At 73.8% G+C, this 55,806-nt stretch carries 46 protein-coding genes, 3 pseudogenes and 2 riboswitches (1 of these 51 running past the window's edge); of the genes and pseudogenes, 22 read left to right on the forward strand and 27 right to left on the reverse strand.

Annotated elements, in window-relative coordinates; translation table 11 throughout:
* Positions 1 to 449: pseudogene (locus tag GA0070562_RS21235) on the reverse strand (hypothetical protein); the annotation flags it as partial.
* Between the two features lie 344 nt (positions 450 to 793).
* Between GA0070562_RS21235 and GA0070562_RS21240 the strand changes: the two are divergent.
* The 5 genes from GA0070562_RS21240 (at position 794) to GA0070562_RS21260 (ending at position 7,600) form a co-directional block, all read left to right on the forward strand.
* A complete protein-coding gene (locus GA0070562_RS21240; RefSeq protein WP_091425040.1) occupies positions 794 to 2,428 on the forward strand; it encodes a cellulose-binding domain-containing protein in 1,635 nt (544 codons plus the stop codon).
* A gap of 288 nt (positions 2,429 to 2,716) precedes the next feature.
* Positions 2,717 to 3,526 carry an ABC transporter ATP-binding protein gene (locus tag GA0070562_RS21245; protein WP_091425042.1) on the forward strand — a complete coding sequence of 270 codons (810 nt, stop codon included), beginning with the start codon at positions 2,717 to 2,719 and terminating at the stop codon, positions 3,524 to 3,526.
* A 28-nt stretch (positions 3,527 to 3,554) separates the two neighbouring features.
* Positions 3,555 to 4,544 (forward strand): ABC transporter substrate-binding protein, encoded by a 990-nt coding sequence (locus GA0070562_RS21250; RefSeq protein ID WP_047891049.1) that lies wholly within the window; start codon positions 3,555 to 3,557, stop codon positions 4,542 to 4,544.
* Between the two features lie 5 nt (positions 4,545 to 4,549).
* Positions 4,550 to 6,652, forward strand: a complete 2,103-nt coding sequence (locus GA0070562_RS21255; protein WP_091425044.1) for an iron ABC transporter permease — start codon at positions 4,550 to 4,552, stop codon at positions 6,650 to 6,652.
* Between the two features lie 45 nt (positions 6,653 to 6,697).
* Positions 6,698 to 7,600 (forward strand): siderophore-interacting protein, encoded by a 903-nt coding sequence (locus GA0070562_RS21260; protein ID WP_091425046.1) that lies wholly within the window; start codon positions 6,698 to 6,700, stop codon positions 7,598 to 7,600.
* A 51-nt stretch (positions 7,601 to 7,651) separates the two neighbouring features.
* Here the strand turns inward: GA0070562_RS21260 and GA0070562_RS21265 are convergent, their stop codons facing one another.
* The 4 genes from GA0070562_RS21265 to GA0070562_RS21280 form a co-directional block, all read right to left on the reverse strand.
* Positions 7,652 to 9,436, reverse strand: coding sequence for an IucA/IucC family protein (locus tag GA0070562_RS21265; protein WP_091425048.1), 1,785 nt, complete (start codon positions 9,434 to 9,436; stop codon positions 7,652 to 7,654).
* Positions 9,433 to 10,017, reverse strand: a complete 585-nt coding sequence (locus tag GA0070562_RS21270; RefSeq protein WP_175438823.1) for a GNAT family N-acetyltransferase — start codon at positions 10,015 to 10,017, stop codon at positions 9,433 to 9,435. Before GA0070562_RS21270 ends, GA0070562_RS21265 begins: the two co-directional genes overlap by 4 nt.
* 134 nt (positions 10,018 to 10,151) lie before the next feature.
* A complete protein-coding gene (locus tag GA0070562_RS21275; RefSeq protein WP_091425051.1) occupies positions 10,152 to 11,438 on the reverse strand; it encodes a lysine N(6)-hydroxylase/L-ornithine N(5)-oxygenase family protein in 1,287 nt (428 codons plus the stop codon).
* Between the two features lie 23 nt (positions 11,439 to 11,461).
* The gene (locus GA0070562_RS21280) at positions 11,462 to 13,012 is read right to left on the reverse strand and encodes a pyridoxal phosphate-dependent decarboxylase family protein (RefSeq protein ID WP_091425053.1); all 1,551 of its coding nucleotides are present in this window, start codon (positions 13,010 to 13,012) and stop codon (positions 11,462 to 11,464) included.
* 228 nt (positions 13,013 to 13,240) lie between these two features.
* On the opposite strand from GA0070562_RS21280, the gene GA0070562_RS21285 reads away from it, so the two are divergent.
* The gene (locus tag GA0070562_RS21285) at positions 13,241 to 15,283 is read left to right on the forward strand and encodes a penicillin acylase family protein (protein WP_091425055.1); all 2,043 of its coding nucleotides are present in this window, start codon (positions 13,241 to 13,243) and stop codon (positions 15,281 to 15,283) included.
* Positions 15,280 to 15,837 carry a GNAT family N-acetyltransferase gene (locus GA0070562_RS21290; protein ID WP_091425057.1) on the forward strand — a complete coding sequence of 186 codons (558 nt, stop codon included), beginning with the start codon at positions 15,280 to 15,282 and terminating at the stop codon, positions 15,835 to 15,837. Before GA0070562_RS21285 ends, GA0070562_RS21290 begins: the two co-directional genes overlap by 4 nt.
* A 13-nt stretch (positions 15,838 to 15,850) precedes the next feature.
* On the opposite strand, the gene GA0070562_RS21295 is transcribed toward GA0070562_RS21290, so the two are convergent.
* Complete coding sequence (locus tag GA0070562_RS21295; protein WP_091425059.1) at positions 15,851 to 18,076, reverse strand: hypothetical protein; 2,226 nt, start codon at positions 18,074 to 18,076, stop codon at positions 15,851 to 15,853.
* A 185-nt stretch (positions 18,077 to 18,261) separates the two neighbouring features.
* Here GA0070562_RS21295 and GA0070562_RS21300 point away from each other — a divergent pair, with 185 nt between their 5' ends.
* Together GA0070562_RS21300 and GA0070562_RS21305 are read left to right on the forward strand one after the other, a co-directional pair.
* Complete coding sequence (locus GA0070562_RS21300) at positions 18,262 to 19,170, forward strand: thioredoxin family protein (RefSeq protein ID WP_091425061.1); 909 nt, start codon at positions 18,262 to 18,264, stop codon at positions 19,168 to 19,170.
* Positions 19,171 to 19,191: 21 nt separating this feature from the next.
* Complete coding sequence (locus tag GA0070562_RS21305) at positions 19,192 to 20,421, forward strand: epoxide hydrolase family protein (protein ID WP_091425063.1); 1,230 nt, start codon at positions 19,192 to 19,194, stop codon at positions 20,419 to 20,421.
* Positions 20,422 to 20,473: 52 nt separating this feature from the next.
* Here the strand turns inward: GA0070562_RS21305 and GA0070562_RS21310 are convergent, their stop codons facing one another.
* Both GA0070562_RS21310 and GA0070562_RS30340 read right to left on the reverse strand, forming a co-directional pair.
* Positions 20,474 to 21,439 (reverse strand): golvesin C-terminal-like domain-containing protein, encoded by a 966-nt coding sequence (locus GA0070562_RS21310; RefSeq protein WP_091425065.1) that lies wholly within the window; start codon positions 21,437 to 21,439, stop codon positions 20,474 to 20,476.
* Complete coding sequence (locus tag GA0070562_RS30340) at positions 21,439 to 21,591, reverse strand: hypothetical protein (RefSeq protein ID WP_175438818.1); 153 nt, start codon at positions 21,589 to 21,591, stop codon at positions 21,439 to 21,441. Before GA0070562_RS30340 ends, GA0070562_RS21310 begins: the two co-directional genes overlap by 1 nt.
* Before the next feature lie 210 nt (positions 21,592 to 21,801).
* Between GA0070562_RS30340 and GA0070562_RS21315 the strand changes: the two genes are divergently transcribed.
* From GA0070562_RS21315 to GA0070562_RS30065, 4 genes and pseudogenes are all read left to right on the forward strand, one after another.
* The gene (locus tag GA0070562_RS21315; protein ID WP_091425069.1) at positions 21,802 to 23,103 is read left to right on the forward strand and encodes a glycoside hydrolase domain-containing protein; all 1,302 of its coding nucleotides are present in this window, start codon (positions 21,802 to 21,804) and stop codon (positions 23,101 to 23,103) included.
* A gap of 220 nt (positions 23,104 to 23,323) precedes the next feature.
* Positions 23,324 to 23,659 (forward strand): annotated as a pseudogene (locus GA0070562_RS30760) (cysteine hydrolase family protein); the annotation flags it as partial.
* Positions 23,660 to 23,678: 19 nt separating this feature from the next.
* Positions 23,679 to 23,765: pseudogene (locus GA0070562_RS30060) on the forward strand (thiamine pyrophosphate-dependent enzyme); the annotation flags it as partial.
* Positions 23,766 to 23,769: 4 nt separating this feature from the next.
* Positions 23,770 to 24,060 carry a cysteine hydrolase family protein gene (locus tag GA0070562_RS30065; protein ID WP_139135491.1) on the forward strand — a complete coding sequence of 97 codons (291 nt, stop codon included), beginning with the start codon at positions 23,770 to 23,772 and terminating at the stop codon, positions 24,058 to 24,060.
* A gap of 39 nt (positions 24,061 to 24,099) precedes the next feature.
* On the opposite strand, the gene GA0070562_RS21325 is transcribed toward GA0070562_RS30065, so the two are convergent.
* Entirely contained in the window at positions 24,100 to 24,990 is an 891-nt protein-coding gene (locus tag GA0070562_RS21325; protein WP_091425072.1) for an SGNH/GDSL hydrolase family protein, read from the reverse strand.
* A 399-nt stretch (positions 24,991 to 25,389) separates the two neighbouring features.
* On the opposite strand from GA0070562_RS21325, the gene GA0070562_RS21330 reads away from it, so the two are divergent.
* Positions 25,390 to 26,424 (forward strand): hypothetical protein, encoded by a 1,035-nt coding sequence (locus GA0070562_RS21330; protein WP_091425074.1) that lies wholly within the window; start codon positions 25,390 to 25,392, stop codon positions 26,422 to 26,424.
* A gap of 56 nt (positions 26,425 to 26,480) precedes the next feature.
* On the opposite strand, the gene GA0070562_RS21335 is transcribed toward GA0070562_RS21330, so the two are convergent.
* The 13 genes from GA0070562_RS21335 to GA0070562_RS21395 all read right to left on the reverse strand — a co-directional run bounded on the left by GA0070562_RS21335 (position 26,481) and on the right by GA0070562_RS21395 (position 41,431).
* Complete coding sequence (locus tag GA0070562_RS21335; RefSeq protein ID WP_244253847.1) at positions 26,481 to 28,310, reverse strand: AfsR/SARP family transcriptional regulator; 1,830 nt, start codon at positions 28,308 to 28,310, stop codon at positions 26,481 to 26,483.
* A 125-nt stretch (positions 28,311 to 28,435) separates the two neighbouring features.
* Positions 28,436 to 29,392 (reverse strand): Gfo/Idh/MocA family protein, encoded by a 957-nt coding sequence (locus tag GA0070562_RS21340; protein WP_091425079.1) that lies wholly within the window; start codon positions 29,390 to 29,392, stop codon positions 28,436 to 28,438.
* Entirely contained in the window at positions 29,376 to 30,230 is an 855-nt protein-coding gene (locus tag GA0070562_RS21345; RefSeq protein ID WP_091425081.1) for an inositol monophosphatase family protein, read from the reverse strand. Before GA0070562_RS21345 ends, GA0070562_RS21340 begins: the two co-directional genes overlap by 17 nt.
* A complete protein-coding gene (locus tag GA0070562_RS21350; RefSeq protein ID WP_091425083.1) occupies positions 30,227 to 30,760 on the reverse strand; it encodes a flavin reductase family protein in 534 nt (177 codons plus the stop codon). Before GA0070562_RS21350 ends, GA0070562_RS21345 begins: the two co-directional genes overlap by 4 nt.
* A complete protein-coding gene (locus tag GA0070562_RS21355) occupies positions 30,760 to 32,250 on the reverse strand; it encodes an amino acid adenylation domain-containing protein (RefSeq protein WP_091425085.1) in 1,491 nt (496 codons plus the stop codon). The genes GA0070562_RS21350 and GA0070562_RS21355 overlap by 1 nt, the downstream gene beginning before the upstream one ends.
* A gap of 67 nt (positions 32,251 to 32,317) precedes the next feature.
* Positions 32,318 to 33,430, reverse strand: a complete 1,113-nt coding sequence (locus GA0070562_RS21360) for an acyl-CoA dehydrogenase family protein (RefSeq protein ID WP_254663844.1) — start codon at positions 33,428 to 33,430, stop codon at positions 32,318 to 32,320.
* Positions 33,423 to 34,583 (reverse strand): acyl-CoA dehydrogenase family protein, encoded by a 1,161-nt coding sequence (locus GA0070562_RS21365; protein WP_091425089.1) that lies wholly within the window; start codon positions 34,581 to 34,583, stop codon positions 33,423 to 33,425. The genes GA0070562_RS21360 and GA0070562_RS21365 overlap by 8 nt, the downstream gene beginning before the upstream one ends.
* Entirely contained in the window at positions 34,580 to 34,834 is a 255-nt protein-coding gene (locus GA0070562_RS21370; protein WP_091425090.1) for a phosphopantetheine-binding protein, read from the reverse strand. The genes GA0070562_RS21365 and GA0070562_RS21370 overlap by 4 nt, the downstream gene beginning before the upstream one ends.
* A 4-nt stretch (positions 34,835 to 34,838) precedes the next feature.
* Positions 34,839 to 36,086 (reverse strand): type III PLP-dependent enzyme domain-containing protein, encoded by a 1,248-nt coding sequence (locus GA0070562_RS21375; RefSeq protein ID WP_091425092.1) that lies wholly within the window; start codon positions 36,084 to 36,086, stop codon positions 34,839 to 34,841.
* Positions 36,079 to 37,578 carry a class I adenylate-forming enzyme family protein gene (locus GA0070562_RS21380; RefSeq protein ID WP_091425094.1) on the reverse strand — a complete coding sequence of 500 codons (1,500 nt, stop codon included), beginning with the start codon at positions 37,576 to 37,578 and terminating at the stop codon, positions 36,079 to 36,081. The genes GA0070562_RS21375 and GA0070562_RS21380 overlap by 8 nt, the downstream gene beginning before the upstream one ends.
* The gene (locus GA0070562_RS21385; RefSeq protein ID WP_091425097.1) at positions 37,575 to 38,819 is read right to left on the reverse strand and encodes an acyl carrier protein; all 1,245 of its coding nucleotides are present in this window, start codon (positions 38,817 to 38,819) and stop codon (positions 37,575 to 37,577) included. The genes GA0070562_RS21380 and GA0070562_RS21385 overlap by 4 nt, the downstream gene beginning before the upstream one ends.
* Positions 38,820 to 38,895: 76 nt before the next feature.
* On the reverse strand, positions 38,896 to 40,116 hold the full coding sequence (locus GA0070562_RS21390) for an inositol-3-phosphate synthase (protein ID WP_091425099.1): 1,221 nt from the start codon (positions 40,114 to 40,116) through the stop codon (positions 38,896 to 38,898).
* Between the two features lie 40 nt (positions 40,117 to 40,156).
* Positions 40,157 to 41,431, reverse strand: a complete 1,275-nt coding sequence (locus tag GA0070562_RS21395) for a DegT/DnrJ/EryC1/StrS family aminotransferase (RefSeq protein ID WP_225853071.1) — start codon at positions 41,429 to 41,431, stop codon at positions 40,157 to 40,159.
* 105 nt (positions 41,432 to 41,536) lie between these two features.
* Between GA0070562_RS21395 and GA0070562_RS21400 the strand changes: the two genes are divergently transcribed.
* Genes GA0070562_RS21400 through GA0070562_RS21410 form a run of 3 tightly spaced genes read left to right on the forward strand, consistent with a single transcriptional unit; the run spans position 41,537 to position 45,421 of the window.
* Positions 41,537 to 42,694: a glycosyltransferase gene (locus GA0070562_RS21400; RefSeq protein ID WP_091425103.1), complete on the forward strand. Its 1,158-nt coding sequence runs from the start codon at positions 41,537 to 41,539 to the stop codon at positions 42,692 to 42,694.
* A 13-nt stretch (positions 42,695 to 42,707) separates the two neighbouring features.
* Entirely contained in the window at positions 42,708 to 44,147 is a 1,440-nt protein-coding gene (locus GA0070562_RS21405; RefSeq protein ID WP_091425311.1) for a condensation domain-containing protein, read from the forward strand.
* Between the two features lie 38 nt (positions 44,148 to 44,185).
* Positions 44,186 to 45,421 (forward strand): MFS transporter, encoded by a 1,236-nt coding sequence (locus GA0070562_RS21410; protein WP_091425105.1) that lies wholly within the window; start codon positions 44,186 to 44,188, stop codon positions 45,419 to 45,421.
* Between the two features lie 21 nt (positions 45,422 to 45,442).
* Here GA0070562_RS21410 and GA0070562_RS21415 read toward each other — a convergent pair whose 3' ends face one another.
* Both GA0070562_RS21415 and GA0070562_RS21420 read right to left on the reverse strand, forming a co-directional pair.
* Positions 45,443 to 46,471 (reverse strand): ribonucleotide-diphosphate reductase subunit beta, encoded by a 1,029-nt coding sequence (locus GA0070562_RS21415; protein ID WP_091425107.1) that lies wholly within the window; start codon positions 46,469 to 46,471, stop codon positions 45,443 to 45,445.
* Positions 46,462 to 48,858, reverse strand: a complete 2,397-nt coding sequence (locus GA0070562_RS21420; protein WP_091425109.1) for a ribonucleoside-diphosphate reductase subunit alpha — start codon at positions 48,856 to 48,858, stop codon at positions 46,462 to 46,464. Before GA0070562_RS21420 ends, GA0070562_RS21415 begins: the two co-directional genes overlap by 10 nt.
* 113 nt (positions 48,859 to 48,971) lie before the next feature.
* Positions 48,972 to 49,188, reverse strand: a riboswitch (cobalamin riboswitch).
* 119 nt (positions 49,189 to 49,307) lie between these two features.
* Between GA0070562_RS21420 and GA0070562_RS21425 the strand changes: the two genes are divergently transcribed.
* A complete protein-coding gene (locus GA0070562_RS21425) occupies positions 49,308 to 50,123 on the forward strand; it encodes a PrsW family intramembrane metalloprotease (RefSeq protein ID WP_091425111.1) in 816 nt (271 codons plus the stop codon).
* 21 nt (positions 50,124 to 50,144) lie between these two features.
* On the opposite strand, the gene GA0070562_RS21430 is transcribed toward GA0070562_RS21425, so the two are convergent.
* The 3 genes from GA0070562_RS21430 to GA0070562_RS21440 form a co-directional block, all read right to left on the reverse strand.
* Positions 50,145 to 50,768, reverse strand: coding sequence for a LysE family translocator (locus GA0070562_RS21430; RefSeq protein ID WP_091425113.1), 624 nt, complete (start codon positions 50,766 to 50,768; stop codon positions 50,145 to 50,147).
* Between the two features lie 3 nt (positions 50,769 to 50,771).
* Positions 50,772 to 51,284, reverse strand: a complete 513-nt coding sequence (locus tag GA0070562_RS21435; protein ID WP_030268885.1) for an acyl-CoA thioesterase — start codon at positions 51,282 to 51,284, stop codon at positions 50,772 to 50,774.
* Between the two features lie 131 nt (positions 51,285 to 51,415).
* A riboswitch (cobalamin riboswitch) is annotated at positions 51,416 to 51,622 on the reverse strand.
* Between the two features lie 49 nt (positions 51,623 to 51,671).
* Positions 51,672 to 52,385: a Clp protease N-terminal domain-containing protein gene (locus GA0070562_RS21440; RefSeq protein WP_091425115.1), complete on the reverse strand. Its 714-nt coding sequence runs from the start codon at positions 52,383 to 52,385 to the stop codon at positions 51,672 to 51,674.
* A gap of 223 nt (positions 52,386 to 52,608) precedes the next feature.
* Between GA0070562_RS21440 and GA0070562_RS21445 the strand changes: the two genes are divergently transcribed.
* The 4 genes in view from GA0070562_RS21445 to GA0070562_RS21460 are tightly spaced (each overlapping or abutting the next) and all read left to right on the forward strand, a layout consistent with a single transcriptional unit that may run on beyond the window.
* Positions 52,609 to 53,328 (forward strand): class II aldolase/adducin family protein, encoded by a 720-nt coding sequence (locus tag GA0070562_RS21445; protein ID WP_091425117.1) that lies wholly within the window; start codon positions 52,609 to 52,611, stop codon positions 53,326 to 53,328.
* Positions 53,325 to 54,299, forward strand: a complete 975-nt coding sequence (locus GA0070562_RS21450) for an ABC transporter substrate-binding protein (RefSeq protein WP_091425119.1) — start codon at positions 53,325 to 53,327, stop codon at positions 54,297 to 54,299. The genes GA0070562_RS21445 and GA0070562_RS21450 overlap by 4 nt, the downstream gene beginning before the upstream one ends.
* Positions 54,296 to 55,057, forward strand: a complete 762-nt coding sequence (locus GA0070562_RS21455) for an ABC transporter permease (RefSeq protein ID WP_091425123.1) — start codon at positions 54,296 to 54,298, stop codon at positions 55,055 to 55,057. The genes GA0070562_RS21450 and GA0070562_RS21455 overlap by 4 nt, the downstream gene beginning before the upstream one ends.
* Positions 55,054 to 55,806 carry the 5' portion of an ABC transporter permease gene (locus GA0070562_RS21460; protein ID WP_091425128.1) on the forward strand. Its footprint extends 12 nt past the window's final position, so the window shows 753 of its 765 coding nt (coding positions 1–753); it begins with the start codon at positions 55,054 to 55,056; its stop codon lies beyond the right edge, outside the window. The genes GA0070562_RS21455 and GA0070562_RS21460 overlap by 4 nt, the downstream gene beginning before the upstream one ends.

The following is a 55,806-nucleotide window of genomic DNA, read 5'->3' on the forward strand; positions in this document are numbered from 1 at the left end:
ACGGCGCTCGGCACGCCCGGGGCGTTGAGCGAGCAGGTGGCGAGCGTCTCCAGGTCCGGGCGCTGCGCGCCGATCCGGTTGAAGGCGATCTCGATCCGGTCGAGCACGGCGATCCGCTTGCTGCGCAGCGGGCCGAGGATCGCGTTGTCGACGAAGTTCGGGCCGCCCTCGGGGCGTACCGCCTGCCGGGCCAGCCGCTCGTTCTGCCGGGCGATCTCCTGGTCCAGGTTGGCCAGTTCCCGTTCCACCTGGGCCGCGGCCGCCGCGGGTACGGCGGGCAGCTTGTCGCGTACGGTCGGGCAGTTCACGGTCTGCGCGGCCGCAGTGGTGGCCGGGCGGCCGTTCTCGCCCGCCGACGCCAGTTGCAGCCCACCGGCGAGCAACAGCGCCGCGAGGGCGCCCACCCCGCCGAGTTTCAGGACCGCGGTCTTGCGCGTACCCCTGGCCATGCACCTCTCCTCTGGTTGACCGGGAGGGCCGGCGCGGCGGCTGCCGCCCCGTCTCCACGGTGCGAAGTGACGACTGGAGGAATCTGCTCGTGCCCGCTCCGGCATCGCGGTTCCGGCCGATGTTCCGGTCGGCGGTGGATACGGGTGGCGCGTCGGGATCGTTCAGTGCGTACCGAGGTTTGACCGCATCGACACCCATCGTTAGGCTGCGCTGAAAGCGCTTACTGTGCGGGAGACGTGAGCGTTCGGCATGGCACTGGCGTCCGGGTTTCAAGGCCCGCCCCGACACCGACCGGGCATCGGTGCCGGCGTGGGCACGGCACCACCACCCGCAGGAGACCAGCATGATCAACCGACACCGCCGTACGGTGTTGTGGACGTCCGCCGCGGCGACGGCCGCGCTCGTCGCGTCCGGCCTGGCCGTCGGCGCGACCGCCGCCCAGGCGGCCGCCGGCTGCCGCGTCGACTACGCCGTCACCGCGCAGTGGGGCGGCGGCTTCACCGCCAACGTCAACCTGACGAACCTCGGCGACCCGCTCAACGGCTGGGCCGTCACCTGGACCTTCGGCGCCGGGCAGACCGTCACCCAGTTCTGGGGCGCCGAGATCACCGCCAGCGGCGCCTCGGTGCGGGCCGCCAACGTCAGCTACAACGGCAGCCTGGGCACCAACGCGAGCACGTCGTTCGGCTTCAACGGCACCTGGAACAACAGCAGCAACCCGGTCCCGACCGCGTTCGCGGTCAACGGCGTCACCTGCACCGGCGGCGTCACCCCCACCACCGGCGCGCCGCCCACCAGCGCCCCGCCGCCGAGTACGCCGCCGCCCAGCAGCCCACCCCCGAGCACCCCGCCGCCGAGCACGCCTCCGCCCAGCACCCCGCCGCCGACCGGCGGTGCGATCTACGCCGCGCCGAACGGCACCGCCGGGGCCGCCGGCACCCAGGCCAGCCCCACCACGATCGCCGCGGCGATCACCCGGGTCGGCGCGGGCGGCACGATCTACCTGCGCGGCGGCACGTACAACCTGTCCCAGACGGTCACCGTCGCCGCCGGCAACAACGGCACGTCGAGCGCCCGCAAGAACCTGTACGCCTACCCGGGCGAGACGCCGATCCTGAACTTCTCGGCGATGACCGAGGACCCGGCCAACCGGGGACTGGCGCTGAACGCCTCGTACTGGCACGTGCGCGGGCTCGTGGTCGAACGCGCCGGTGACAACGGCATCTTCGTCGGCGGCAGCAACAACATCATCGAGCGCACGGTGACCCGCTTCAACCGCGACACCGGTCTGCAACTGTCCCGGATCGCCTCCAGCACGCCGCGCGACCAGTGGCCCGCGAACAACCTCATGGTGAGCGTGGAGTCGCACGACAACGCCGACTCCGACGGCGAGGACGCCGACGGCTTCGCGGCCAAGCTCACCGTCGGCGGTGGCAACGTCTTCCGGTACGCGGTGTCGCACCACAACATCGACGACGGATGGGACCTCTACACCAAGTCCGACACCGGCGCGATCGGCGCGGTGACCATCGAGGACTCCCTCGCGTACAGCAACGGCACGCTGAGCAACGGCACGCAGAACGGCAACGGCGACCGCAACGGCTTCAAGCTCGGCGGCGAGGACATCGCCGTCAACCACACCGTCCGGCGCACCATCGCGTACCGCAACGGCAAGCACGGGTTCACGTACAACCGCAACCCGGGCACGATGACGATCTCGAACAACCTGAGCATCGACAACACCGAACGCAACTTCTCGTTCGACGCCGGCATCTCGGTCTTCCGGAGCAACACCTCCTGCCGCTTCGCCGGCAGCGGCTCCAACGACAAGACCGTCGGCAACGTGGACGGCTCGAACCAGTTCTGGTCCGGCGCCAACGGCTCCCGGTGCTCCACGTACTCCGGCGCTCTGGCCTGGTCCTTCACCACCGACGGCCGCCTAACGGCAACCCTGGGAGGCCGCGCAGTCTCCCTCTGACCCCCCGGGCCCACCCGGTCGATCATGAAGTTGGCGGCCGAATCGGAGATCGACAACGCCGTCAACTTCATGATCGACGGGTGTGGGAGTGGGGTGGGACCAGGAGCGCGGGCAGGGGCGGCTAGGTGGGGAGCGTCGCGGGTGGGGTTGTCGCAGCTGCTCGTGGTGCTCGACCGCGCGCCACGCGTCAGGTGCCAATGTGCGGCGGGCCGCGGAATCCGACCGAAGGACCGGCTTGACAGCCTGATCATCGCTTAGGTTAGCCTAACCTCCGTGACGAGCAGAACGGTGCGAGCCGACGGCTTGAGCGGCAGCGACCTGCGGCTGGGCTACCACGGCACGACGGTGGTGCACGACGCCGCCATCACTCTTCGGCCCGCGGCCGTGACCGCGTTGGTCGGCCCGAACGGCAGCGGCAAGTCGACGCTGCTGCGCGGGCTGGCCCGCCTGCACCCGCTGGAGCACGGCGAGATCGTGCTGGCCGACGGCACGCCGGCCCGGGCGCTGTCCGCCCGGGACTTCGCCCGCCGGGTCACGCTGCTCGCGCAGAGCCGACCCACCCCCAGCGGGGTGACGGTGCGCGACGTGGTCGGGTACGGCCGGCACCCGTACCGTCAGCGGTGGCGCGCGAACGACCTCGACGGACCGGCCGCGATCGACCGGGCCATGCGGGTGACGGGCGTCGACGCGATGGCCGGCCGGCCGGTCGACGAGCTGTCCGGCGGCGAGCTGCAACGGGTCTGGCTGGCCACCTGCCTGGCTCAGGACACCGCGATCCTGCTGCTGGACGAGCCGACCACGTTCCTGGACCTGCGCTACCAGGTGGAGATCCTCGACCTGATGCGCGAACTCGCCGACACCGCCGGCGTCGCCGTCGGTGTGGTGCTGCACGACCTCAACCAGGCGGCCGCCGTCGCCGACCAGGTCGTGCTCCTGCACGAAGGCCGGGTCCGCGGTGCCGGCACGCCGCACGAGGTGTTCACCGAGGCGGCGCTCACCGAGGCGTACGGCATCCGCGTCGAGGTGACGGTCGACCCGGTCACCAACCTGCTCTCCACTCGTCCCGTCGGCCGGCACACGACCCGCGTCTGCGCCTGACCGACTCCTGCCCACAGAAGAGAAACCGATGTTGCGTACCCGTCTGACCCTGCTCGCCGCCGCCGCGGCCAGCGCGCTGCTGATCGCCGGCTGCGGCACCACCGAGGAGCCCGCCGCCGCACCGTCCCCCTCCGACGCCGCGTCCACCGGCCCGGTCACCGTCACCGACAGCCGGGGCAAGACCATCACCCTCAAGAGCCCCGCCACCAAGGTCGTCGGCCTGGAGTGGGGCGAGGTCGAGATGCTCGTCGGTCTCGGCGTGATGCCGGTCGGCGTGGCCGACCCCAAGGGGTACGCCACCTGGGTGACCGCCGCCCCGCTCGACGCGGGCGTCAAGGACGTCGGCACCCGGGGCGAGCCGAGCGTCGACTCGATCGTCGCCCTCCAGCCGGACCTCGTGGTGATGGAGGCCGAGCGCGGCTCCGCCGTCGTCACCCAGCTGGAGAAGTACGTCCCGGTGCTGGTCACCAAGGGCAGCGACGCCTCCGACAACATCGGCCGGATGCGCGCGGACCTGAAGATGATCGCCACCGCGACCGGCCGGACCGCGCAGGCGGACAAGCTGCTCGCCGACTTCGACGCCGCGCTCGCCGACGGCAAGAAGAAGATCGCCGACGCCGGGGCGGCCGGCAAGCAGTTCGCCATCGCCGACGGCTGGAAGGAGGGCAGCACCGTCTCGATCCGGATGTTCGGCCAGGGCGCGTTCGTCTCCCAGCTCGGCATCCAGCTCGGCCTCAAGAACGCCTGGACCGGCAAGACCGACGAGATGTGGGGCCTGGGCCAGACCGACGTCGAGGGCATGAACGTCCTCAAGAGCCAGGACCTGCACTTCTTCTACAACGCCTCGGACGGCAACGACGTGTTCGCCGACGGCCTCGCCGGCAACGCGATCTGGCGCTCCCTGCCGTTCGTCCAGCAGAACAAGCTGCACAAGATGCCCAACGGCATCTGGACGTTCGGCGGCACGCTGTCCGCCAAGCAGTACATCGACGAGCTGGTCAAGGTCTACACGGCTTGAGCGCGATGACCGCCCCCGCCCCGCCGGGGCCGGCCACCCGGCCGGCCCCGGTCGGGCCGCCGCCCGCCCGGCGCAGCCGCGTCGCCGGCGCGTTCACCCTCGCCGCGGCGCTGCTCGTCGCGATCACCGCGGTGCACCTCACCCAGGGCACGTCGTCGGTGGGGGCGCTGGACCTGCTCCGGCTGCTCACCGGCGGCGACGACGAGGCCGCCCGGGTGCTCGTCGCCTCCCGCCTGCCCCGGCTGCTCACCGGCCTCGCCGTCGGCGTCGCGCTCGGTTTCGCCGGTGCCGCGCTGCAGTCGACCACCCGCAACCCGCTCGCCTCGCCGGACACGCTCGCGGTGAACGCGGGCGCGCACCTGGCGATCGTCTCCACCGCCGCGTTCGGGATCGCGCTGCCGGCGCTGCCCTCGGGCGGCCTGGCGTTCTGCGGCGGCCTCGCCGCCGCCTCCCTGGTCATGCTGCTCTCGGCCGGCGGCCAGGCCGCCACCACCCGGCTCATCCTCGCCGGCTCGGCCACCGCGATGGCGCTGGCCTCGGTGACCATGCTGATCCTGCTGCTGTTCGAGCAGTCCACCATCGGCCTGTTCGCCTGGGGCAACGGCTCGCTCGTGCAGGGCGACCTGGTCGCGTTCACCCAGCTCGCCCCCGTGATCGGGGTCGCCGCGCTGCTGCTCGTGGCGCTCGGGCACCGGCTGGACCTGCTCGCCCTCGGCGACGACACCGCCACCGTGCTCGGGCTCAACGTGCGCCGCACCCGGCTGACAGTGGTGCTGCTGGCGGTGCTGCTCTCCGCCGCGGCGGTCACCATGGCCGGGCCGATCGGCTTCGTCGGCCTCGGCGCGCCGGTGATCGTCCGGCTGCTCGGCAAGTGGGTGCCCGAGGTGCACCGGCACCGGGTCCTGATGCCGCTGGCCGGCATCGTCGGCGTGGTCATCGTGCTCGGCTCCGACGTGCTGCTGCGGGCCGTGCTCGGCGGGCAGGCCGGCGTCGACGTGCCGACCGGCGTGGTGACCACGCTCTTCGGCGCGGTGCTGCTGATCTGGCTGGCCCGCCGCCACCGCGACGCCGGGCCGACCCGGCAGGCGCCGGGCGGTCACGCCGCCGTCCGCTCCCGCGGCTTCGTCGCCACAGTCATCGCGGTCTGCGCGGTCGTCTTCACCGCCGCGCTGGTGCTCGGCATGCTCTTCGGTGACACCTGGGTGCTGCTGGGCGACGTCGTCAACTGGCTGCAGGGCCGCACCGGCCCGGCGTACACCTTCGTGCTGGACGCCCGCTGGCCGCGAGTCACCGCGGCGCTGCTGGCCGGCGCGGCGCTGGCCCTGGCCGGCACCACGGTGCAGGCGGTGTGCCGCAACCCCCTGGCCGAACCGGGCATCCTCGGCATCACCGGCGGCGCCGGCATCGGCGCGGTGTCGCTGCTGACGTTCGCGCCGATGGCCGGCGTGCTCGCCCTGTCCGGCGCCGCCGGTCTCGGCGCGGTCGCCGCGTTCGCGCTGGTCTACGGCCTGGCGCGGAGGCGCGGCCTCAACTCCGACCGGCTGGTGCTGATCGGGTTCGCGGTCTGGCAGGGCGGTACGGCGATCATCACGTTCATCGTGGTCTCGTCCGACCCGTGGAACACCGGCAAGGCGCTGACCTGGCTGTCCGGCTCCACCTACGGGCGTACCGCCCCGCAGGTGCTGCCGGTGCTGATCGCGCTGCTGATCGCGCTGCCGGTGGTGGCCGCCGTGCGCCGCGAGCTGGACCTGCTCGCGCTCGACGACGACACGCCCCGGGTGCTCGGCGTCCGGCTGGAACGCGCCCGGCTGATCGCGCTCGGCCTGGCGGCGCTGCTCACCGCCACCGCCGTGTCGGCGGTCGGCGTGATCGGCTTCGTCGGCCTGGTCGCGCCGCACGCGGCCCGCGCCCTCGTCGGCGGGCGGCACACCCGCGTCCTGCCGGTCGCGGTGCTGCTCGGTGCCACCCTGGTCAGCCTCGCCGACACGCTCGGCCGCAGCGTGATCGCACCCGCCCAGGTCCCCGCCGGTCTGGTCACCGCCTTGATCGGCACCCCGTACTTCGTCTGGCTGCTGTGGCGTTCCCGCGCCGCGGCAGCCGCCCGTTGACCCGTTCACCGACGCACCGCCCACCGGCCGTGAGAGGAATGACGCATGACCAGCACCCTGGCCGTCGCGCCCTGGCGAGTCTTCACCGTCGAGGTCCGCGCGCTACGCCGGCTCGGCCCGTCCTTCCTGCGGGTGACGCTCACCGGCCCGGACCTGGACCGGTTCGCCGACAACGGGTACGACCAGCGGATCAAGCTGGCCCTGCCGGCGGTCGACGGGGCGCCGGGGGAGCTGCCCGACGGGCCGGACTGGTTCCCGCGTTGGCGTGAGCTGCCGGACGGGCTGCGCAGCCCGATCCGCACCTACACGGTCCGGGCGGTCCGGCCGGAGGCGTACGAGGTGGACGTGGACATGGCGCTGCACGGCGACGGCGGCCCGGCCACCCGGTGGGCACGGCGGGCCCGCCTCGGCGACCGGATCGCCGTGGTCGGCCCGGATGCCGGGTGGGACGGCCCGCACGGCGGGGTCGAGTTCCAGCCGCCGGCCGGCGCCACGCTGCTGCTGGCCGGCGACGAGACCGCCGCGCCGGCGATCTGCGCGATCCTGGAGCGGCTGCCCGCCGACGCGCGCGGGCACGCGCTGGTGGAGGTGCCGGAGACCGGCGACGAGCTGCCCTGCCGGGCCCCGGCGGGCGTGACCGTGACCTGGCTGCCCCGCGACGGCGCCCGGCACGGCAGCCGGCTCACCCCGGCGGTGACGAGCCTGGCCGGCCGGCTGGTGCCCGTACCGGCCGGGCCGGTCGCCGCGCCGCTGGCGGAGGTGGACGTGGACCGGGACATCCTCTGGGAGGTGCCGGATCGGCCCGACGGCGCGCCGCTCTACGCCTGGCTGGCCGGGGAGGCGGCGGTGATCCGCGGCCTGCGCCGCCACCTGGTCACCGAGCGGGGCATGGACCGGTGCGCGGTGGCGTTCATGGGCTACTGGCGGGCCGGTCGCGCGGAGAACTGATCGTCCCCACCGCCGTTGAAGCGGGCCGGCGCACGGCGCCGGCCCGCTTCGTCATCGGCGCGGCGCGTACGGGGCGAGCGGGTTGACCAGCGTGCCGGCGAACTGCAACGCGGCCGACGGGTCGGACAGGTCCACCATCTGCTGGTTGTTGCGCAGCTGCAGCCGGTTGAGGCAGGACAGCGTGAACTCCGGCGCGAACAGGTCGTGCCGGCGCATCCGGTCGGCCAGGTGCGGCACCGTGGCGGCGTAGTCGGTGGCGCACTCGGCCACCGTGCGCCAGAACCCGTCCTGGTCGAGCACGCCCTGGGTGTGCAGGGCGGCGCTCAGGTGCCGCAGGAAGCAGTCGAACACGTCGGTGAAGATGGAGAGGATCTTCTCGTCCTCCGGGATTGCGGCCCGGATCCGCCGCACCTGCTCCGGCAGGTCCGCGTCCGGGTCCATCACCACGATCTCCTCGGCGATGTCCTTGAACACGACCCGCTCCACCGCGCCGCCGTCCAGCACCAGGATGACGTTCTCGCCGTGCGGCATGAACGCCAGGTCGTGGGCGTACAGGCTGTGCAGCAGCGGCACCAGGTAGGCGTCCAGGTAGCGCCGCAGCCAGTCGGCCGGCGCCAGCCCCGACTCGTCGATCAGTGCCGCGGCGAGCGAGCGCCCGTCCCGGTCCAGGTGCAGCAGCGAGGCCATGGTGGCCAGCCGCCGCCCGGGTTCCAGCGCGGGAACCGGGCTCTCCCGCCAGAGCGCCGCCAGCATCTTCCGGTACGGGGAGTACCTGTCGGTGGCCGCCTCGTACTGCCGGTGGCGGTAGCCGATCGCGGCCCGCTCCCGGATGATCGACAGGCCGGTGCGCTTGAGCACCGGGTCGCCCTCGATCAGCCCGGCCAGCCAGTCGTTGATCGCGGGCGTCGCCTCCATGTAGGCGGCGGACAGCCCGCGCATGAAGCCCATGTTCAGCACCGACAGCGCGGTCTTCACGTAGTGCTTGGCCGGGTCGCTGACGTTGAAGAAGGTCCGGATGGACTGCTGCGCGAGGTACTCGTCCGGCCCTTCGCCGAGGCAGACCAGCCGGCGCCGGGCCACCTCACCGGCGAACGTGACAGCGAGCTTGTTCCACCACTGCCACGGGTGCACCGGGACGAACAGGTAGTCGGCCGGGTCCAGGCCCAGCCCGGTGAGCGTGGCGGTGAACCGGGCCGGCGTCTCCTCGCCCAGCTCGGCCCGCACCAGCGTGTCGTAGTCCAGGTCGTCGGCGCAGGTGAACGTGGTGTGGTCGCGGTGCGCGGCGAGCCAGAGCAGCCGTACCGGCGCGGCGGCCTCCGGGGCGTACGCGTGGTATTCGTGCACGCCGAAGCCGATGCGGCCGTTGTTGGCCACGAAGCAGGGATGCCCCTCGGTCATGCCGGTCTCGATCGCCTGGAAGTCGGCGGCGGCCAGCTCGGCGGCGTTCAGCGCGGGCTTGGCGAGCTTGTACGCGGTCCCGGCCAGCGTGGAGGTGATCTCCTCCAGGTAGACCGGCAGGATCGCGTCGGTGAGGCCGAGCGCGCCCCGCAGCTCCACGCAGAGGTCCACGGCGTCGGGCGGCAGGTCCGCGCCGTCGCGGCGGCGCACGATGCTGTCCGCGTCGACCTGCCAGTGATCCAGCGCCAGCCGCTGCGCGGCGAACCGGTACTCGACGGTGCCGTCGTCGCTGCGTACCAGCCACTGTCCCGGGCCGGCGGGCTCGGGGGCGATCAGCCGCTCGTGGGCGAACTCGGCGAGCGCCTTGCGCACCAGCAGCCGGTTGGCCGTCGCCCACGCCTCGGGGGTCAGGTGGTCCACGGATGCGCTGGCGTTCACGCCGGTGCCCCTTCCTCGCTGGTGGGCGCGCCGGTGGCGGCCCGGAACTGGTCCCGGGTGCAGACGCTGAGCAGCGCCTCCTTCTCGGGCTTGCGGATCGGGCCGACGACTGAGAAGCCGACTGCCGCGTTGAGCGCGTGCACGGCGGTGTTGCGCACGTCCGGCTCCACCACCACCCGGCGTGTCGCCGGATCGGCGAACAGCCAGGCCATCACCGTGGTGATGACGGCACGGGTGAAGCCGTGCACCGGCGTGTCGGCGGGAGCGCAGAGGAAGTGCATGCCGACGTCGCCGGGCTCCGGGTCGTACAGGCCGACCAGCTCCACGCGGGCCGGGTCGTACCGCTCGGCCAGGAACGCCGGCGTGCCGCGCCACGATCCCAGGTACGCGTCGTGGTGCGGGTGGTCGGCGATGCGCCGGTACTCGGCGGCGACGGCGTCCACGTCGGCGTCCTGCATCAGCCAGAACGCGGACTTGGGGTGGGTGACCCAGCGGTGCAGCAGCGCGGCGTCGGCGTCCGGGTCCAGCGGGCGCAGCGTGAACTCGCCCAGCGCGTCGTCGACGCGGGTGAACGCGGTCATGCCGGGCTCGGTGCGCTCGCTCATGCCGGGCCGTTTGGGCATGCGCTCGCGGCCCTCGCTTCGCTCGGTGCGCTCGCTCATGCCGGGCCGGCTGGGCATGCGCTCGCGGCCCTCGCTTCGCTCGGTGCGCTCGCTCATGCCGGCGCTCCGGCCGGGGCGCCGAACTCCTGGAACGCGATGGTCTTCTCCACCGGGTAGTGCTCCCGGCCGGTCATCTCCCGGATCAGCCACGAGTTGCGGTACGGGCCCATCCCCAGGTCGGGTGAGGTGATGCTGTGGGTGTGGGTGCCGCCGTTCTGGAGGAACACGCCCCGGCCGGTGTGGTCGACGCTGTAGTTGCGGGCCACGTCGAAGCGGCCGTGCGCGTCGAAGCGGAGCCGGTCGCGTACCGGCGCGAGGAAGTCCGGTACCCGGTAGTGGTAGCCGGTGGCCAGCACCAGTCCGGCGGTGTCGAGCGTGAACGCGCGGTCCTGTTCGGTGTGGCGCAGCCCGAGCCGGTAGCGGCCGTCGGCGTACGCCGCCTCGACCAGTTCGGTGTTGGTGAGCAGGCGGCTCGGCACCGGCCCGTGCAGGCTCTTGGCGTACAGCAGGTCGTAGATGTCGTTGATCAGGTCGGCGTTGATGCCCTTGAACAGCGGCTTCTGCGCGGCCTCCAGCGCGTAGCGGGTCGGCTCGGGCAGCGCGTGGAAGTAGTCCACGTAGTCCGGCGAGGTCATCTCCAGCGTGAGCTTGGTGTACTCCAGCGGGAAGAACCGGGGCGAGCGGGTCACCCAGGTGAGCTGGTAGCCGTACGTGTCGATGTCGCCGAGCAGGTCGTGGTAGATCTCCGCGGCGCTCTGGCCGCTGCCGACGACGGTGATGCTGTCCTTGGCCCGCAGCGCCTCCCGGTGCTCCAGGTAGCGCGAGTTGTGGATCATGTCACCGCCCAGCCCGGCGCAGGCCGGCGGCAGGTAGGGCGGCGTGCCGGTGCCGAGCACGAGGTGCCGGGCCCGGTGGGTGACCGGCCCGTCCGGCGTGTCGGCGCGCACCACGTACCGGTCGTCGGCCTCGTCGTACTCGACGGCGGTGACGGCGTGCCGGAAACGCAGGTTCGGCAGCTTCCCGGCGGCCCAGCGGCAGTAGTCGTTGTACTCGGCGCGCAGCGGGAAGAAGCTCTCCCGGATGTAGAACGGGTAGAGCCGGCCGGTCTCCTTCAGGTAGCTCAGGAACGAGTACGGCGAGGTGGGGTCCGCGAGCGTGACCAGGTCGGCGATGAACGGCGTCTGGAGCCGGGTGGATTCGAGCAGCATGCCGGGGTGCCAGTCGAAGGTGTCGCGGGCCTCCAGGAACAGCCCGTCGAGGTCGTCGATCGGCGCGGTGAGGCAGGCCAGGCCGAGGTTGTAGGGGCCCAGCCCGACGGCGATGAAGTCGTGGGTCGACATGTTCTCGTTCTCCTCGGCGGGGGTCAGACCGGGCAGGAAAGCTCGGCGACGGCCGCGGTCCTGGCGTACCAGGCGGCGTGGTCGGCGATGAGGTCCAGCACGTGGGCGACGTCGTCCACTGTGGTCTCCGGGTTGAGCAGGGTGAGCTTCAGGTGGTGAGCGCCGTCGACCTTGGTGCCGGCGACCAGGGCCGCGCCGGAGGCGGCGAGCGCGTCGCGGGCGTACAGGTTGGCCTCGTCGACCAGGTCGGGGGCGAGGCCGGCCGGCCGGTACCGGAAGACCACTGTGCTCAGCTGCGACGGCGCGGCCACCTCGAAGCGCGGGTCGGCGTCGAGCCGCCGCCACGCCTGCGCTGCGAGGTCGACGACCTGGTCGAACAGCGCGCCGATCGCGTCCGGCCCCATGATCCGCAGGGTCAGCCAGAGCTTGCACGCGTCGAACCGGCGGGTGGTCTGGATGCTCTTGTCGACCTGGTTCGGGATGCCCTGCTCGACCGCGCGGGCCGGGTTGAGGTAGTCCGCGTGCCAGGTGGCGTGGCGCAGCGTCCGGCCGTCGCGGACCAGCAGCGCGCTGGAGCTGACCGGCTGGAAGAACGACTTGTGGTAGTCCACAGTCACCGACGCGGCCCGCTCGATGCCGTCGAGCAGGTGCCGGCGGGTGGGGGAGACCAGCAGCCCGCAGCCGTACGCGGCGTCGACGTGCAGCCAGACGCCCGCGGCGGCGCAGATGTCGGCGATCTCCGGCAGCGGGTCGATGGTGCCGAAGTCGGTGGTGCCGGCGGTGGCGACGACGGCCATCACCACCTGGCCGTCGCGGTGGCAGCGGTCGATCGCGCGGGCCAGCTCGTCGGTGCGCATCCGGCGGTTCGCGTCGGTGGGCACGGTGAGCACCGCGTCGGCGGCCAGGCCGAGCAGCTTGGCGGCCTTCTGCACGCTGAAGTGCCCGGCCGCGGAGGTGAGGATGCGCAGCCGGGAGAGCACCTGCGGCCGGTCCGGCCGGCCGGCGGCGCCGCCCACCGTGCGGTACGCCTCCTCGCGCGCCAGCAGCATCGCCTGGAGGTTCGACTGGGTGCCGCCGCTGGTGAAGACCCCGTCGGCGCCGGCGCCGAGCCCGATGCGCCCGGCCGTCCACTCGATCAGGCGCCGCTCCATCAGCGTCGCGCCGGCGCTCTGGTCCCAGGTGTCCAGTGAGGAGTTGACGGCGCTGAGCACCGCCTCGCCGAGCAGCGCCGGGATGACCACCGGGCAGTTCAGGTGGGCCAGGTAGCGCGGGTGGTGGAAGTAGACCGCGTCGCGCAGCCACACGTCGTGCAGTTCGTCCAGGGCGGCGTCGGTGTCGCCGAGCGGCCGGTCCAGGTCGATGGCGCCGATGAGCGGCGCCAGTTCGTCGGGCGTGACGCCGGTGAACGGCCGGTCCGCCTCGCCCACCCGGCGGGCGACCCGGTCGACGCCGCGTGCCAGCACGTCCCGGTACCGCCCGAGCGAGCCGGCGTTGAACAGGTGGCCGCGCGCCGTGGCGGCGGCGCGGCCGGTGTCGGTGGGCGCGGCGCCGGTCGGGCTCCCGATCGAACTCATGCGACTTCCCAGCGGTCGTACGGACAGGACGCGCGGCAACAGCCGCGGCGATGAGGTTAGGTTAGGCTGGGCTAACTATCAAGCACGACTCGGGGTGCTTTGTCCCGCATGTACCGCCGGTTGGCACCCTGCCCGCGTCGCGGTAGGGTCGCCCTCGGTTAGGGGAGGTTATCCTAAGTTGATTATGGAGCGGAACCGGCGCCCGGCGCGTCGAGGCGGCGCGAGACGATGACGCACGTCGATCGCGACACGTGGGGTGTGCCCCAGATGTGGGCCGCCGACGTCGACGCGCTCGCGCGTCTGCAGGGGCGAGTCGCCGCACTGGACCGGGCCTGGCAGATCAGCGTCGAACGATGGCGCGCCGAAGGTCGCCTGGCCGCCCACGTCGGCCCGGCCGAGCTGGCGTGGGACCGGTTCGCCCGCCGCGTACGGCTGGACGACACCGCCCGGCGCTGCTACGAGCGGCTGGACCCGGACACCCGGCGGTGGGTCGAGGCGTACGTCGACGGGGTCAACTCCGGACTCGCCGAGGGCGCCGCCGCCGCGCCGGAGTTCGCCGCCACCGGCGCCGCGCCTGAACCCTGGCGGCCCTGGTCGCCGCTGGGCGTCTTCCTCGTCCAGCACGTGCTCTTCTCCACGTTCCCGAACAAGCTCTGGCACGCGCACGTGGCCCGGACGCTCGGCCCCGACGCGGCCGGGTTGTTCGCGGTCGAGGGACCGGCGTCCTCGGGCAGCAACGCCTGGGCGCTGCCCGCCGACCCGGCCACCGGGCGTGGCCCGGTGATCGCCGGTGACCCGCACCGGCTGCTCGAACTGCCCGGCGTCTACCAGCAGGTCCGGCTGGCCTGCCCGGAGTTCGACGTGGTCGGCCTCGCCTTTCCCGGCGTGCCGGGCGTGCCGCACTTCGGCCACACCGGCCACGTGGCGTGGGCCGTCACCAACGCGATGGCCGACTACCAGGACCTCTATCGCGAACGGCTGCGCCGCGACGGCGACCGGGTGCTGGTGCGCGACGCCGACGGCTGGACACCCGCCGCGCGCCACGTCGAGGAGATCGAGGTCCGTGGCGGCGCCCCGGAGACGGTCGAGGTGATCGAGACGCCGCGCGGCCCGGTGATCGACCACGACCGGGTCACCGGTGAGGCGATCGCCCTGCGCACCCCGAGCCGGGTCGAGGCCCGTCTCGGCTTCGAGGCGTTGTTGCCGCTGCTGCGCGCCCGGCGTGCCGGCGACGTCGCCGACGCGCTGCGCCACTGGGTCGAGCCGGTCAACAGCGTGCTCGCCGCCGACACCGAGGGCGGTGTCCGCCGCCTGGTCGCCGGTCTGGTCCCGGTACGCGACGAGCGGTGCCGCCGGGAGCCCGTGCCCGCCTGGGAGCCGCGGTACCGGTGGCGGGGCGGCTACCTGCCGCTGGTGGACGAGCCGGTCGACGGTGTGGCGGTGTGCGCGAACGACCGCCGTGACGACGTGGCCGCACACGGCGCCGACTTCGCCCCGCCGCACCGGGCCCGCCGGATCCGGGAGCTGCTCGCCGAGGGCGCCGGGCCGTCCACAGTGCACACCGACGATCGGCTCCCGGCCGGACCGCTCCACCGCCTGCTCGACCGGCTCGACCCGGGCCGGCTCGACAAACCCGCCCGCGCGTTGCTGCTGCGGCTACGCACGTGGGACCGGGCGATGGCGGCCGGCTCGGCCGAGGCCGGCGCGTACGCGGCCTGGCGGGCCGCGCTCGCCCGCCGGTTGCGCGTACACCCGAGGTTGCGTGCCCTGGACGAGCCGCGCGGATTCGACGAGCTGTTCGCCCCCTGGACCGACCCGGCGGCCCGGATCGGCCTGGCGCTGGACCACCTCGCCGCCCGGTTCGGCGCCGACCTCGCGGGACCGGCCGCCGAGGCGCTGGCCGAGGTGGCCGCCGGCCCGGCGCCCGGTGAGTGGGGGAGCCGGCACCTGCTGTACCCGGTGCACCTGGGCGTGGCCCCGGCGGTCACCGACGCGGTGACCGCGATGCGGCAGCGGGTGGCGCTCGCCGGTGACAACGACTGTGTGCTGGCCACCTCCAGCGTGCCGGGAGTCTCCGACGCCTGCTGGCGCGGCCCGGTGGCCCGCTACGTGTGGGACCTGACCGACCGGGCGGCCAGCCGCTGGATCGTCCCGTTCGGCGCCTCCGGGCGCCCCGGCGACACGCACTTCGCCGACCAACTGACCCACTGGGCCGCCGGGACGCTGATCCCGGTGCCCGCCGGCCCACTGACGGGAGACGAGACGACGTGATCCACCTGGAGCGGATCCCCGGCCTCGGCGAGCTGGCGCTGGAGCCGGTACGCCCCGACCGGCACGCCGAACTGCTGCACGGCTGGGTGGTCCGGCCGCGCAACCGGTTCTGGGGCATGGGCTCGCACACGGTCGACGAGGTACGCGAGATCTACGCGTTCGTCGACGGGCTGGACACGCATCACGCGTACCTGATCCGGCTCGACGGCGAGCCGATCGGGCTGTTCCAGACCTACCAGCCGGAGGCGGACCCGGTCGGCGAGCGCTACCCGGTGCAGCCCGGCGACGTGGGGACGCACCTGCTGCTCGACGCGCCCCGGGCGTACCCGGGTTCGCTGACCGGCTCGGTCTTCCCGGCCCTGATCCGGTTCCTGCTGCGTGACCCGGCCGCGCGCCGCGTGGTGGTCGAGCCGGACGTGCGCAACGACGCCATGCTGCGCCGGCTGCGGATCGAGGGATTCACGTTCGGCGCCGACATCGACATGCCGGACAAGCGGGCCCGGCTGGCGTTCCTGACCCGCGAGCGGTTCGAGGCGGATCACCCGGCGGCCTGACGCCTTGTCCGCGTCACGGGCCGTTGGCGCGCAGCCGCCCGGCCAGGTCCCGCACCGTCTCGGCGTACGCCGGGTCGTCCTCGGACGGGAGGTGACCGTTGATCGGCGGCGGGACGCTGTCCCAGGGCGGCGCCACCAGGCTCTCCGGATCCCGGAGGCGGCGGTCCACGGTCGCCTCCGGGCCCGGGACGCGGGCCGGCTCGTCGGCGCGGTGCGGGGAGAAGATCCATCCGCCCAGCGCGTCGGTGTCCCGCCACAGGTTGCGCCACCGCCACCCGACCCGGCCGCCGATCCCGCGCAGCATCTCGTCGCCGACGTAGGCGGGGAACAGCCGGGCGTAGAGTCGGCGCAGCGGTGAGCTGTAGGTGAGCAGCGCCACCCGCGCGCTGATCTCCGCCGGTAGTTGCAGGACGGTGGCGGCGACCAGCACCGAGCCGTGGCTGTAGCCGGAGAGCAGCACCCCGTTGCCGTCGCGCACCAGGTACGTGATGCGCCGGGCCAGCTCCGGCACGGCCCGCTCGGCGTAGCACGGCGGTGCGAACGGATGCGCGGCCCGGGGCCAGAACGTGGCGAGGTCGAAGAGCACGCCGACGTGGTGCCGGAACCCGGGGCTGCGGTAGGCGAAGATCCCGGCCACGACCAGGGCCAGCACCGCCGCCGAGAGCGCCACCCCGCCCACCTCGATGCCGAACATGACCAGCTCGGCCGGGACGTGCGTGCGCCGTTCCAGGGCCTCGCCCGGCTCGGGATGGACCAGCGCCATCGCGGTGGTCGCCGCGCCCGCCCCGGCCATGACGGCGAACAGCACCGCCAGCGGCACCAGCAGGTCGGTGAACCGGGCCCGGACGATCATCGTCCGGACCTGCCGCAGCCGGGGCACCGCCTCGGCCGGGGGCGCCGGGAAGTCGCGCTCGACGATCGCCTGGGCGGCCCGGATCCGGCCGCGCCGGGACACCAGCGCCACCACGGCGGCGGCCGCCAGCGTGACCAGCAACGCCCGGAAGAAGCCGTAGATCGCCCAGGTGTAGGCGCGCGCCGGACCCGGTATGTCGTCCGCCGGGGACATGCCCCGGTCCAGCAGGTCGGCGGTGCGCTGGACCAGCTCGGCGGAGTACGCGACCGCGAGCCCGCCCGCCGCCGCGGCGACCACGAGCGCGCCGAGCCCGTTCGGCGGCTGGTGGCCGCGTGCCCGAAGCCGGTGCCGGAGCAGCACGGCGCCGAGGCCGCCGAGCAGGACCGCGTGCGTGACCAGCAGCCAGGTCAGGATCGAGCCGTAGCCGGGCAGGCCGCCGCCGGTGCGCCAGCGGGCCGGGGCGAACAGCAGGTACCCGGCCACCACGACGGTGAGCCCGACCGCGGTGCCGCGCAGCACCCGGGCCACCCGGTCGCGTCTCGGGTCGGTGGGCGCCCGGTCGACGAGCGGCGGAACGCAGACCAGGACCACGCAGGCGAGCAGGAGTGCGGCGGTGACCGCCAGCAGCGCCGCCACAGTGGGCGGGACACCCTGTGCGGCCCGGGCGGCGAGGAGACACCCGTCGAGGGTGGCGAAGGCCACCGCGATGTGGATCGAGCGCAGCCGGCCCATCAACGGCTCGGTGTCCCACTGGCCGATCGTGCTCAGCGGGGGCCCGACGGACGCCCGCTCCGGGGCCCGGAACGCGGTGAACGAGCGTCCCGGCCGCCGGGCGCCCCACCAGACCAGACTTACCGCGGCGGCCGGGACCAGCGCCAGCACCACCAGCCGCAGTCCCACCGGCCGCCCGCCCATCCAGGACAGCCACTCGCGGTCGGCGATGCAGGCCGGGACGGACAGGCACTGCCAGGCCACCAGGTCCAGCGCGACCCCGGCGCCGGCGAGCACGTACAGCGCGGTCAGGCTCAACCCGAGCACCCGGCACAGGGCCCGCACCATCGCGCCGCCGACCGCGTCCCCCGGCCGCATCCACACGGCCACGTTGAGCAGCATGAAGGGCATCAGGAACAGCAGCGAGAGGGTACGCAGCGCGGTGCCCGACGGCAGGTCGTTCCACCGGTACGCCTCCAGCGTCACCCCGCCGGCGCCGTGCTCGTCGGCAAGCCCGGGGCGGGGCCGGTAGAAGCCGGCGCTGCGGTCGCCCGCGACCTGCCGGACCAGCGGGCGGCCCAGCACCTCGGCGGCACCGGCCGCGGAGACGCCGTGCACCCGCAGCTCCACCACCTCGTCCGACGGCGCCTGTGCCCGCCCTGGTCCAGCCGTCATCGACCCTCCGCGACGTCCCGGCCGCCCACGCCGCCTGCACGGCCCGCCCTCGGGTGGCGCAGCGTCCTACCCGGCCGGGCCGGGGGCAAACGCGAGTGGGCCCGGCGGGCGGCCCGTTCGAAGCAGCGCCGTCCGGGTAACCGCCGGCGGACGTCCTCGGACGTCCTCGGACGAAGGGAGCCCGCATGACCGGCCACGTGGACGGGGCCGAGCCCCGGCTGCCGCCGATCGACGTCGACCGCTGGGTGAACTCCGCACCGCTGACACCGGAGGACCTGCGCGGACGCGTGGTGCTCGTCGACGTCTGGGAGTACACGTGCGTGAACTGGATCCGCACCGCCCCGTACGTGCGGGCGTGGCACCGCGACTACCGCGACCTGGGGCTCACCGTGATCGGCGCGCACGCGCCGGAGTTCGCGTTCGGCCGGCTGCCGGAGAACATCGACCGGGCGATCCGCGACCACGGGCTCACCTACCCGATCGCGATCGACGACGACTACACGTTCTGGCGTGCCCTGCGCAACGACGCCTGGCCGGCGAAGTACCTCTTCGACGCCGACGGGCGGCTGGCCGGCCGCTGGGTCGGCGAGGGCGACTACGACCGGACCGAGGCGCTGATCCGGCGGCTGGTCGAGGCCGCCGCGCCCGCGACCGCGCTGCCGCCGGTCACAGCGGAGGTGACCGCGTTCGTGACCGGCCCGCAGCCCACGTACGCCGGGATCACTCCCGAGACCTACCTGGGCGCCGTCCGCGGTGTGCCCGGCACGTACGCGCTCACCGGCGACTGGCGGGTCGAGGACGAGTACGTCGAGGCGGGCGGCCCCGGCGCCGAGCTGGTCCTGCCGTTCACCGCCGGTGAGGTGAACCTGGTGGCCGACCCGGGACCGGAGGGACCGGCCGGGATTCGGGTGCTGCTGGACGGGAAACCGGCCGCTGACGCGCGCGGCGCCGATGTGGGCCCGGACGACCGGGCCCTCGTCGACCGGGCGGCCATGATCCGGCTGGTCGACGGCGCGACGGCGGGGGAGCACCGGCTCACCCTGCGCGCCGAGCGGCCCGGTCTGCGCGCGTACGTCTTCACGTTCGGTCCCTGACCCGACCCGAGGAGGACAACCGTGGCCGTCAAGACCATGACGCCGACGCGTACCGCCGCCGGCATCCGCGAGTTCCGCGTCGACGTGCCGGAGGCGGACCTGGAGGACCTGCGGAACCGGATCGCGGCCACCCGCTGGCCGGAGCGCCAGACGGTGGACGACCAGTCGCAGGGCGTGCCGCTGGAGACCAGTCAGGCGCTCGCCCGGTACTGGGCCACCGAGTACGACTGGCGCCAGGTCGAGGCGCGGCTCAACGACCTGCCGAACTTCGTCACCGAGATCGACGGCCTGGACATCCACTTCATCCACGTACGCTCGCCGCACGCCGACGCGCTGCCGCTGATCGTCACGCACGGCTGGCCCGGGTCGGTGATCGAGCAGCTGAAGATCGTCGGTCCGCTCACCGACCCGACGGCGCACGGCGGCAGCGCCTCGGACGCGTTCCACCTGGTGATCCCGTCGATGCCCGGCTACGGGTTCTCCGGTCAGCCGGACCGGCCCGGCTGGGATCCGCAGCACATCGCCCGCGCCTGGACCGAGCTGATGCGGCGGCTGGGTTACACCCGGTTCGTGGCGCAGGGCGGCGACTGGGGCGCGCTGATCACCGACATGCTCGGCGTGCAGGCGCCGCCGGAACTGGCCGGCATCCACACGAACATGCCGTGCGTGGTGCCGCCGGAGATCGACGCGCTGTTGCAGAGCGGCATCACCGGGGTCAACAACCCGCTCGCCGAACTGCCGTCCGGGCTCTCGGCCGAGGAGCGGGCCGCCTGCGAGCGGATCGACTTCTTCTGGAAGCACTCCGCATACGCGCTGATCATGACCACCCGCCCGGAGACGCTCACGGCGCTCGCCGACTCGCCGGTCGGCCTGGCGACGTTCATGCTCGACCACGACGCGGCGAGCCTGGACCTGATCTGCGCCGCCTTCGCCGGCCGGCCCGGCGGGCTGAGCCGCGACGACATCCTGGACAACGTCACGCTCTACTGGCTGACCAACACGGGCGTGTCCTCGGCCCGGCTGTACGCGCAGAACGCGCTGTCGTTCTTCGCCGCCAAGGGCGTCGGAGTGCCGGCCGCGGTGAGCCAGTTCCCGGACGAGATCCTGCTCGCGCCGCGCAGCTGGGCCGAGCGGGCGTACCCGAACCTGATCCACTACAACCAGGTGGACCGGGGCGGGCACTTCGCCGCCTGGGAGCAGCCGGAGTTGTTCGCCCAGGAGATGCGGGCGGCCTTCCGGTCGCTGCGCTGACGTCGGGGGCGGACGCGGCCGGGTGGGATGCCACCCGGCCGCATCCTCGGGTTCAGACCTCGGTCAGCCGGACCGCGTCGGCGATGACCAGGCCGGCGGCGGAGCTCCACCGGCTGACCGCGACGCGGTTGGCGTCGCCGGCCGGCAGGGCGAACGTGCCGAGCGAGCGCCACTGCCCGCCGGTCGCCCGCTGGTCGACCACGACCGTCCGGTTGCCGGTGGTCGTGGCGACGATGTACGGCGTGGCCGCGTTGTAGCCCGCGTTCGCCGGCCACCACGCCTCGACCCGGTAGTTGCCGGTACGCGGGACGTTGAACTTGTACCAGGCCGCGTCGCTCGCGGCGACCGGGTCCGCGTAGCGGTAGTCGGCGCCGTAGCGCTGCCCGGAGTACGTCGAGGTGCCCCAGCTGGCGCTCGCGGTGAACCGGCCCGCGGTGGCGTTGTCCACGATCGACGTCCAGCCGGTGCCGCCGCCGGCCATCTTGGCGGCCACGTCGGCGCGCATGGTGTTCAGGTCGATGAAGGACGGGTCGATCTTGCCGGTGGTGCTGGTCTCCCGGTGTCCCCGGGCGTAGCTGGAGTCCCGGCCGAGCCGCTTGAGCACGGCGGCGGTGGCCGCGATGCTGGCGTTGTACTGGGCGGTGGTCATCCGCTGGTCGACGCCGTTGTAGTCGATCTCCCACCCGATCATCAGCGTGTTCCCGTCCCCGGCCGGGATCGGGCCGCTGCCGCCGCTGGTGCCGGCGTGGTTGCACCGGCCGGCGGAGATCACGTGGAACACGCCGTTGTAGTCCACGAGCGCCTGGCAGAGCGGGCCGGGCAGGTCGGAACGGCCGTTGATGCAGATGTTCAGCGCCGGGTGCGGGTTGCCGGCGCTGGACGTGGCGGCGGTGTGGTGCCAGAGCACGCCGATCGGGTCGAACGAGCCGGAGCGCATCCGGTTGAGCCAGTCGCCCTCGACCACCACCTGCACACCGGCGCCGCGCAGCACGTCCACCAGCCAGGGAATGGTGGCCATCACTGCTCCCCGAGCAGGTCGGCGAGGCACTCGGCCTTCGGCGCCGCGTGCGCCGTGCCGGGACGGACGGCCACCGCGAGGGCGACGGTCACCAGGGCGGGTACGCCGAGCAGACCTCGGCGTCGCAGACGGGGGGATCGTGACGTGGGCATGGCGCTCCTCGGGTGACGACGCTTCACCGATCGACGGATGTGAGTGCGGGCACGCTATACCGGCTTCCGGCGTCTTGTCGATACCCTTCATTGATCGTTTCTTCGGTGAAAACTTTCGCCACAATCATCTGTCGTCATCCGTCGATGCGTGGTAGAAATCCTGCCCATGTCTCGCCGTCGGGCGAGGAATCCCGCACAGGAGGGGCGCCGATGAGAGCGATCGCCACGGCCCTGACGTTTCTCACCGTGGTCGCGGCCACGGCCGTCCCGGCAACGGCATCGGCCGTCCCGGCCCGGGCCGGGACACCGGCCGCCGCCGGGACACCGGCTGTCGCCGGCCCGCAGCCCGCCGCCGAGTCGCAGTCCGCCCTGGCCGCGGTCGGCCCGCAGCCCGGCACGTTCACCGGCAAGGGCTTCGACACCTGCACCGCGCCGTCGCAGGCCGCGATGGACGCCTGGCTCGCTGCCTCGCCGTACCGCGCGGTCGGCGTCTACATCAGCGGCGGCAGCCGCACCTGCGCCCAACCGAACCTGACCGCGACCTGGGTCGCCGACCAGACCCGCAAGGGTTGGCGGCTCATCCCCATCGAGCTGGGCTACCAGGCGCCGTGCGGCACCCGTACGCCGAAGATGTCCGCCGACCCGGCCACCGCCCGCGGGCAGGGCAGGACCGCGGCGGACAGCGCGGCCGCCGCCGCGGCGGCGCTCGGCATCGGCGCGGGCAGCACGCTCTACAACGACATCGAGCAGTACCCGTCGAACGCGAGCTGCCGGGCCGCGGTGCTCTCGTTCCTCTCCGGCTGGGTCGAGCGGCTGCACACGCGCGGCTACCTCGCCGGCATGTACTCCAGCGGCTCGTCCGGCATCACCGACGTCTGCGCCGCCTACCACGACACCCGGTACCTGCGGCTGGACCAGATCTGGATCGCCTGGTGGAACGGCGTCGCGGACACCGACGGGGGTACGTACTGCGCCGACGACCGCTACGCCGACCAGCAGCGCCTGCACCAGTACGCCGGCGACGTCACCGAGACGTGGGGCGGCGTGACCATGAAGATCGACCGCAACTACCTGGACGTACGGGCCGGTACGCCGCCCGCGTCGTGGAGCGTCACGGTCGACAACGCCACGGCGGGCGGGTTCACCGCCGGTGCGGCCTGGGGCACCTCCGCGTACTCCGCGCAGCGCCACGGCGCCGACTACCGCTTCGCCGCACCCGTGGCGTCCAGCGACGTGGCCTGGTTCCGGACGACCCTGCCCGCGACAGGCGCCTACGAGGTCTCGGTGTGGTACCCGGCCGACCCCGGCTACAACGACCGCACCCCGTACCTGGTGGCCACCACGACCGGCAACCGGTCGGTGGCTGTCGACCAGCGCACCGGCGGCGGACGCTGGGTCTCGCTCGGCGTGTTCACGCTCGCCGCCGGGACCGGGGACAAGGTCGGGGTGAGCCGCTGGAGCGCCGGCACCGGCTACGTGGTCGCCGACGCGGTCCGCATCACCCGGATCTGACCGCACCCGTACGGATGCACTGCTCGCCGTCGCCGCCCGGCCGGTCCGCCGGGCGGCTAGAACGGACGGTATGGCGGGGCGACGGGCGATCTACGGGGACACCGGCGACGGTGGCGTACAGCTCGCCGCCAGCACCGACAGGTGGCACCTCTATCCGGATCACGTCCTGCTGGCCCCGGACGATCGGCCGGAGGATCTGCTCCGCTTCGACGCGGAGCTGATGCCGTTCGCCGACAACCCGCGGCGGGGCGCGCTCGCGGTGGTGGACATGCAGAACGACTTCTGCGCCGAGGGCGGCTGGACCCACCGCTCGGGGCTGGACTACCGGGCGTGCCGGGAGGCCATCCCGGGGGTGGCGCGCGCGGTCGAGGCCGCCCGCCGCCACGAGATGTTCGTCATCTGGGTCTACTGGTACAACCGCCCCGACCTGCGCAACCTCGGCGCGCCGTCGCTGCACTCGTTCAAGCACACGCCTGACCAGGCCGGCATCGGCCAGCCGCTGGACCACGGACGGGTGCTCACGGCCGGGGAGTGGGGCGCCGAGATGGTCGACGAGCTGAAGCCGCTGATCCGCGACGGTGGCGCTGGCGTTCATCGGCGACGGCGCCACCAGCGAGGGCGACTTCCACGAGGGGATCAACTTCGCCGCCGTGTTCAAGGCACGTCATGATCGAGAAGGTGCGGATGAGCGGCTTCTACGGCACCCACCTCGACCAGGTGCTGCGCACCCAGGGCATCCACACGCTGTTCGTCTGCGGCGTCAACGTCGACCAGTGCGTCAGCACCACGATCGAGAGCGCCTACTTCCGCGACTACAACCCGGTCCTGGTCGCCGACGCCACCGCGACGTCCAGCCCGGCGTACTGCAAGGACGCGGTCGTGTTCAACACCAAGCAGTGCTGGGGGTTCGTCACGACCACCGACCGGTTCGCCGACCCGTCGCCCTACCGGAGGTGAGCCGGTCCCGACACGGCGGGACCGGCTCACCCGGGCGGCTCAGTTCAGGTGCGCCAGCAGCGCCGTGGCCATGCCCTGCTCACCCCGGGCGTTCGGGTGGAACGGCGCGGCGGCGTTCTGCGGCACCAGCCCTTCCACCCAGCGGGTGCCGCTGCTCTTGCACGTGTCCCGGCCGATCGAGGGCGTGTAGACGTCGGCGTAGCTCGCGCCGCCCGCCGCCGCCGTGTCGGCGAGCATCGTGTTGAGCGCCTTCTGGACGCCGCGCAGGTACGGCACGTCCTGGTAGGCGATCGGCACCACCGGCCAGCAGCCGTATCCGCTGTCGGGCAGGATCGCCGGGTACCCGAGCACCACCACGCGCGCGTTCGGCGCGGCCTGGCGGACCGCCCGCAGCACCGCCGTCACCTTCGGCGCGGTGGCGGCGATCCGGGCCCGCAACTGGTCGGTGCCGCCCGCGGTGAACCGGTCCTTGCAGGGCGACCCGAGTGGGCTGCTCACGCTCGCCTCGGCGCAGTCGCTGATGATGCCGGAGAAGCCGATGTCGTTGCCGCCGATCTGGACGGTCACCAGCGCAGTGGCCGAGGTGATGGCGTTGACCTGCGGCGGCAGGGCGACGCCCAGCACACCGTCGCCGCCGTACAGGATGTCCTCGGTGGTGGCGCCGGAGCAGCTCACGTCGGCGAACGACGCCGACCCGGCGGACGCCGCGACCAGGGACGGGTAGTTGCGGTTGGAGCGCAGGCAGTTCAGGTCGACCTGGGTGGGTACGAGCGGGGCGGACGTGTAGGAGTCGCCGAGCGCGACGTAGCGCCCGGCGGGCGCGGCGGCGACGGCGGGTGCGGCGGCGGCGAGCAGCACGCCGGCGGCGGCCGCGACGAGCGCGGTCATCCGGCCGGCGGTCCGCAGGAGCGGCAGGCGGGGACGGTTCATGGGGCCCTCCCGGAGGGGTCCTGGTGGTGGTGCTGGGATTCTGTCCCCGCCTGTGACATGCGTCAATATCGACGAGCCTCACTAAATGGGGGTCCGGGATGTGGTCCGCCGCCGTCCGGCCGGACGGCCGAAGGTATCGCGTACATCACAATTTTCCGGCTCGCCGATGTCGGGTGGAGGTCGATCGCCGAACGGTCGATCCGTTGCGTCACAACGGTCCCCGGCCCGTCACCCCTGATGGGCGGCCGGATGCCGGATTCGGGCACGTACGCACCGCAGTGGCCCCGGCACGGCTGGTGAAGAACGTATCGAACGTCGGCGATCGTGAATTTGCAGGCGTCATTACGCTGCGGGGTGGTTGATCGCCGGAACCACGGACGACAGGTGGAAGAACCTCAGATGAGTGACAATCACCCTCCCTACGGAGGCTATCCGGACCCGAACGCCGGAGCGTGGGGCAACCAGCCCGACCCGAACGCCCCGTACGGCGCGCAGCCGGCCTCCGGTGCGCCCTACGGTTCGCAGCCGGCGTCGGGTGCGCCGTACGGTGCCCAGCCCGGGTCGGGCGTCCCCTACGGTGCCCAGCCCGCGTCGGGTGCGCCGTACGGCGCCCAGCCCGGATCGGGCGCTCCCTACGGCGCGCAGCCCGCGGCGCCGTTCCCCGGCCAGCCGGGGTACCCCGGACAGCCGGCGCCGTACGCGCCCACCCCGCCCCCGAGCGGCGGCAAGAGCAAGGGCCTCATCGTCGGCCTCGCCGCCGGCGCGGTCACGCTGACGCTGCTGTGCTGCGGCGGCGGCCTCGCCTACGTCGCCTTCAACGGCGACGAGGAGGACCCCAAGCCGGTGGCCTCGGGCAGCGCCACCCCCGGGCCGGACAACAGTCCGTCCGCCACCCCCAGCGCGGACGGGCCGGAGTCGACCGGGCCGGACGGGTCCAACAACAACTCGCTGACCGCGCGTTACGCCAGCGAGATGTCGGCGGTCTGCGACGGGGGAGCGATCCTCAACGCCGCGCCGTACACCGCGCCGGCGGGCTCGAAGGCGTACGTCTTCTCCAACTCCCCGGACCGGCCGTCGTTCTGGTCGCAGAAGACGGTCAGCTCGGCCAAGCCGTACTACGCGAAGTCGGCCGACTTCGCCACGGTGTCCGTCATCGGCTGCCTCAAGATGGTCGAGGGCAGCGAGGGCACGCCGAAGAAGTGCCAGTACAAGAACAGCGAAGACAAGGTCGTCACGGTCGACTACATCTCCTCGCGCTACACCCTGACCTTCCACGCCGCCAAGACCGGCGAGAAGGTCGGCGACGGCGGCACGGTGACCGCGCCCGCCGCCCGGTGCCCGAGCTTCATCTCCTACAACAAGGTGACGATGAAGTCGTACGCCTCGCCGGACAGCGGCACCATCGAGGCCGCGCTGGACCGCTTCCTCAAGTAGCGACACCCGGATCGCGGTGCGCGGGTCGGCCTGACCCGCGCACCGCGGACGGCGGCTCAGGCCGCGCGCGGCGGCCGGCCGTGCGCGTCCACACACTCGCGGGCGAAGATCCGCAGCAGCTCCGGCAGGTGGAAACGCTCGCCCGGGGCACCGGAGTCCGCCGGCACCAGCAGGTTGTGCTGGATCAGGTGCTCCACCATCCGGTTGGCCTGCTGCCGGGGCAGGCGCAGGATCTCCACCGCGCTGGACGCGGTGATGAACGAGTCGGCGCGGGCCAGCGCGCGCAGCGCCCGGCGGGCGTCGACGTCCAGCGCCTGGTAGCTGACCGAGAGGCTGTCGCGCACCGAGATGTCCCCGACGGACAGCTCCGACAGCCGGTTCTCCTCGTCCTCCAGATGCGCGGCGAAGCCGGGCAGGGCGACGTCGGGCTGGGTGACGAGCCGGCTGCCGACGATCCGCAGGGCCAGCGGCAGCCGGTCGCAGGCCGCGGCGATCCGGCCGAACACCTCCGGGTGCTCGCGTGCCCGGCGTTCGCCCGCGATCGTGGCCAGCAGCTCCACCGCGTCGGCCCGGTCGAGCGCGCCGAGCGTCAACCGCCAGCCGACGTCCAGGTCCAGCAGGCGCTGCCGGCTGTTGATCAGCACCAGGCTGCGGCCCGCCCCGGGCAGCAGCGGGCGCACCTGCTGCGCGCAGTCGACGTCGTCGATGATGAGCAGCAGCCGCCGGCCGGCGAGCGCGCAGCGCAGCACGGCGGAGCGTTCCCGGATGTCCTCGGACACGTCGGTCAGTGGCACGCCCAGCTCGACCAGCAGCTCCCGGATCAGCTCCCCGCTGCCGCGCGGCGGCTCGTCGCCGCTGTCGAAGCTGACGAAGAGCTGACCGTCGGGAAAGAGGTCGGCCAGATCGTACCCGCTGGTCACGGAGAACGAGGACTTGCCGACGCCCGGCGCGCCGGAGACGAGCACGACCCCGGCGTGCTCGTCGGCGTCGGCCGGGTCGGCGATCCCCTCGGCGATGGCGCGCAGCTGGCCGGCCGTGGTGTCCCGGCCGACCAGGGACGGCGGCTTCATCGGCAGGGCCTGCGGGCTCGGCGGCGGGCCGGGCGGCGACGCGGGCCCGGCGCCGACGGCCGACGGCCGGCCGGACGGTGGGCGGACCTCGGCGGAGTCCGCGTCCAGCGCGGTCTGGAGGGCGCCCTGGAGGGCGGGACCGGGGTCGACGCCCAGCTCGTCGACGATGCCGCGCCGGGCCTGCTGGTAGACGGCCAGCGCCTCGGCCACGCGTCCCTCCTGCGTCAGCGCCGTCACCAGCTGCGCCTGCCGGCGTTCGTCCAGCGGCTCCTCGGCCACCAGCCGGCGCAGCGACGGGATGACCCGGGCCGGCTGGCCCAGCCGCAGGCGCAGGTCGATCAGCTCGGTCGTCATCTCCCGGTGCTGCTCCCGCAAGGCCGTCACGGTCGCGCCCAGATCGGTGCCCGGATCCGCCAGGTCCTCCAGCGGATGCCCGCCCCACAGCTCGGCCGCCCGGTCGAACAGGTCGGCGGCGGCCTCCGGCCGGTCCCCCCGCGCGGCCCGGCGGGCCTCGTCGGCGAGACGCCGGAACCGCAGCAGGTCCAGCTCGTCCTCGTCGACCCGCAGGTGGTAGCCGGTGCCGTCGTGGACCAGCCGGCCGGCCGAGTCACCGCCACGGTCCAGCGCCTGCCGCAGCCGGTGCACGTACGTGCGCAGGTTGCGTACCGCCGACGCGGGCGGCGAGTCCGGCCAGAGGCCGTCGACCAGCCGGGAGGTGGCGACCGTGCGCCCCGGGCTCAGCAGCAGCACGGCGAGCAGGAGGCGGGGTTTGGTGCCGGTGAGCGTGACCGGGTGGTCGTCCACGTGAACGGTCAACGGACCGAGGACACTGAAGCGCATCGATGTATTCCCCCGCTCCGCAGTACCGTCCACAGTGTGGTGTACCGATGGATTTCCCACCTTCGGCTGGGGAATACCTCGCTCCCAGATGGTGCAAGTAGTCACCGATCGGTGTGTACTTCGTGACCCGGGGTGAGTTGCGCCGTCGCCCGCCGCGCCGCGTCGAGCACCGCCACCGCGTCCGCCACCCCGGCGCCCGCCGACCGACCCTCCCGGACCAGCCCGGCGAAGTCCTCCGCCTGACGGGCCAGGGCCGCGTACATGGTGGCGTCGCCGTCGGCCGGGTCGAGGAAGGTCAGCCGCTCGTGGTCCCGGGTGCCGAAGACTTCCACCGTCGCCATGTCGCCGCCCCGGTGGTGCCGGCCGAGCGAGACCAGCGCGGTGCCGCCGCCGGACAGGCCGAGCAACGCCTGGGCGCTGTCCACGTCCCGGCCGCGTACCGCCGGGTCGGTGACCGGCCCGGCCGGCTGCACCGCGACCCGGTCGACCTCCTGCCCGGTCAACCACCGGATCTGGTCGAACTCGTGCACGCCCATGTCCACGAAGATCCCGCCGCTGCCGGTGCGGAACGCCGCCGCCGGAGGCTCGCCGTCCCACTGCGCCGCGGCCACGAAGAGGATCTCGCCGAGCTCGCCGCCGGCGATCCGTTCCCGCAGCCGGCGCAGCTGCGGGACGAACCGGCGCCAGTAGGCGACCTGGAACGGGATCCCGGCGGCGTCGGCCACCCGCCCCGCCTCCGCGGCCTCGGCCGGGTCGAGCCCGGCGGGCTTCTCGCACAGCACCGGCAGCCCGGCCTTGGCGGCGGCCGCGACCAGCGCGCCGTGCCGCCCGGTGGGCGCGGTCACCAGAACACCGTCCGGCACGGCGTCCGCGAGCAGGTCCTCCATGCTCGGGTACGCCGGCAGCCCGGCCGCGGCGACCGCCTCCCGTGCCGCCGGAACCGGGTCGACCACGTACCGGATCCGGACCGTCCGGTGCTCGGCCAGGGCCCGCAGGTGGTGCCGGCCCATCCGGCCCGCTCCCACCAGTGCCAGCCGGAACTCATCGCTGCCGGTCATCGTCGGTTCCCCTCTCCTCGTCGGTGCCGTTCGTGCCGTCCGTACCGTCGTCGCCCAGCCAGCCGGCCAGCGCGGCCACCACGGCCGGCGCGCCGGCGCCGAAGACCTCGAACCCGTCGTGGCGCCACCGCCGGGTCACGCCGCCGGCGGCCTCGACCAGCGCGGCGCCGGCCGCGATGTCCCACGGCGCGGGGTCGAAGCTGACGAACGCGTCCAGTTCCCCGCGGGCCACCGCTGCCAGGTCGCACACGGTGGAGCCGGTGTTGCGCAGGTCGGCGACGCGGGGCGCGACACCGACGAGCGCCTGGTACGCCCGCCGTCGCGGTCCGGGCGCGTTCGGGACCGCGAACGCCACCAGGGCGTGCCCCGGCTCGGCCTCGCGGTTGACCGCGACCGGGGCGTCGCCGTCGAGCGCGCCGTCGTCGTCCAGTACCAGGCAGGCGCCGGTGGCCGGTTGCAGGACGGTGGCCGCGACCACCTGTCCTTCGCCCACGTCGCAGCCGGTCGCCACCGCGATGCTGACCGCGTAGCGGCTCGCGCCGTGGCTGAAGTTCAGCGTGCCGTCGAGCGGGTCGACGATCCAGCGCAGGCCGGAGCAGCCGTCGCTGGCCCCGGACTCCTCGGCCAGGACGGCGTCCTGCGGCCGGTCGCGGGCGAGCAGGTCGAGGATGGCGCGCTCGCTGGCGTGGTCGGCGCTGGTCACCGGGTCCTGGGCCGCGCCGCCCTTGTGTTCGGTCTGCAAGCCCTGGCCCCGCGCCTCGCGGATCGCGTCCGCACCGGCCCGCGCCGCGCGCAGGCTCAGGTGGCGCAGGTCGCCGGGAGCGGCGCTGATGCTCATCGCGCCACCTGCGCTTCCCGCGGCGCGGCGACCCGCGCGTAGTCGCCGTCCACGAACAGCAGCGGCGGGATCGGCCGGAGCAGGCCCGCCGAGCGGACCGCGCCCATCAGCACCGCGTGGTCACCGGCCGGGTCGGCGGAGACCGCCTCGCAGCCGAAGTACGCGACCCCGTCGGTCAGGCGCGGGCAGCCGGTCACCCGCTCGTCGTCGTAGGCAACACCCGCGAAGCCGTCGGCGCCCGCCGGCCGGCCCCGGCTGGCGAACCAGGCCGCCTCCTCGCGCTGGTCGTCGCCGAGCACCGTCACCGCGAACCGGCCGGTACGCCGCACCGCGGCGAGCAGCCGGCAGTCCCGCCGTAGACAGACCAGCAGCATCCGTGGTGACAGCGACACGGTGGTGAAGGAGTTGACTGTCATCCCCACCGGGCCGTCGGGACCGACGGCAGTCGCCACCGCCACTCCGGTGGCGAAGCGCCCGGCCACCGAACGGAACGCCCGTTCCTGGTCCTGTCCGTTTCCCGTGCTGGTCATCACCGTGCTCCTCTCGTCGCGCTGCCGACCAGGTCGGCGGTCCGGCGCCGGTCGGTCTTGCCGTTGGCGTTCGTGGGCAGGGCGGCCACGTGGTGGATCCGGGCCGGCACCATGTAGGCGGGCAGGCGGTCCGCGCACCGGCGGGTCAGCTCGTCGGTGATCCCGTCGGCGCCGGTGTAGACCGCCCGCAGGGAGACGTCGTCGCCCGCGCCGAACGCCAGCACCACCGCGTCCTGCACGCCCGGGTGGCCGCGCAGGACCATCTCGATCTCGCCCAGCTCGATCCGGTAGCCGCGCAGCTTCACCTGGTCGTCCAGCCGTCCGTGGTGCACGAGCGTGCCGTGCTCGCGGCGGACCCGGTCACCGGTGCGGTAGTACCGGCGGCCGGCGTCCGTGACGAACCGGCCCTCGTCGTCGGCCGGGTCGAGATAGCCGTCGAACCGCTGCGGTCCGTGCACGCACAGTTCGCCGTCGTCACCGCCGACCGTGCCGTCCTCGGCGCGCAGGATCGCGTCGAGCCCGGGGTGCGCGTCGCCGATCGGCACGGTGCCGTTCGAGGTCACCGGCCAGGCGGCCGGGTCTGCGGGCAGCCGGTGACCGGTGCAGGTCACGGTCAGCTCGGTGGGGCCGTAGAGGTTCTCCACCACGCTGCCCGGCGCCGCCGCCGCCCACGCCCGGGCCTGCTCCAGCGTCAGGGCCTCACCGGCGAAGAGGCTGTGCCGCAGGCCGGGCATGGCGCCGGGGGAGAGCATCCGCATCCGCCGGGCCAGCGAGACCACCGAGGGCACCGAGAACCAGTGCGTGATCCGCCGCTCGTTGACGAACCGCACCGGCGTCAGCACCTCGTCCGGCTGCGGCACCACGAGCGTGGCGCCGCCGCCCCAGGCGACGAACATGTCGAACACGGACGGGTCGAAGGTCAGGTCGAAGGTCTGCGACAGCCGGTCACCCGGGCCGACCGGGTATCGGTCCCGGCAGTGCGCGAGGAACGCGTCCACGTTGCGGTGGCGGATCGGCACGCCCTTGGGCCGCCCGGTCGAGCCGGACGTGAACAGCAGGTACGCCACGTCGTCCGGCGCCACCGGGGCGTCCGGCGGCGGGACGCCCGGCGCGCCGTCGAGGCGTACGGTCACGGCGTCACCCGCGACCTGCGCCGCCGTGGCGGCACCGGCGTCGTCGACCACCAGCGCGTCCACGCCCGCGTCCCGGCACAGCCGGGCGGTGCGGGCCGGCGGGAAGGCCGGGTTGAGCGGCACCACCACCGCTCCGGCGCGCAGCGCGGCCAGATAACCGGCGTACGCGGGCAGGCTGCGGGCGGCCAGCAGGCCGACCGCGCGCGGGCGCCGGCCCACCTCGGCGTGGATCCGCCCGGCGAGGCCGCCGGCGAGGTCGCGCAGCCGGCGGTAGGTCACCGGCTCCCCGCCGACCTCCAGCGCGACCGCCTCGGGCACGCGTGCCACGCTCCGCTCGAACCAGTCGTAGAGACTCATGGCGTTGCTCCCTTCACTGTGCTGTCGTCGATCGGGCTTCCGGCGCCGGCGGCGTGGGACGCCGCGCTCAGGTCACCGCGCCCGCCAGTTCGTCGGCGTGGTCGGCGATGCCGGCGAGCATCGCGCCGGTGGCGCCACCGGCGATGCCGAACATGGCCGCCTCGGTGCGCAGCTGCGCCTCCCCGCCGTCGCGGAACGCGTCCGCGCCGCGCAGGCGCACCGCCTCGGTGGCGATCCGGTCCACGGTCTCGGCGGCGCTGACCTTCAGCAGCATCCCGGTGACCGCGGACGGGACGGCGGCCGGCGCGTCCAGCAGCGGCGCGCACAGCGCGTCGAGCTGGTGCACGGCGACCAGGCACCGGGCGTACCGCTCACGGACCGCCGGGCGGTCCCACAGCGCGCCCGCCCCGGCCGGTCGCCGCCGCAGCCAGTCGTGCAGGCCCACCAGCATCCGGTGGCACATCGCCCGGGCCCACAGCGCCCCGGCGACCCGTTCGACGCCGACCTGCCGGGCGAACCCGGCCAGCGCCCGGCCGGGACGGCCCAGCACGGCGTCCGGGCCGAGCGCCACGCCGGCGAAGCGCAGGTGGCCCACGCCGGACCCGGCGAACGCCCGGCCGGCGGACCCGACTGTCACGCCCGGCGCGCCGGCCGGCACCAGCACCCAGCAGAAGCTGGTGAAGTGCCGCGCCTCGCGGTGCCGGGCCAGCACCAGCGCCGCGTCGCAGCTCGTCGCGTTGGTGATCCAGTCCTTGCCGCCGTCCAGGACGGCGCCGTCGTCGCCCAGCTTCACCCGGGTCGCGGCGTCGAGCAGGTCCGAGCCCGAGCCGCCGGCGTCGGTGACGGCCAGCGCCACCACCGTCTCGCCGCGCAGCATCCCGCGCCGCACGCGCTCCGCCGGCCCGGCCGCGTCGGCCAGCAACGGCAGCACGGTGGCGACCTGGACGCAGACCGAGAGCGTCACGCCCAGCGGGCACCGGGCGTCCAGTTCGGTGAGCAGCACCGACAGCCGCCGGGGGTCCGGCTGGACGCCGTCCGGGTAGAGCGCCTCGACGATCCCGGCGGCGCCCAGCGCGCGCCACACGGCGCCGGGGTCGCTGTGGTCCACTCCGGACAGGGCGGCCCGCACGGAGGCGGCCTGGCCCCCGGGCGGCGTCGGCGTCGGCGTCGGCTCAGGCAAGACGCACCCCCGGGTCGCGCAGCGACAGCGCCCCGTTGGCCAGGCGCAGCCGGTCGTTGGCGTAGTTCAGCGAGGCCGAGCGCAGATCCCGGAACGTGCGCTCCAGCGTCAGCGGCGAGTCGGTCAGGTAGCCGTGGCGCAGGCCCGCCAGCTCGACCAGTTCGTGCGCGGCGGCGAAGGACTCCTCGGCCACGCGGATCTTCAGCGTGTTGAGCAGCAGTTGCACCGGCGCCGCCGACATGTCCGGCGCGTCGGTGACCACGGAGACGGTGTGCCGCAGCAGCGCGTGCGCCGCGTCCAGCCGGGCCCGGATGCCGGCCAGCCGCAGCAGCACCAGCTCGGAGGAGGGGGCGAACTGCCGCCGTCCCGCCTCGCTGCGGGCGTGCCGCAGCACCCGGCCGTACGCGCCGGCCGCCGCCCCGATCCAGGCCGCCGCCCAGCCGACGTGCGCCAGCGGCGCGAAGACGGTGGTGGCGATCTCCCGGAACCCGCCGTGCTCGCCGACCACCTGCCACTGCGGCACCGCGCCACGCAGCCGCATCGGCACGCTGTGCGTGGCCCGCATGCCCAGCGGGCGCCACCCGCCGGTCACCTCGATCTCCACCTGGTCCCGGTCGGCGTAGACCAGGTCCACCTGGGCGGCCGAGTCGGCCCCCGGGGCGCGGGTGGTGATCAGGAAGGCGTCGGAGTACGGGCCGCCGGTCACGATCGGCGCCTGCCGGTCGATCCGCAGCATCTCGCCGTCGTGCTCCAGCGCCGACTCGGCGGTCATCAGGTGACCACCCTTGCCGGCCTCGGTGGTGACCGAGCCGAGATACCGCTCGCCCCGGGCCACCGCCGGCAGCACCTCGGCGCGCAGCTTCTCCCCGCCGTACGCGGTGATCGCGGCGACCTGCTGGCAGTGCATGGCGAAGACCATCGCCACCGACATGTCCACCCGGCCCAGCGTCAGCGTGACGTCGACCAGGTCCGGCAGCGTGCCGCCGGCGCCGCCCTCGGCGGCCGGGACCAGCAGCCCCAGCAGCCCGGTACGGCGCATGGCGGCCAGCGCCTCGGTGGGGAAGGCGGCGTTCTCGTCGGCCTCGCGGGCGTGCTCCGCCGCCACGTCGGCGACGGTCTCGACGGCCGGGGCGTACCCGGCGGCCGCGGTCATCGGGAACCACCGCCGACCGGGGCGCGCAGCTCCTCCACCACGCCCCACAGTCCACCGGCGGTGGCGAACGTGGAGTCGACGAGCTTGTCGTCGGGCACGGCGACCCCGAACGTGTCCTCGATGGCGAACAGCAGCTCGATCTCGCGCATGGAGTCCAGGCCGAGGTCGCGCAGGCGGGACTCCTCGGTGATCTCGTCCGGGCCGGCGAACTTGAGGAACGGGCGGAGCAACTCGGTGAATTCGGCGTTCATGACGTCACCTTTCATCTCGGGGTTCGGCAGTGGCGCCCGGTGTGTCGACCGGGTGCCGCGTCAGGGTCAGCCGGGACGTCTCGACGACGCGGTCGCCGTCGCAGACGACCTCGACCGGCGCGGGGTGGCCGAGGAAGGCCAGCAGGCTCGCCGAGAGGCCGTACGCCCCGACGTTCGGCACGGCCAGCACGTCGCCCGGCCGTACGTCTGGCAGGTTCGCGGCGCGGGCCCAGGTGTCCAGCGGCGTGCACAGCGGCCCGGCGACTATCGCGCCCTCCAGCGGCGCGCCGTCGCGGCCGTCGGCGGCGTGCAGGGCGGGTACGAGCGGCGGCAGCCGGCGCAGGCCGGACATCCCGCCGAGGTGGTTGATGCCGGACTCCAGCACCACGACCGGCGTGCCCTGCGACCGCTTGACGTCCAGCACGCGCGTCAGCAGCGTGCCGGCGGTGGCGGTGAGGAACCGCCCCGACTCGAAGGCGACTGTCGGCGCGCCGTCGCGCCAGCCGGGGAAGAGCTCGTCCAGGGCCGCGGCGACCCGGTCGGCGAGGCCGGTCAGGTCCGCGTTGTGGCCGGGCCGGGCGAACGGCGCGCCGAAGCCGCCGCCGAGGTCGAGCAGGGTCAGGTCGATGCCGAGCAGGTCCCGCAGCCGCCGGGCGGTGGTCGCCGCGGCGGTGAACTGCGCCACCAGCGCGTCCACCGAGTCGACGTTGCTGCCGGTGTAGAGGTGGAATCCCCGTACCGGGGCCGAAGGGCGGGAGCGGAACCGCTGCGGCTCCTGCTCGATCCAGTCGGCGTCGGCGCCGAACTGGGACGCGACGCCGGTCATGGTGAGACCCTGGCCCGGGTTGGGCACCCGGTCGTTGACCCGCAGCAGGCAGCGCAGTTCCACGCCGTGCGCGGCGGCGATCCGGTCGGCCTGGTCCAGGCCCTCGGGCGAGTCGACGGAGAACCAGCGGACACCGGCGCGCACCGCCTCGGCCACCTCGGCGTCGCGCTTGCCGGGTCCGGTGTAGAGCATGCTGTCGCCGGGCACGCCGGCCCGCAGCGCCGCGGCCAGTTCGCCCGGGGAGCAGATCTCCGCGTCGCAGCCGGCGGTGTGCAGCGCCGCCACCAGCGCCGGGTGCGGGTTGGCCTTGAGTGAGTAGAACAGCCGACTCGGTGCGGGTAGCGCCGCGACCAGGGTGGCGTGGCTGGCGCGTACCCGGGCCAGGTCGTAGCGGTAGGCCGGGGTGTCGAAGGGCAGGTCAGCCATTGTGCTCACCCGCCAGCCGGGCCAGCGCCCGCCGGTCCACCTTGCCGTTGCCGGTCAGTGGCAGGTCGGGCAGCACGACGCAGCGCGCCGGCACCTTCATCTCCTCCAGCTGCTCCCGAAGTCGGCGCAGCACGTCGGCGGGGGTCAGCTCGGCCACCACGAACAGCGTCGCGCCGTCGCGGCCGTCGGCCGGCGGCAGCACCCCGGCCGCGTCCACGCCGTCGACCCGGTAGGCGGCGGCCTCCACCTCGGTGGCGCTGACCCGGGTGCCCTTCTCCTTGTAGACGTCGTCGCGCCGGCCGGCGAAGTGGACGTACCCGTCGGCGTCCACGTGACCGTGGTCGCCGGTGTGCAGCTGCGGGAACAGACCGTGGGCGCGGCGGAACCGCTGCGCGGTCAGCTCGGGTCGCCGCCAGTAGCCGGCCATCACGTGCGGGCCGCGTACCACCAGCTCGCCGCGGACGCCCGGTGGCTGACGCCGTCCCTCGGCGTCGACCGTGAAGATCTCGGTGCCGGGCAGGGCCCGTCCGCAGGCGCCGGGCCGGCGCAGGTCGGCGTCCGGCGGCATGATCGCGGCGCGCTTGCACTCGGTGAGGCCGAACATCAGCTGGACGGTCAGGCCGGGCAGCAGCCGGCGCAGGCCGGCCAGCACCTCCGGGGGCATGGCCGCGCCGGTGTTGGTGAGCAGGCGCAGCGGCGGGCGCGGCGCGCCCGCCCGGCCGAGCAGCCGCAGCAGGTTGATCGCGAGCGACGGCACGCAGGGCAGCACCGTGGCGCCGGACCCGACCAGGGTCGCCAGCAGGCGGCCACCGGTGTCGCCGGGGTCGCCCAGGCGCAGCCGGGCGCCGGCGACGGTGCTGAGGAAGATCTGGTAGAGGCCGTAGTCGAACGAGGGCGGCAGCAGGACGTGCACCACGTCGTCGGGCCGGTAGCGCAGCTCCGACTGGATCGCCCGCACCGCGAACGTGACCTGGGCGTGTGTGGAGACCACCGCCTTCGGCATGCCGGTGCTGCCGGAGGTGTAGATCAGACAGACCGGGTCGACCGCGAGCGGGGCCGGGCCGGCGGGCACGCCGCCGATCGCCGCGGCGGACGCGGCGCGGCGCGCCTCGGCCGCGCCGCGCACCGGGACGCCGCGGGCGCGGGACAGGCCGGCCAGGACCGGGTCGTCGGTGAGGACCAGGCCCGGCTCGGCGTCGTCGAGCACGTGCGCGAGGGCGACCTCGGGGGCCGGCGTCCGCAGGACGACGAAGACACCGCCGGTACGGGCGACCGCGTACAGCAGCGCCGGCAGGGTCGCGTCGGCGGGCAGCGCCACCAGCACCCGGTCGCCGCGCCGGACGCCCTGCCCGCGCAGCCAGCCGGCCAGGCGCAGGCTGTCGGCCCGCAGCTGACGGTACGTGGACTCGACGGTCCCGTCCCCGACGGCGGGCGCGTCGGGGCGCTCGTCGGCGGTGCGGTCCAGCAGGTCGTGCAGCAGTTCGGTACTCATCGGGCACCTCCGGTGGCGGCGCCGAACATGGCGCACAGGGAGCCGACGTCGCGCAGGTCGGCCGCGGTCAGTGCGGTGGCCGGAACCTCGACGCCGAGCCGGCGTTCGACCCGGTCGATGACGTCGACCAGCCGGAACGAGTCGAAGCCGGGCAGTTCCCGGAGCACGTCGGTGGTGCGCAGGGTCGAGCCGTCCAGGTCCAGGGTGTCGCCGAGCGCGCCGAGCACCGCCGCGCGTACGCCGTCGTCACCGGCCCGGTCCGGCGCGGCCGGCGCGGCGTCCTCGCCGGTCCCGGCGGCCGGTCCGGCCATCGACTCCAGCGCGGCCAGGTGGTCGGCCATCAGCGCGCCGAGCGCGTCCGCCAGTTCCGGCGCGGCCGGCCGGCCCGCCTGGGCCCGCCGCAGCGCCACGTAGCTGCGCGTGGCGAGTTGCTGCCAGCGCGCGGCCTGCCCGGCCAGCGCGGCGGCGGCCTCCGGCGCGACCGCCGCGAGCCAGTGTTCGTGCAGGTCGCGGGCGCGGGCCAGCAGCCAGACGTCGAGTACGAAGCGGTGCAGCCCGGCGACGGTGTCCAGGGCGGCGCCGGTGCGGGCCAGGTAGGTTGCGATCTCCGGGCGGGCCCGGGCGGCCCGGGCGGCGTTGCCGGCGAGCATGGCGGGCACGTCGATCGCCGGGGCCGGGTGCGTCGTCACCGCCAGTGTGTGCGCACCCCCGGCCAGCGCCGTGTCGAACGCGGCGGCCGGCATCCGCCACACGCCGGGACGCGCGGGGCCCCAGGCGGTGTCGTTGTGGTACGCGTCGACCACAGTGACCTCGTCCGGCTCGGCGGCCGTGACGAGGAAGCTGTGCCGCATGTGCTCGTGCCCGTGGTAGGGGCACCACGGCAGGTCGTACGCGTCGGCGGTGACGTAGAGCGGCTGGCCCGGGGCGGCCAGCCGGCGCACCTGCGGGCCGTCGAGCTGCATCCACCGGCCCTCGACCCGCAGGCCCAGCAGGTCGACCGCCTCGGCGGCCCGGTCGTCCGAGGTCGCCTCGACGGTGACCAGGCCGTCCTGGTCCCGGGTGCGGAACCCGTACCGGGCGCCGAGGGCGAGGTGGCTGCCGGACCCGTTCGCGTGGTCGGCCAGCAGGGCGAAGCTCGTCTGGAGACAGTCCAGCGCGGTCGCGTGCAGGCCGGTCAGGATCGGCGTCCACACCGGATCCGTGCTCGGCCGGTCCGGCGCGTTCGGGACGTGGTGGGACATGGGGGACTCCTCGATGCTGATACGTGGGGCGGGGCCGCCGGCGCGGACGGTGCCGCGCCGGCGGCCGGTGCGAAGGTCAGCTGTCGCCGCGGCCGTCCAGCGCGTTGGCCCAGGCGGCGAGCGCCTGCGCCTGCTCGGCCAGCGCGTGCTCGTCGGTGCCGATCGGGTCCTTGAAGAAGAACCCCAGCTCCTCGATCGGGCCGACGTGCCCGGCGCGGTGCGCGGCAGCGGTCAGCCGGGCCAGGTCGAGCACCAGCGGCGCGGCCAGCGTCGAGTCCACCCCGCTCCAGGTCAGCTGCATGGACATCCGGACGCCGAGGAACCCCTCGAACGAGACGTGGTCCCACGCGGTCTTGTGGTCGCCCAGGTCCGGCACGTTGTCGATGTGCAGCGGGGCCGTGACGTCCTCACCGAGCAGCGCGGGCAGCACGCCCGACTTCGAGCTGAGCTTGCTGCGGGCGTTGCGCGGATCCTCCAGCGTCGCGCCGTCGCCACCGCCGAGCAGGTTCACCCCGGCCCAGGAGAGCACGTGCAGGGCGCGGCTGGTGAACATCGGCGCCAGGGCGGTACGCAGCAGCGTCTCCCCGGTCTTGCCGTCGGAGCCGGCGAACGGCACGCGCTCCCGCTGCGCCATCATCTCCAGCGCGGGCAGCCGGGCGCCGGTGGACGGGGTGAAGTCGACGAAGCCGCAACCGGCCTGGAACGCCGCGTACGCGACCACGGAGCTGGCCGGCAGCGCCTTGTCGTCCGGGTCGGCCATGGCGCGGGTCAGCGCGTCCAGGTCGTCGTGCTCGGGCCGGTGGTCGGCCGGCGGCTCGGTCGAGGACACGTTGATGACGACGACCCGGGACAGCCCGTTGCGGGCGCGGAACTCCTCGATGTCGCCGGCGAGCCGCTCGACCACCTCGGCCAGCGGTGCGGTCTCGGTGCGCGCGTCGTAACCGGTGCGCAGGTTCCGCTCGACCTCGGGCAGGCTGCCCCGCACGGCGGCCAGCATCGGCGCCGGGATGACTCCGGAGTCGACGAGCGACTCGGCCTTCTTCTCCAGCGGCGTGTCGACGATGTCGTGCCCGCCGACGACCAGATCGTTCCAGCTCGCCAGCGGCGCGTCGCGCAGCATGCCGGTGTCGGTGACGCAGCCGGTCGAGTCGGCCATGCCGGCGCGCAGCGCCAGCAGACCGGTGATCGCGGTGGTGGCGACCGAACCCCGGGCGCCGTTGAGCCACACGCCGACAGGCGCGTCCGTGTCGGGGGACGGGTTCGGAACGTGCGGGGTCTCGCGATGGGTGACGGTCACGGGAAGTTCCCTTCTCTGGGTGCGCCGGGGGCGGCGCGAATCAGCGGGCGAGCACCTTGGCGACGGCGACGGCGATGTCGTGCATGTCCTGTTCGCTGCCGAGGAAGGTGCTGTGGTGCGTCTGGACGGTGTGGGCCGCGAGCCATTCGGTGTTCGGGTACGTGCGCTCCCGGTGGATCTCCGCGAAGCGCTCGGCCAGCGGCGCGAGCAGCGGCTTCGTCCACGGCTGGAGCAGCCGGCTGCGGTGCAGCGGCTCGTCGGTGCAGTAGAACCGCCGGCCCAGCTCGGCGGTGAGCGCGCTGGCCACGGCGGCGTTGTCCATGCCGGCCGGCAACTCGTCGAAGACGATCGTGCCTTCGTAGATCGAGATGCGCGTCTGGCCCGCCGCCGGTTGCAGCAGCCGTACGCCGTCGACGCCGTCGAGCATCTCGCCGAGCAGCCGGTAGTTGTGGTTGCGGACGCCGTGCTGCTCGTCCAGCGTGGTCAGTTGCGCGCAGGCCACCGCCGCGGAGAACTCGTTCAGGCAGAAGTTGGCGCCCTGTACGCCGGCGCTCTCCTCCAGGTCCAGTTCGCCCGCCGGCGTCCGGTCGCCGCGGTAGCGGCGCGAGTCGGCCCGCAGCTCCTGGAGCACCGGCGCGAGCATGTCGTCGTCGGTGACCACGGCCCCGCCCTCACCGCAGGTGAGCACCTTGCCGTGCTGGAAGCTGAAGCAGCCGAGCCGGCCGAGCGAGCCGGCCTGACGGCCCTGCCAGGTGGCGCCGTGGGCCTGCGCGCAGTCCTCCACGACGGATATGCCGCGTGGTTTCGTGACCGCGTCGAGCGCCGGCACGTCGGCCATGTTGGAGGCCCAGTGCACGGCGACCACGGCGCGCGGGTCCACCGACAGGTCGAGGTCGTCCGGCCCGACGCAGCCGGTGGCCCGGTCGACGTCGACGAGCACCGGGACCAGGCCGGCGCGCAGCGCGGCGGTCGCGGAGGCGGTCCAGGTCAGCGCCGGTACGAGCACCGTCTCGCCGTAGCCGAGGCCGAGTGACTCCAGGGCCACCACCAGGGCGCTCGACCCGTGGTCGACCGGCACGCAGTGGCGGGTGCCGACGTAGCGGGCGAAGTCGGCCGCGAAGCGGCGCTCGAACAGGGCGGTGTCGCCGACGGACGGGCTGCTGATCGCCCACCGGCCGCCGGTCAGCACCGCGGAGAGGTTGCCGGCGGCGTCCGGCGCGGGGATCGGCCAGCGTGGCCAAGGGCGGTCGGGTGGGCGGACCGGCCGGCCACCGTCCACGGCGAGCCGCCGGTCGAGGGGGATGGAGGTCGTCATGCCTTCGACCTTGATGCCCATCGATACATCAGCGGTACACACGCGATAGCCGGCACGGCCGGCGCCGTGTATCGGCGTTGTATCCGCGTGGTCGAACCTCGGGGCATGAGCCGATCCGCATCGCCCGTGGGCGAACCGACCGAACCTCGCGCCGTCGCGCGTGGCGTCTCCGTCGTCATTCCGGTCAAGGACCGGGTGGCGGAGATGCGCCGCCAGCTCCGCAGCCTGCGCGACGCCGCCCCGAACTGCCCGGAGCCGGTGGAGGTGGTGGTCGTCGACGACTCGGCGCCCGCCGCGGCCGCCGCGCACCGCGCCGCCTGCGCCGAGTACGGCGCCCGCTACGTGCGCGGACCCCGGCACGTCGGGGCCAAACGGAACCTGGGCGTCCGGCACGCCCGCTACGACCTGCTGCTGTTCACCGACTCCGACTGCCGCGTGCCGGCCGACCTGATCACCCGGTACGCGGCCCGGCTGCGCGCCTCCGGCGACGAGGTCGCCGGCGTCACCGGCCCGGTGATCGTCGAGCCCGGCGACAGCGCGTTCTTCCGCGTGATGCGCCGCTCCTACCTGCTGCTCGGCGACCTGACCCGGCCGCTGCACTACGAGCGCGTCTCCTGGGCCGCCGGGGCGAACATGGCCCTGAAACGCTCCGTCTTCGAGTCGGTCGGCGGATTCCCGGAGGACTCCCCGATGCCGCTGGGCGGGGAGGACCTGCACCTCGGGCTGCTCCTCACCGACGCCGGCTATGCGCTGCTCACCGACCCGGACGGGGTGATCACCCACGACACCGGTGTCGCCGACACCTTCCGTGCGGTCGCCTACCGGTTCACCACGTACGGGCGCTCCGAGCAGTGGCTCTGCCTCGCCCACCCGCACCGGCGCCGGTTCGTGTTGAACACCGCCAGCACGCTCGCCGTGACCGCCCTGGCCGGGCTGCTGACCGCCCGGCGGAGTGGGGGACGCAGCCTGCTCGCGGTGCCGGCCGTCGCGGCCGCCGTGATCGCCGCGAAGACACCCGGCCGGCTCGGCGGCGACCGGGGACCGCGCGCGGTGGCCGAGTCGATGGCCTGCGCGGCGATCGAGACGCTCTTCGACGGCGCCGCGTTCGTCACCTCGCTCCGGCTCGGCCGCCCCGACCTGCTCTTCACCGGCTTCCGCGCGCCGGACGAGGCGGACTACCAGCCGGACGAGGCGGACCACCGACCGGACGAGGTGGACCGTCGACCGCTCCCGCCGGTGGCCGCGCCGCCGGTGGCGGCCTGACGAGGGAGTGGCCGTGCCGACGACGTTCCCGCTGGCCCCCGGCCAGCAGATGATGTGGGAGTTCATGACCGCGCTCGACCCGGCTCACCCCGGCGCGTCGAGGCTCGTCGTGGTGGAGTTCCGCCGGTTGCGGGGCACCCTGCGGGTCGACGTGCTGCGACAGGCGATGCAGGACGTGGTGGACCGGCACGACGCGCTGCGGATGCGGTTCGACCGCATCGGCGTGGAGCCCGAGGTGCAGATCCTGCCGCACGTCGAGTCGCCGCTGGAGTACGTCGACCTGTCCGGCCTGCCGCCGGCCGAGCAGCAGGCCCGCGTCGAGCGGATCGCGTACGCGCACCGCAACGACGAGTTCGACCCCGGCCGGGCGCCGCTGTGGCGGGCCGCCCTGGTCCGGCTCTCCGAGACCGAGCACGTGCTCGCGCTCTGCTTCTTCCACATGGTCTCCGACGGCTGGTCGTGCCGCGTCGTGGTGGAGGACCTGTGCCACGCGTACGCGGCCCGGCTCGGCGCGGCCGATCCGCAGCCGCCGCTGGGCGTGGACCCCACCGCGCTCGCCGCGCTCCAGGAGGCGGAGCAGGCCGGCAACGGCGTCGACGCCGCCGCCCGGGCCGCGTACTGGCGGGACCGGCTGCGGCCGGTGGAGCCGTACCAGCTCTTCCCGGCGTCGCCACCGGCGCCGGACGTCGCGCTCAGCGCCGAGGTGGCCACCCGCTTCGCGTTCCCGCCCGAGATCACCGCCCGGCTGCGCCCGGCCGCCCGGCGGGCCCGCACCAGCCCGTACGTGCTGCTGCTCGCCGCGTACCTGGTGCTGCTGTCGCAGCGGGCCGGTCGGTCCCGGGTGGTGCTGGGCACCACCACACTCGGCCGGGAGAGCCCGCTGTCCCGGCAGCTCGTCGGTCAGTTCACCAACAACGTCTACCTGCCGGTCGACGTCGCGCCGGACGCGCCGATGAGCGCTGTGGTCGGCGTCGCGCACGCCTCGCTGGCCGAGGCCGTCGCGCACGCCACCGCGTTCCACCGGCTGGCCCGGGCGGTGCGTCCCGACTTCGCGGCGATCCGCCCCTGGCCGGACAACCACCTGTTCGACGCCTGGTTCCAGTCCGCCGCGTCGGCGTCGCCGGTGCTGCACTGCCCGGAGCTGCGGGTGGAGCCGGTCGACATCACCGCCCGGCCCGCGCCCGGCACGCCGCCGCCGGTGGTCGCCGCCGACGTGCCGCCCGAGTGCCTGCCCGCCTGGGTCAAGCGGGGCTCACCGATCGTCGTGGTGGACGACGACCGGGCCGGCGGCGTGGTGATCCGCAACCGGGGCGTCTTCGGCGACGACCTGGTACGCGGGCTGATCGACGACTACGTCGCGGTGGTCTCGGCGCTCGTCACCGACCCGGGCACCACCCCGGAAGGGGTACGCCTTCCTGACGGTGCGTGCTTCCTCGACCACGCGATCGGGTAGGAGATCCGACGGACCGCTCGGAGAGAGGTACGACGACCATGACGGACACCTCGACGAACCAGCACACGACGGAGCAGCAAGCGCCGCCGGTGCCACGCTCGGCCGTACGGGCCCGCTGGTCGGTGGCGCTGCTCTTCGTCATCATGGGCCTGGCCATCGGCGGGTGGTCGGCCCGCGTGCCGGAGGTGCGGGACGCGGTAGGCGTCGGCAACACCGGCTGGGGCCTGGCCAACATCGCCACGAACGCCGGGGAGCTGGTCTCCCTGGTCGTGGTGGCGGTGCTGATCAGTCGGATCAACACCCGCCGGCTGGCGCTGGCCGGGGCCGCGCTGATCCTGGTCAATGCGCCGCTGCTGGCCGCGTCCACCACAGTGGTGGCGCTGGTCGGCGGGCTCGCGGTCTGGGGCTTCGCGGCGAACCTGCTGGCCACGCCGATGAACGCCCAGTCGGTCGAGGTGCAGAAGCGCTACGGGCGGCCCATCCTGTCCACGTTCCACGCCGGCTTCAGCATCGGCATGCTGGCCGGCGGCCTCTGCGGCACCGGCGCCGCGGCGATCGGGATGTCCCCGTCGGCGCAGATGGCCGTCACCAGCGTCCTGCTGGGCGCGCTGCTGGTCGGCACGCACCGCTGGCTGCCTGACACGCCCCGGCAGGAGACGAAGGACGGCGAGGACCGGCGGCGGCTGCGTGACCGGTTCACCCCGCAGCTGCTGCTGCTCGCGGTGATCGCCTTCCTCGCCTCGTTCGTCGAGATGGCCGGCGCACAGTGGAGCGCGCTGTACGCGACCGAGGTGGCCGGCGCCGCCGCGGTGCTGGCCGCGGCCACGTACACCTGCCTGTCGCTGGCGGCGACCGTCGCCCGGCTGTTCGGCGACCGGCTGGCCGGCCGGTTCGGGCGGATCCGCTTCGTCCGGCTGTCGGCGCTCGTCGCCACCGCCGGCGTGGCGCTGCCGGTGGCGTACCCCCATCCGGCCGCGGTGATGGCCGGCTTCGGACTGCTCGGCTTCGGCCTGGCGTGCGTGACCCCGACGGTGCTCGGCTTCGCCGGCGAGCAGCCCGGCCTCACCTCGGGTGAGGGCGTCTCGGTGGTGGCGATGGGCCAGTGGCCGGGCGCGTTGCTGGCGGCGCCGGTGATCGGCCTGCTCGCCGGCGCGCTGGACCTGCGCAGCGCGTTCGTGGTGGTGGCCGTGATGGCGCTCGCCGTGGTGGCGTTGATCGGGCGGGTCCGGGCGACGGCGTTGCCCGGCGAGAGCCCGGTCCCGCCCCGGCCGTGACGGCCGGGGCGGGGGCGGCGGTCAGAAGTCGTCGTCGAAGGTGACCGAGCCGGTCACGCCGACCTGGTACGCCGACACCCGGCGCTCGAAGAAGTTGGACAGTTCCTGCACGTCCTGCAACTCCATGAACGCGAACGGGTTGCCGCTGCCGTACATCGGCGCGATGCCGAGCACGGCGAGGCGCCGGTCGGCCACGTGCTGGAGGTACTCGCGCATGTCGGCCAGCGACATCCCGGGCACGCCCTGACCGAGCAGGTCCTCGGCGAAGCTCACCTCGCACTCCACCGCCTCGGCCAGCATCTCCCGGACCTGCTGCTCCATCTCGCCGTCGAACAGGTCCGGCTCCTCGGCGCGTACGGTCTCCACCACGTCGAAGGCGAACGCCATGTGCATCGACTCGTCCCGGAACACCCAGTTGGTGCCGGAGGCCAGCCCGTTGAGCAGCCCCCGGGACCGCAGGAAGTAGACGTAGGCGAACGCGCCGTAGAAGAACAGACCCTCGATGCAGGCGGCGAAGCAGATCAGATTGAGCAGGAACGCCCGCCGGTCGTCGCGGGTCCGCAGTTCCCGCAGCTCGAAGATCGAGTCGATCCACCGGAAGCAGAACTCGGCCTTGCGGGCGATCGACGGGATGTTCTCCACCGCGGCGAACGCGGCGAACCGTTCCTTCTCGTCCGGCACGTACGTGTCCAGCAGGTTCAGGTAGAACTGGACGTGCACCGCCTCCTCGAACAGCTGCCGGGACAGGTAGAGCCGGCCCTCGGGGGAGTTGACGTGCTGGTAGAGGTTGAGCACGAGGTTGTTGGCGACGATGGTGTCGCCGGTGGCGAAGAACGCCACCAGCCGCGACACCAGGTGCCGTTCGGCGGGGGACAGCTTCGCCAGGTCGGCGAGGTCTCCGTGCAGGTCGACCTCCTCGACCGTCCAGGTGTTCTTGATGGCGTCCTTGAACCGGTCGAAGAAGCGCGGGTAGCGCATCGGCCGCAGGGTCAGGTCCATGCCGGGGTCGAGCAGCATGTGCCGGGTCGGCGCGGTGGTGGTCACTGGCATGCCTCGCAGCTCTCGGGGTTCTCCAGGGAACAGGCCAGCGCCTCGTCGTCACTCACGGCGGAGACCACGCCGGAGACCGGGGCGAGCACCGGGGCGACGGTGGCCTGCTGGATACGGGTGGCGGGACGGGATCGCAGGTAGTAGGTGGTCTTCAGCCCGGCCTTCCAGGCGTACAGGTACATCGAGGAGAGCTTGCCGATGGTCGGCGCGCTCAGGAACAGGTTCAGCGACTGGGACTGGTCGACGAAGGGCGCCCGCGCGGCGGCCAGGTCGATCAGCGCCCGCTGCGGCAGCTCCCAGGCGGTGCGGAACAGCTCCCGCACCGGCGCGGGCAGCTCGGTGATGTCCTGCACCGAGCCCTCGGCCCGCTTGATCCGGTCGCGGACCTGCGGCGTCCACAGCCCGCGGGCCTTCAGCTCCCGCACCAGGTACGTGTTGACCTGGAGGAACTCCCCGGACATGGTCTCGCGCTTGAACAGGTTGGACACCTGCGGCTCGACGCACTCGTAGCAGCCGGCGATGGACGCGATGGTGGCGGTCGGCGCGATCGCCACCAGCAGCGAGTTGCGCAGCCCGTGCGCGGCGATCCGCTCGCGCAGCGCCGCCCACCGCTGCGTCTGCGCCGGCTCCGCGCCCCACAGGTCCGGGTGCAGGTCACCCTTGGCGGCCCGGGTCTGCGGGTACGCCGGATGTGGACCGAACTGCTCGGCCAGCCCGGCGGAGGTCTCCAGCGCGGTCAGCAGGATCTCCTCCTGCACCCGGGTGGACAGCTCCTTGGCCTGCGCCGAGTCGAACGGCAGGCGCAGCGTGAAGAACGCGTCCTGCAACCCCATCAGGCCGAGCCCGACCGGCCGCCAGCGCGGGTTCGACGCCGCCGCCTGCGCCGCCGGGTAGTAGTTGATGTCGATCACCCGGTCGAGGAAGACCACAGCCGTGCGCACGGTGGCCCGCAGCCGCTCCCAGTCCACGCCGTCGGCGGTGACGTGGGCGCCGAGGTTCACCGAGCCGAGGTTGCACACGGCGGTCTCGGCGTCGTCGTTCACCTCCAGGATCTCGGTGCACAGGTTGGACAGGTGGATGACGTTGCCCGGCTCGCCGGTCTGGTTGGACAGCCGGTTGGCGGCGTCCTTGAACGTCATCCAGCCGTTGCCGGTCTGCGCGAGCGTGCGCATCATCCGCCCGTACAGGTTCCGGGCCTTCACCGTGCGCACCGCGTTCTTCTCGGCCGCCCGGTACGCGGCGTCGAACGCCTCGCCGTACAGGTCGGGCAGCTCCGGGGCGTCCGACGGGTCGACCAGCGACCACTCGCCGTCGGCCTCGACCCGGCGCATGAACTCGTCCGGGATCCAGTTGGCCAGGTTGAGGTTGTGCGTACGCCGCGACTCCTCGCCGGTGTTGTCCCGCAGCTCCAGGAACTCCTCCACGTCCGGGTGCCACGGCTCCAGGTAGACGCAGGCCGCGCCCTTGCGCCGGCCGCCCTGGTTGACCGCGGCCACCCCGGCGTCGAGTGTCTTGAGGAACGGCACGATGCCGTTGGACCGCCCGTTGGTGCCCCGGATCAGCGCGCCCCGGCCGCGCACCCGCGACCAGGAGATGCCGATGCCGCCGGAGAACTTCGACAGCTTCGCCACCTGGTGGTACCGCTCGTAGATCGAGTCCAGCTCGTCGCGCGGCGAGTCGACCAGGAAGCACGACGACATCTGGGTGTGCCGGGTGCCGGAGTTGAACAGCGTGGGGGAGCTGGGCAGGTAGGCCAGGGCGGACATCAGCCGGTAGAAGCCGACCGCCTCGCCCGGGGTGCGGGACAGCCCGCACGCCACCCGCAGCAGCCAGTACTGCGGCGTCTCCACCACCAGCCGCGACTGCGGGTGCCGCAGCAGGTAGCGGTCGGCGACGGTACGCAGTCCGAAGTACTCGAACCGCAGGTCGCCGTCCGGGTCCACGGCGTCGTCGAGCTTGCGGGCGTGCCGGGCCACGAACGCGGCCGTCTCGTCGCCGATCAGCCCCAGCCCGTGCGCGTACGCGATCGACTGGCTGAAGCTCGCCACGCCCTGGCCGCGGACCTCCTTGTCCACGTACGCGGCGAGCAGCCGCGCCGCCAGCTTCGAGTACTGCGGCTCCTCGCCGATCAGCTCCGCCGCGGTCTGGATCGACAAGCGGTCCAGCTCGGCGGTGGTCGCCCCGTCGTAGAGCCCGCTTATCGTCTTGGTGGCCACCCGCAGCGGGTCCACCTCGTCCAGGTCGGCGACCCAGCGCTCGACCGCCCGGACGATCTTGTTGACGTCCACCGGCTCGGTGTCGCCGTCCCGCTTGCGTACCCGCATCGCCGGCCGGCGGGTCTCGGACCCGCCGGTCCCGGACGGGGGACTCTCCTGTACGACAGTCATGACCTCTCCTCGCTGTCACCGTCTGGAGACGGCGGGAGACGCCAACGGGCACGGCACGGCCGGCCCGGCTGCTGGCGTCGGTCGTCCCGCGCGACCTCCGACCGCCGTACGCGGAGGCGCACGGCGCGCTGGCAGGTCTTCGGACTCGCGGGCCCGACCGGGGTCGCCGGTCGCCTACTGGCCGTCGCTTCCCAGGCCGGTGGCCCAGTGCTGTTGACGGCTGTCGTTCCCACTCACCGCTGCGGGGCAGTCCCGGACTTCCACCGGGTTCCCTCTTGCCTCGGCCTCGCCCCGGAGGGCTCGGCCGAACCAGCTGCGGCACCACCATATATGGCGGTGAGGGCGGTTGGGCAACACCAGATGTCGTGTCGGGCGTGTCGCATGGATCTCACTGTCCACAGTGCCCACCCCCGATGCCGGCGCTCGCCGCCGGGCGCGATACTCGACGTATGGGGAATACCGGACGCCGCTGGGCGTGGGTGGCGGTCCTGCTCGTCGGCGTCGGGCTTCACCTGCTGGTGCTGGAGACACTGGCCGGCACCGGGACCGTCACGTTCGTTCCGGCGCTGATCCTGCTCGGCGCGTGCGTTGCGCCCGCCGCGTTCCTGGCCTTCGCCCAGGGGCGCCCGGCCCGCCGCCCGGTCCCCGGCTCCGTCGTCGGCGTCGCCGCGCTCCTCGGCGGCGTGATCGGCGTGGTCGCCGCCGGCTGGCTGGAGTACGGCACGCTGCACCGCCTCGACGTCCTGCCGATGGCGCTCGTCGGCCTCGCGGAGGAGACCGCCAAGCTGATCGTGCCGGCCGGCATCCTGCTGCTGTGGCGGCGGCACCCGTCCCCGGCGCAAGGGCTGGTGATCGGCGTGGCCTCCGGCGCCGGGTTCGCCGCGCTGGAGACCATGGGCTACGCGTTCACCGCGTTCGTCGGGTCGCAGGGCAGCCTCGGCGCGGTCGAGCAGACGCTGCTCGTACGCGGCCTCACCGCGCCCGCCGCGCACCTGGCCTGGACAGGGCTGACCGCCGGCGCGTTGTTCACGTTCGCCGCCGCGCCCGGCGGCCGGAAGCTGGCGGCGTTCCTGCTCACCTTCGCCGCCGCCGTCACGCTGCACACCTGCTGGGACACGTTCGGCACCCAGCCCGCGTACCTGTTCATCGGCGGCGTGTCACTCGGCTGGGTGCTGCTGCGCCTGCACCTGGACCGCGAGCCGCCGGCCGCGTCCGGGACGCCGGCCGCGCCGGCGCCCCGGGAGCCCGCGGCCCACCCCCGCTGAGCCGGGACGCCTGGCCGCCCGTCAGCCGGCGGCCAGCCGGACGCCGAGCGCGACGAAGGCGACCGCGCAGAGCCGGTCGACGCGCCGTGACCAGCGGCTGTCGCCCCACCGGCCGGCGAACCGCCCGGCGCCCACCCCGAGCGCCAGGTCCACGGTGAGCTGCACCGCGACGAACAGCGCGCCGAGCAGCACCAGCTGCGCCGCCACCGGGCCCGCCTCGGGCCGGACGAACTGCGGCAGGAACGCCACGCTGAACAGGATCATCTTCGGGTTGAGCAGGTTCGTCAGCAGCCCGCGCCGGAACGCCCGCCCGGCGCCGCCGTCCGGCCGGTCCGCCGGGGCGCCGGGCCGGCCCGTGCCGCGCAGCGCCCGCAGACCCAGCACGATCAGGTACGCCGCACCCGCCCACCGGATCGCGGTGAACAGCACCGGGGACGCGGCGATCACCGTGGCGAGCCCGGCCACCACGGCGGCGACGTGCACCGCCTCCCCGGCGGCGACCCCGAGCGCGGCCACCGCGCCGGCCCGTGGGCCGTACCGGGTGGCGTTGGCCAGCACGAACATCATGTCCGGACCCGGGGTGAGCATGAGCACCACGATCGCGGCGAGGTAACCGGCGAGCGTGGCCGCCGACAGTCCGAGCACCGGTCAGCCCTCCCCGGCGCCGTCGAGCAGCGCCCGGCGCAGCGCCAGCCGGTGTTCGCGCCGGATCTGCGCCTCCCGGTAGCGCCGCCGGTCACCGTCGGTCTCGGCGTGCAGCGGCGGCACCGGCCGGGGCTGGCCGTCGTCGTCCACCGCGACCATCACCAGGTGCGCGGTGGCCACGTCCACCGGCGGCACCGCGCGGTCCCACCGGTCCGCGCTGACCTTCACCGCCACCTCCATCGAGCTGCGGCCGGCCCAGGTGATCCGGGCGTCCACGTGGACCACGTCCCCGACGCGTACCGCGCGCAGGAACGCGGTCTCGTCGATGGCGGCGGTGACGGCCGGCCCGTCGGAGTGGCGGGCGGCGACCACCCCGGCGACCGAATCGATCAGGTTGAGGATCCGCCCGCCGTGGACCGTGCCCATCAGGTTGGTGTGGTGCTGGTCCATGATCTGCGACAGGGTCAGGTGCGAGGCCGACGGTGGTCGGCCGGTGAGCGTGATGGTGTCGGGCACTGTGCGGTTCCGTCCTCGCAGAAGCGGACCGCCGACCGGCCGGGGTGTGCACGTCGAGGGCACGCCGACGGCGCACCGTGCGGCGTGTCACCCGCCCGACCCACCCGCGAGGTCGACGGCGGCGCGCACCGGTGGTACGCGCGACGCGGGCAGGTCTTCGGACTCGCGGGCATGACACGAGGTCGCCTACCGGCCGTCGCTTCCCAGGCCGTGGCCCAGTGCTGTTGACGGCTGTCGTTCCCACTCACCGCTGCGGGGCAGTCCCGGACTTCCACCGGGTTCCCTCTTACGACACCCGGCCGTCGCCGACCGGGTGAACCAGCGCTTCCCGCAGCGTAGCCCAGCCGCGGCGCGCTCCCGGAGCCACCCGGCCGGGCGGCGTTCCCGTCACCCTTCCGTCGCGTCGAGCCGCTTCTGCATCCGGTCGAGCCGGTCGAGGACGTCGTGCATCATCACGCGCAGGACGGTCGTGTCGGCGTCGCGCTCGGGCAGCATCCGGCCGAACGCGACGCCGTGGTAGAGCGCGGACAGCACGGCGGGTGTGACGACGGCGGTCACGCCCGTACGCCGCAGCACGTCGCCCGCGTCGCCGTCGTCGCGCAGCAGCCCCAGCAGCAGGTGGCTGCCGGTGGTGACGGCCGAGGCGTGTGCGGTGGCCTGGCCGGCGGCGGCCGTCAGCACCGCCCGGGTGGCCGGCGACGCGGCCGGCTCGGTGGGTGTCAGGGCCGGGTTGGGGGAGTCGCCCAGGGCGGCGCGGATCGTGGCGGCGGGGAAGCCGAGCAACTCGACGGTGTTCAGCACCAGGCTCTCGCCCTCGTCGAGGAAGGCTCGCAGCAGGTGGACCGGCTCCACAGTGACCGCGCCGGAGGTGGACGCGAGGGCGTACGCCTGGCGCAGGATCGCCGCGACGTGGTGGTTGGCCGGCGGGGTGAGGGTGAGCCCGGCGGGCAGCGCCCGGGTGGCGGGGGTCTCGTGGGCCGCGCCCGCGGCGCCGTCCAGGGCCTGGGTCAGTGCGGTCTGGCAGATCCGGGAGACCGGAAGCCGGGCGTCGCGGACGCGGTCGGCGAGGGCGTCGGGCAGATAAACGTTGACCTTGGGCACCTGACCGATCCTGTCACGTGACCATCGAACAGGTCAGCCCTTGATCGCCTACATTTCCTAGGGTTATAGTAGGGTTATGCCCGCGCCGCTGACCACCCGACGAGCCCTCGACCAGGGCCGTACGTCCAGCGCGCTCTGTCGCCGCTGAGCCCCACCGGCTCACTTCGCACACCTTGCATCGTCGTGCCCCGGGCACGACCGACTCCCCCTGAGGCCGCACGCCATGACTCAGCACGACCCTGTCCAGAAAGCCCGCGCCGACCTGACCGCCGGCATCAACAAGATCTTCGCCGCCTCGGCCATGTCGGCCAGCGGGCACGGCAACATCAGCGTCCGGATCCCCGGTCACGACGACCGCCTGCTCGTCAACGCCGGCGAACTGCTCCGCCCGTGGCCCGCCGACGACCTGCGGGTCGCGGCGCCCGCGCTGCGCACCGTCAACGACGACGTCGTCGTGGTCGGCCTCGACGGCACCGTCCACGAGGGAACGCCCAGCCCGTCGGTGGCCGCCATCCTGAAGATGCACATCGGCGTCTACCAGGCCCGGCCGGACGTCAACGCCGTCATCCACACCCATTCGCCGTACGCCACCAGCTACGCCCTCGCCGGGGCGCCGCTGCCGGCCCGGTACGAGGCACTGCTCGTGCACGGCCAGCCGGTCGACATCCCCGTCGCGCCGTGGGCGCCGCGCGGCACCGAGGAGGCGGTGCGCGCGATCGCCGAGACGTTCGCGGCGCACCCCCGCACGTACGCGATCCTGCTCGGCAACCACGGCCTGCTCGTCGCCGGCGACTCCGCCAGGCACGCCGCGAGCCTCGTCGTGGCGATCGAGGAGGCGGCCGTCTCCAGCATCGGCGCCGAGCCGCTGGGCGGCCCGGTGCCGTTCCCCGACCACGTCCACGACCTCGACCTGCGCCTGCGCTTTGAGGAGCCGACCGCATGACCACCCGTAGCCGCCGGATCGCCGGTGCCCTCGCCGCCGTCCTGCTCACCACGTCGCTCGCCGCCTGCGGCGGGGACGACGAGCCCGCCGCGGCGAGCGCCGACGGCCTCACCACCGTCCGGCTCGCCTCGTCGCCGCTGGGCCACCTCGCGCCCATCTACCTGGCCCAGGAGCGGGGCATCTTCGCCAAGCACGGCCTCAAGGTCGAGGTCGACACCGAGACGTCCGACCTGACCTCCGTGCCGGCCGTGTTGGCCGGCAAGGTCGACTTCGCCACCGGCGACCTCACCACGCTGATCGTCGCCCGGTCCAAGGGCCTGGACGTCAAGGCAGTGGTGCCGGCGTCGGCGTCCACCGGCAAGGAGGGCGCCGACTACGGCGCCCTGGTGGTCAAGGGCGACTCCGGCATCACCAGCGCCAAGCAGCTCGAAGGCAAGACGATCTCCGTCAACATCCTCACCAACATCGCCGCCGCGGCGGCCCGGGAGGCGGTCCGCGCCGACGGCGGTGACCCGACGAAGGTCAAGCTCGTCGAGATCCCGTTCCCGCAGGCGCCCGCCGCGGTCAGCACGGGCCGGGTGGACGGCGCCTGGGTGGTCGAGCCGTTCCTGTCGGCGGCCAAGGCGCAGGGCGCGGTGCCGGTCGGGTGGGGCTTCACCGACCTCGCGCCCGACCTCACGGTCTCCGCGTGGTACGCGGCCGGCTCCTACACCTCGAAGAACGCGAAGACCGTCACGGCCTTCCGGGACGCGGTGCGGGAGGCCTACGCGTACGCCCGCGAGCACGAGGACGAGGTGCGCGCGAAGATCCCCACGTTCACCGAGATCAAGCCGGAGGTGGCCGCGAAGATCACCCTGACCGGTCTGCGTGACGAGGTCAGCCGGCAGGCCGCCGAGAAGCTCGCCGGCTATGCCCAGCGCGACGGGCTCATCACCAGCACACCCGACCTCGACGAGCTGATCCTCAAGTGAGAAGGGGGTGGCTCGGCGCCGTGGGCCTGGCGGGCGCGGCCACGGCGTACGAGATCCTCGCCCGCCTGTTCTTCGAACCCGCGCACGTGCCGCCGCTGAGCGCCGTGGTGCCCGAGGCGCTGCGTCTGCTCACCGGGGAACGGTTCTGGACGGCGACCGGTCGTACGCTGTCCGCGGTGGCCGTCGGCCTGGTCATCGCGGTGGTCGCCGGCATCCTGGCCGGGTTCGCGCTCGGCTCGGTGCCCCAGGTGCGCCGGGCCACCTCCTCCACTCTCGACTTCCTGCGGCCGGTCCCGTCGATCGTGCTGATCCCGGTGCTGGTGCTCGTGCTCGACGTCCGGCAGATCACCGTGCTGCTGGTCGCCGTCTCGTGCTTCTGGATCGTCGTGTTCCAGGTGCTCTACGGTCTGCGCGACGTGGACCGGGTGGCAGTCGACACCGCCCGCGCCTTCCGGCTCGGCCGGCTGGCCCGGACCGTGCACGTCACGTGGCCGACCGTGCTGCCGTATCTGGGCACGGCGCTGCGGCTGATCGTCTCGGTCGCGCTGGCTCTGGCGCTGACCGGCGGTCTGGTGATGGGCGCCGCCGGGCTCGGCGAGATGATCTGGAGCAGCCAGGAGTCCGGCGAGTCCACCGGCATGTACGCGCTGGTGCTGCTCACCGGCGGGCTCGGCATCGGCCTCGACCAGCTCGCCCGGCTCGCCGAGCGGCGGCTGCTGCACTGGCACGTGGCGACCCGGCGGGAGGCCGTCGCATGAGGGCGCTCGGCTACGCGCTCGGCCTGCCCGCGGTGCTCGTGGCCGCGTGGTGGGTGGCCAGCGACGGCAGCACCAACGTGTTCCTGCCGCCGCTGCGTACGATCGTCGAGGCGTTCCGGGACGTGTGGTTCTCCGGCACGTTCGTCAGCGACGTGGTGCCCAGCCTGTGGCGCCTCGCCGCCGGGTACGCCGTCGCGCTCGCCGCCGGCGTCACCCTCGGCTTCGTGATCGGGCGGTGGGCGGTGCCCCGCGCGCTGACCGGCCCGCTGCTGGCGTACTTCCGGGTGCTGCCCGCCCCGGTGCTGATCCCGGTGCTGCTGGTCGCGGTCGGCATCGGCGACGCCACGAAGCTGGTCGTCATCACGGTGGGCGCCGTCTGGCCGATCCTGCTCAACACCGCCGACGGCGTCCGCGCCGCCGACGAGGTCGGGCTGGAGACCGCCGCCGCGTACCGGCTGCCGCGCCGCACCCGGCACCTGCTCGTGCTGCGCGGCGCGAGCCCGCAGATCTTCGCCGGCGCCCGTCAGGCGCTCGGCCTGTCGATCATCCTCATGGTGGTCAGCGAGATGCTGATGAGCACCGACGGGCTGGGCTTCACTGTGGTGCAGTTCCAGCGCAGCTTCGCCATCCCGCAGATGTGGAGCGGGGTGCTGCTGATCGGCCTGCTCGGCTTCGGGCTGGCCAAACTCTTCGAACTCGTCGAGCGGCGCGCGTTGCGCTGGCATCGAGGCCACACCGGACAACTCACG

This window comes from Micromonospora tulbaghiae (genome assembly GCF_900091605.1).
Classification (GTDB): domain Bacteria; phylum Actinomycetota; class Actinomycetes; order Mycobacteriales; family Micromonosporaceae; genus Micromonospora; species Micromonospora tulbaghiae.

What these genes read in the sequence shown, in the direction of transcription:
- GA0070562_RS21445 (WP_091425117.1), top strand. Translation starts at nt 52,609, where the DNA reads ATGACTCAGCACGACCCTGTCCAGAAAGCCCGCGCCGACCTGACCGCC.
- GA0070562_RS21450 (WP_091425119.1), top strand. Translation starts at nt 53,325, where the DNA reads ATGACCACCCGTAGCCGCCGGATCGCCGGTGCCCTCGCCGCCGTCCTG.
- GA0070562_RS21325 (WP_091425072.1), bottom strand. Translation starts at nt 24,990, where the DNA reads ATGAACCGTCCCCGCCTGCCGCTCCTGCGGACCGCCGGCCGGATGACC.
- GA0070562_RS21295 (WP_091425059.1), bottom strand. Translation starts at nt 18,076, where the DNA reads ATGACGGCTGGACCAGGGCGGGCACAGGCGCCGTCGGACGAGGTGGTG.
- GA0070562_RS21425 (WP_091425111.1), top strand. Translation starts at nt 49,308, where the DNA reads ATGGGGAATACCGGACGCCGCTGGGCGTGGGTGGCGGTCCTGCTCGTC.
- GA0070562_RS21395 (WP_225853071.1), bottom strand. Translation starts at nt 41,431, where the DNA reads ATGACGACCTCCATCCCCCTCGACCGGCGGCTCGCCGTGGACGGTGGC.
- GA0070562_RS21420 (WP_091425109.1), bottom strand. Translation starts at nt 48,858, where the DNA reads ATGACTGTCGTACAGGAGAGTCCCCCGTCCGGGACCGGCGGGTCCGAG.
- GA0070562_RS21330 (WP_091425074.1), top strand. Translation starts at nt 25,390, where the DNA reads ATGAGTGACAATCACCCTCCCTACGGAGGCTATCCGGACCCGAACGCC.
- GA0070562_RS21340 (WP_091425079.1), bottom strand. Translation starts at nt 29,392, where the DNA reads ATGACCGGCAGCGATGAGTTCCGGCTGGCACTGGTGGGAGCGGGCCGG.
- GA0070562_RS21310 (WP_091425065.1), bottom strand. Translation starts at nt 21,439, where the DNA reads ATGGCCACCATTCCCTGGCTGGTGGACGTGCTGCGCGGCGCCGGTGTG.
- GA0070562_RS21240 (WP_091425040.1), top strand. Translation starts at nt 794, where the DNA reads ATGATCAACCGACACCGCCGTACGGTGTTGTGGACGTCCGCCGCGGCG.
- GA0070562_RS21250 (WP_047891049.1), top strand. Translation starts at nt 3,555, where the DNA reads ATGTTGCGTACCCGTCTGACCCTGCTCGCCGCCGCCGCGGCCAGCGCG.
- GA0070562_RS21255 (WP_091425044.1), top strand. Translation starts at nt 4,550, where the DNA reads ATGACCGCCCCCGCCCCGCCGGGGCCGGCCACCCGGCCGGCCCCGGTC.
- GA0070562_RS21260 (WP_091425046.1), top strand. Translation starts at nt 6,698, where the DNA reads ATGACCAGCACCCTGGCCGTCGCGCCCTGGCGAGTCTTCACCGTCGAG.
- GA0070562_RS21300 (WP_091425061.1), top strand. Translation starts at nt 18,262, where the DNA reads ATGACCGGCCACGTGGACGGGGCCGAGCCCCGGCTGCCGCCGATCGAC.
- GA0070562_RS21355 (WP_091425085.1), bottom strand. Translation starts at nt 32,250, where the DNA reads ATGAGTCTCTACGACTGGTTCGAGCGGAGCGTGGCACGCGTGCCCGAG.
- GA0070562_RS21380 (WP_091425094.1), bottom strand. Translation starts at nt 37,578, where the DNA reads ATGAGTACCGAACTGCTGCACGACCTGCTGGACCGCACCGCCGACGAG.
- GA0070562_RS21285 (WP_091425055.1), top strand. Translation starts at nt 13,241, where the DNA reads ATGACGCACGTCGATCGCGACACGTGGGGTGTGCCCCAGATGTGGGCC.
- GA0070562_RS21350 (WP_091425083.1), bottom strand. Translation starts at nt 30,760, where the DNA reads ATGACCAGCACGGGAAACGGACAGGACCAGGAACGGGCGTTCCGTTCG.
- GA0070562_RS21270 (WP_175438823.1), bottom strand. Translation starts at nt 10,017, where the DNA reads ATGACCGCGTTCACCCGCGTCGACGACGCGCTGGGCGAGTTCACGCTG.
- GA0070562_RS21375 (WP_091425092.1), bottom strand. Translation starts at nt 36,086, where the DNA reads ATGGCTGACCTGCCCTTCGACACCCCGGCCTACCGCTACGACCTGGCC.
- GA0070562_RS21415 (WP_091425107.1), bottom strand. Translation starts at nt 46,471, where the DNA reads ATGCCAGTGACCACCACCGCGCCGACCCGGCACATGCTGCTCGACCCC.
- GA0070562_RS21315 (WP_091425069.1), top strand. Translation starts at nt 21,802, where the DNA reads ATGAGAGCGATCGCCACGGCCCTGACGTTTCTCACCGTGGTCGCGGCC.
- GA0070562_RS21385 (WP_091425097.1), bottom strand. Translation starts at nt 38,819, where the DNA reads ATGTCCCACCACGTCCCGAACGCGCCGGACCGGCCGAGCACGGATCCG.
- GA0070562_RS30065 (WP_139135491.1), top strand. Translation starts at nt 23,770, where the DNA reads ATGATCGAGAAGGTGCGGATGAGCGGCTTCTACGGCACCCACCTCGAC.
- GA0070562_RS21345 (WP_091425081.1), bottom strand. Translation starts at nt 30,230, where the DNA reads ATGAGCATCAGCGCCGCTCCCGGCGACCTGCGCCACCTGAGCCTGCGC.
- GA0070562_RS21410 (WP_091425105.1), top strand. Translation starts at nt 44,186, where the DNA reads ATGACGGACACCTCGACGAACCAGCACACGACGGAGCAGCAAGCGCCG.
- GA0070562_RS21400 (WP_091425103.1), top strand. Translation starts at nt 41,537, where the DNA reads ATGAGCCGATCCGCATCGCCCGTGGGCGAACCGACCGAACCTCGCGCC.
- GA0070562_RS21370 (WP_091425090.1), bottom strand. Translation starts at nt 34,834, where the DNA reads ATGAACGCCGAATTCACCGAGTTGCTCCGCCCGTTCCTCAAGTTCGCC.
- GA0070562_RS21275 (WP_091425051.1), bottom strand. Translation starts at nt 11,438, where the DNA reads ATGTCGACCCACGACTTCATCGCCGTCGGGCTGGGCCCCTACAACCTC.
- GA0070562_RS21280 (WP_091425053.1), bottom strand. Translation starts at nt 13,012, where the DNA reads ATGAGTTCGATCGGGAGCCCGACCGGCGCCGCGCCCACCGACACCGGC.
- GA0070562_RS30340 (WP_175438818.1), bottom strand. Translation starts at nt 21,591, where the DNA reads ATGCCCACGTCACGATCCCCCCGTCTGCGACGCCGAGGTCTGCTCGGC.
- GA0070562_RS21365 (WP_091425089.1), bottom strand. Translation starts at nt 34,583, where the DNA reads ATGACCGCGGCCGCCGGGTACGCCCCGGCCGTCGAGACCGTCGCCGAC.